General features: G+C 68.5%; 47 protein-coding genes and 2 pseudogenes (2 of these 49 only partly in view). 23 read left to right on the top strand and 26 right to left on the bottom strand.

The window, feature by feature from the left end:
• The 4 genes from ACFQGD_RS14320 to ACFQGD_RS14305 form a co-directional block, all read right to left on the bottom strand.
• On the bottom strand, positions 1 to 40 hold the 5' end (the start) of the coding sequence (locus ACFQGD_RS14320) for a helix-turn-helix domain-containing protein (RefSeq protein ID WP_345398341.1). 362 nt of this gene lie to the left of the window's left edge; 40 of the gene's 402 nt are visible here — the first part of the coding sequence; its start codon is at positions 38 to 40; its stop codon lies off the left edge, out of view.
• Positions 41 to 306: 266 nt separating this feature from the next.
• Positions 307 to 939 (bottom strand): CDP-diacylglycerol--glycerol-3-phosphate 3-phosphatidyltransferase, encoded by a 633-nt coding sequence (pgsA, locus tag ACFQGD_RS14315; RefSeq protein WP_345398338.1) that lies wholly within the window; start codon positions 937 to 939, stop codon positions 307 to 309.
• A gap of 8 nt (positions 940 to 947) precedes the next feature.
• Positions 948 to 2,405 (bottom strand): 30S ribosomal protein S12 methylthiotransferase RimO, encoded by a 1,458-nt coding sequence (gene rimO, locus ACFQGD_RS14310; RefSeq protein ID WP_345398335.1) that lies wholly within the window; start codon positions 2,403 to 2,405, stop codon positions 948 to 950.
• Positions 2,406 to 2,464: 59 nt separating this feature from the next.
• Positions 2,465 to 4,564, bottom strand: a complete 2,100-nt coding sequence (locus ACFQGD_RS14305) for an acyltransferase family protein (protein ID WP_345398332.1) — start codon at positions 4,562 to 4,564, stop codon at positions 2,465 to 2,467.
• Between the two features lie 184 nt (positions 4,565 to 4,748).
• Here ACFQGD_RS14305 and ACFQGD_RS14300 point away from each other — a divergent pair, with 184 nt between their 5' ends.
• The gene (locus ACFQGD_RS14300) at positions 4,749 to 5,237 is read left to right on the top strand and encodes an amino-acid N-acetyltransferase (protein ID WP_345398787.1); all 489 of its coding nucleotides are present in this window, start codon (positions 4,749 to 4,751) and stop codon (positions 5,235 to 5,237) included.
• 6 nt (positions 5,238 to 5,243) lie between these two features.
• Here the strand turns inward: ACFQGD_RS14300 and ACFQGD_RS14295 are convergent, their stop codons facing one another.
• Positions 5,244 to 7,751 carry a DNA translocase FtsK gene (locus ACFQGD_RS14295; protein ID WP_345398329.1) on the bottom strand — a complete coding sequence of 836 codons (2,508 nt, stop codon included), beginning with the start codon at positions 7,749 to 7,751 and terminating at the stop codon, positions 5,244 to 5,246.
• 114 nt (positions 7,752 to 7,865) lie between these two features.
• Between ACFQGD_RS14295 and ACFQGD_RS14290 the strand changes: the two genes are divergently transcribed.
• The 5 genes from ACFQGD_RS14290 to ACFQGD_RS14270 all read left to right on the top strand — a co-directional run bounded on the left by ACFQGD_RS14290 (position 7,866) and on the right by ACFQGD_RS14270 (position 13,695).
• The gene (locus ACFQGD_RS14290) at positions 7,866 to 8,723 is read left to right on the top strand and encodes a lysophospholipid acyltransferase family protein (protein ID WP_345398326.1); all 858 of its coding nucleotides are present in this window, start codon (positions 7,866 to 7,868) and stop codon (positions 8,721 to 8,723) included.
• A 169-nt stretch (positions 8,724 to 8,892) separates the two neighbouring features.
• A complete protein-coding gene (locus tag ACFQGD_RS14285; RefSeq protein ID WP_345398323.1) occupies positions 8,893 to 10,446 on the top strand; it encodes an ABC transporter substrate-binding protein in 1,554 nt (517 codons plus the stop codon).
• Positions 10,443 to 11,414 carry an ABC transporter permease gene (locus tag ACFQGD_RS14280; protein ID WP_345398320.1) on the top strand — a complete coding sequence of 324 codons (972 nt, stop codon included), beginning with the start codon at positions 10,443 to 10,445 and terminating at the stop codon, positions 11,412 to 11,414. The genes ACFQGD_RS14285 and ACFQGD_RS14280 overlap by 4 nt, the downstream gene beginning before the upstream one ends.
• Positions 11,411 to 12,277 carry an ABC transporter permease gene (locus ACFQGD_RS14275; protein ID WP_345398317.1) on the top strand — a complete coding sequence of 289 codons (867 nt, stop codon included), beginning with the start codon at positions 11,411 to 11,413 and terminating at the stop codon, positions 12,275 to 12,277. The genes ACFQGD_RS14280 and ACFQGD_RS14275 overlap by 4 nt, the downstream gene beginning before the upstream one ends.
• The gene (locus ACFQGD_RS14270; protein WP_345398314.1) at positions 12,274 to 13,695 is read left to right on the top strand and encodes an ABC transporter ATP-binding protein; all 1,422 of its coding nucleotides are present in this window, start codon (positions 12,274 to 12,276) and stop codon (positions 13,693 to 13,695) included. The genes ACFQGD_RS14275 and ACFQGD_RS14270 overlap by 4 nt, the downstream gene beginning before the upstream one ends.
• Before the next feature lie 85 nt (positions 13,696 to 13,780).
• Here the strand turns inward: ACFQGD_RS14270 and ACFQGD_RS14265 are convergent, their stop codons facing one another.
• A complete protein-coding gene (locus ACFQGD_RS14265) occupies positions 13,781 to 14,257 on the bottom strand; it encodes an Lrp/AsnC family transcriptional regulator (RefSeq protein WP_345398311.1) in 477 nt (158 codons plus the stop codon).
• 139 nt (positions 14,258 to 14,396) lie between these two features.
• Here ACFQGD_RS14265 and ACFQGD_RS14260 point away from each other — a divergent pair, with 139 nt between their 5' ends.
• The 4 genes from ACFQGD_RS14260 to ACFQGD_RS14245 all read left to right on the top strand — a co-directional run bounded on the left by ACFQGD_RS14260 (position 14,397) and on the right by ACFQGD_RS14245 (position 19,073).
• Positions 14,397 to 15,437 carry an EamA family transporter gene (locus ACFQGD_RS14260; protein ID WP_345398308.1) on the top strand — a complete coding sequence of 347 codons (1,041 nt, stop codon included), beginning with the start codon at positions 14,397 to 14,399 and terminating at the stop codon, positions 15,435 to 15,437.
• A gap of 77 nt (positions 15,438 to 15,514) precedes the next feature.
• Positions 15,515 to 15,823 carry a hypothetical protein gene (locus ACFQGD_RS14255; RefSeq protein WP_345398305.1) on the top strand — a complete coding sequence of 103 codons (309 nt, stop codon included), beginning with the start codon at positions 15,515 to 15,517 and terminating at the stop codon, positions 15,821 to 15,823.
• The gene (locus ACFQGD_RS14250) at positions 15,823 to 17,931 is read left to right on the top strand and encodes a hypothetical protein (RefSeq protein WP_345398302.1); all 2,109 of its coding nucleotides are present in this window, start codon (positions 15,823 to 15,825) and stop codon (positions 17,929 to 17,931) included. The genes ACFQGD_RS14255 and ACFQGD_RS14250 overlap by 1 nt, the downstream gene beginning before the upstream one ends.
• 158 nt (positions 17,932 to 18,089) lie before the next feature.
• On the top strand, positions 18,090 to 19,073 hold the full coding sequence (locus tag ACFQGD_RS14245) for a hypothetical protein (RefSeq protein ID WP_390221058.1): 984 nt from the start codon (positions 18,090 to 18,092) through the stop codon (positions 19,071 to 19,073).
• 99 nt (positions 19,074 to 19,172) lie between these two features.
• Here the strand turns inward: ACFQGD_RS14245 and ACFQGD_RS14240 are convergent, their stop codons facing one another.
• The 7 genes from ACFQGD_RS14240 to ACFQGD_RS14210 form a co-directional block, all read right to left on the bottom strand.
• Positions 19,173 to 19,880, bottom strand: coding sequence for an SRPBCC family protein (locus tag ACFQGD_RS14240; RefSeq protein WP_345398296.1), 708 nt, complete (start codon positions 19,878 to 19,880; stop codon positions 19,173 to 19,175).
• A 97-nt stretch (positions 19,881 to 19,977) separates the two neighbouring features.
• Complete coding sequence (locus ACFQGD_RS14235; protein ID WP_345398293.1) at positions 19,978 to 20,829, bottom strand: FAD binding domain-containing protein; 852 nt, start codon at positions 20,827 to 20,829, stop codon at positions 19,978 to 19,980.
• Positions 20,826 to 23,267, bottom strand: coding sequence for a xanthine dehydrogenase family protein molybdopterin-binding subunit (locus ACFQGD_RS14230; protein WP_345398290.1), 2,442 nt, complete (start codon positions 23,265 to 23,267; stop codon positions 20,826 to 20,828). The genes ACFQGD_RS14235 and ACFQGD_RS14230 overlap by 4 nt, the downstream gene beginning before the upstream one ends.
• Positions 23,264 to 23,797: a (2Fe-2S)-binding protein gene (locus ACFQGD_RS14225; RefSeq protein WP_345398287.1), complete on the bottom strand. Its 534-nt coding sequence runs from the start codon at positions 23,795 to 23,797 to the stop codon at positions 23,264 to 23,266. The genes ACFQGD_RS14230 and ACFQGD_RS14225 overlap by 4 nt, the downstream gene beginning before the upstream one ends.
• Before the next feature lie 139 nt (positions 23,798 to 23,936).
• Complete coding sequence (locus ACFQGD_RS14220; RefSeq protein ID WP_345398284.1) at positions 23,937 to 25,058, bottom strand: XdhC family protein; 1,122 nt, start codon at positions 25,056 to 25,058, stop codon at positions 23,937 to 23,939.
• Entirely contained in the window at positions 25,042 to 26,145 is a 1,104-nt protein-coding gene (locus tag ACFQGD_RS14215; RefSeq protein ID WP_345398281.1) for a vWA domain-containing protein, read from the bottom strand. Before ACFQGD_RS14215 ends, ACFQGD_RS14220 begins: the two co-directional genes overlap by 17 nt.
• A gap of 4 nt (positions 26,146 to 26,149) precedes the next feature.
• Positions 26,150 to 27,034 (bottom strand): AAA family ATPase, encoded by an 885-nt coding sequence (locus ACFQGD_RS14210; RefSeq protein ID WP_345398784.1) that lies wholly within the window; start codon positions 27,032 to 27,034, stop codon positions 26,150 to 26,152.
• Between the two features lie 265 nt (positions 27,035 to 27,299).
• Between ACFQGD_RS14210 and putP the strand changes: the two genes are divergently transcribed.
• A complete protein-coding gene (putP, locus tag ACFQGD_RS14205; protein WP_345398279.1) occupies positions 27,300 to 28,820 on the top strand; it encodes a sodium/proline symporter PutP in 1,521 nt (506 codons plus the stop codon).
• Positions 28,821 to 28,828: 8 nt separating this feature from the next.
• On the opposite strand, the gene ACFQGD_RS14200 is transcribed toward putP, so the two are convergent.
• From ACFQGD_RS14200 to thyX, 4 genes are all read right to left on the bottom strand, one after another.
• Positions 28,829 to 30,463, bottom strand: a complete 1,635-nt coding sequence (locus ACFQGD_RS14200; RefSeq protein WP_345398781.1) for a ribonuclease J — start codon at positions 30,461 to 30,463, stop codon at positions 28,829 to 28,831.
• Positions 30,464 to 30,516: 53 nt separating this feature from the next.
• Positions 30,517 to 31,536 (bottom strand): 4-hydroxy-tetrahydrodipicolinate synthase, encoded by a 1,020-nt coding sequence (dapA, locus tag ACFQGD_RS14195; protein WP_345398276.1) that lies wholly within the window; start codon positions 31,534 to 31,536, stop codon positions 30,517 to 30,519.
• A 66-nt stretch (positions 31,537 to 31,602) separates the two neighbouring features.
• Positions 31,603 to 32,001 carry an ACT domain-containing protein gene (locus tag ACFQGD_RS14190; RefSeq protein ID WP_345398273.1) on the bottom strand — a complete coding sequence of 133 codons (399 nt, stop codon included), beginning with the start codon at positions 31,999 to 32,001 and terminating at the stop codon, positions 31,603 to 31,605.
• A complete protein-coding gene (gene thyX, locus ACFQGD_RS14185; protein ID WP_345398270.1) occupies positions 32,001 to 32,753 on the bottom strand; it encodes an FAD-dependent thymidylate synthase in 753 nt (250 codons plus the stop codon). Before thyX ends, ACFQGD_RS14190 begins: the two co-directional genes overlap by 1 nt.
• 204 nt (positions 32,754 to 32,957) lie before the next feature.
• Here thyX and ACFQGD_RS14180 point away from each other — a divergent pair, with 204 nt between their 5' ends.
• Both ACFQGD_RS14180 and ACFQGD_RS14175 read left to right on the top strand, forming a co-directional pair.
• Complete coding sequence (locus ACFQGD_RS14180) at positions 32,958 to 33,488, top strand: toxin-antitoxin system HicB family antitoxin (RefSeq protein ID WP_345398267.1); 531 nt, start codon at positions 32,958 to 32,960, stop codon at positions 33,486 to 33,488.
• A 5-nt stretch (positions 33,489 to 33,493) separates the two neighbouring features.
• Positions 33,494 to 34,498: a DUF4097 family beta strand repeat-containing protein gene (locus tag ACFQGD_RS14175; RefSeq protein WP_345398264.1), complete on the top strand. Its 1,005-nt coding sequence runs from the start codon at positions 33,494 to 33,496 to the stop codon at positions 34,496 to 34,498.
• 3 nt (positions 34,499 to 34,501) lie between these two features.
• Here ACFQGD_RS14175 and ACFQGD_RS14170 read toward each other — a convergent pair whose 3' ends face one another.
• Complete coding sequence (locus ACFQGD_RS14170) at positions 34,502 to 35,722, bottom strand: winged helix-turn-helix domain-containing protein (protein ID WP_345398261.1); 1,221 nt, start codon at positions 35,720 to 35,722, stop codon at positions 34,502 to 34,504.
• Positions 35,723 to 35,770: 48 nt separating this feature from the next.
• On the opposite strand from ACFQGD_RS14170, the gene ACFQGD_RS14165 reads away from it, so the two are divergent.
• The 3 genes from ACFQGD_RS14165 to ACFQGD_RS14155 all read left to right on the top strand — a co-directional run bounded on the left by ACFQGD_RS14165 (position 35,771) and on the right by ACFQGD_RS14155 (position 38,541).
• Entirely contained in the window at positions 35,771 to 36,331 is a 561-nt protein-coding gene (locus ACFQGD_RS14165; protein ID WP_345398258.1) for a GNAT family N-acetyltransferase, read from the top strand.
• A 136-nt stretch (positions 36,332 to 36,467) separates the two neighbouring features.
• Positions 36,468 to 36,983: a hypothetical protein gene (locus ACFQGD_RS14160; RefSeq protein WP_345398778.1), complete on the top strand. Its 516-nt coding sequence runs from the start codon at positions 36,468 to 36,470 to the stop codon at positions 36,981 to 36,983.
• A 58-nt stretch (positions 36,984 to 37,041) separates the two neighbouring features.
• Entirely contained in the window at positions 37,042 to 38,541 is a 1,500-nt protein-coding gene (locus ACFQGD_RS14155) for a VOC family protein (protein WP_345398255.1), read from the top strand.
• On the opposite strand, the gene ACFQGD_RS14150 is transcribed toward ACFQGD_RS14155, so the two are convergent.
• From ACFQGD_RS14150 to rpsO, 5 genes are all read right to left on the bottom strand, one after another.
• Positions 38,500 to 39,000, bottom strand: a complete 501-nt coding sequence (locus tag ACFQGD_RS14150) for a hypothetical protein (protein WP_345398252.1) — start codon at positions 38,998 to 39,000, stop codon at positions 38,500 to 38,502. The two genes, ACFQGD_RS14155 and ACFQGD_RS14150, sit on opposite strands and share 42 nt — an antisense overlap.
• Before the next feature lie 65 nt (positions 39,001 to 39,065).
• Positions 39,066 to 39,809, bottom strand: coding sequence for a 4-hydroxy-tetrahydrodipicolinate reductase (gene dapB / locus ACFQGD_RS14145; RefSeq protein ID WP_345398249.1), 744 nt, complete (start codon positions 39,807 to 39,809; stop codon positions 39,066 to 39,068).
• On the bottom strand, positions 39,806 to 41,107 hold the full coding sequence (locus ACFQGD_RS14140; protein WP_345398246.1) for a M16 family metallopeptidase: 1,302 nt from the start codon (positions 41,105 to 41,107) through the stop codon (positions 39,806 to 39,808). The genes dapB and ACFQGD_RS14140 overlap by 4 nt, the downstream gene beginning before the upstream one ends.
• A 107-nt stretch (positions 41,108 to 41,214) precedes the next feature.
• Positions 41,215 to 43,455, bottom strand: a complete 2,241-nt coding sequence (locus ACFQGD_RS14135) for a polyribonucleotide nucleotidyltransferase (protein ID WP_345398243.1) — start codon at positions 43,453 to 43,455, stop codon at positions 41,215 to 41,217.
• A gap of 247 nt (positions 43,456 to 43,702) precedes the next feature.
• Positions 43,703 to 43,972, bottom strand: coding sequence for a 30S ribosomal protein S15 (gene rpsO / locus ACFQGD_RS14130; protein WP_345398240.1), 270 nt, complete (start codon positions 43,970 to 43,972; stop codon positions 43,703 to 43,705).
• 348 nt (positions 43,973 to 44,320) lie between these two features.
• Between rpsO and ACFQGD_RS14125 the strand changes: the two genes are divergently transcribed.
• Positions 44,321 to 45,655: an ABC1 kinase family protein gene (locus ACFQGD_RS14125; protein ID WP_345398237.1), complete on the top strand. Its 1,335-nt coding sequence runs from the start codon at positions 44,321 to 44,323 to the stop codon at positions 45,653 to 45,655.
• Between the two features lie 159 nt (positions 45,656 to 45,814).
• On the opposite strand, the gene ACFQGD_RS14120 is transcribed toward ACFQGD_RS14125, so the two are convergent.
• Entirely contained in the window at positions 45,815 to 46,510 is a 696-nt protein-coding gene (locus ACFQGD_RS14120; protein ID WP_345398234.1) for a twin-arginine translocation signal domain-containing protein, read from the bottom strand.
• Between the two features lie 30 nt (positions 46,511 to 46,540).
• Positions 46,541 to 47,281, bottom strand: coding sequence for a hypothetical protein (locus ACFQGD_RS14115; protein WP_390221057.1), 741 nt, complete (start codon positions 47,279 to 47,281; stop codon positions 46,541 to 46,543).
• Positions 47,282 to 47,758: 477 nt separating this feature from the next.
• Here ACFQGD_RS14115 and ACFQGD_RS14110 point away from each other — a divergent pair, with 477 nt between their 5' ends.
• From ACFQGD_RS14110 to ACFQGD_RS14095, 4 genes and pseudogenes are all read left to right on the top strand, one after another.
• Positions 47,759 to 48,688: a DUF1702 family protein gene (locus ACFQGD_RS14110; protein ID WP_345398228.1), complete on the top strand. Its 930-nt coding sequence runs from the start codon at positions 47,759 to 47,761 to the stop codon at positions 48,686 to 48,688.
• 31 nt (positions 48,689 to 48,719) lie between these two features.
• A complete protein-coding gene (locus ACFQGD_RS14105; RefSeq protein ID WP_345398225.1) occupies positions 48,720 to 50,615 on the top strand; it encodes an FG-GAP repeat domain-containing protein in 1,896 nt (631 codons plus the stop codon).
• Positions 50,612 to 51,604, top strand: a complete 993-nt coding sequence (locus ACFQGD_RS14100) for an enediyne biosynthesis protein UnbU (RefSeq protein ID WP_345398222.1) — start codon at positions 50,612 to 50,614, stop codon at positions 51,602 to 51,604. Before ACFQGD_RS14105 ends, ACFQGD_RS14100 begins: the two co-directional genes overlap by 4 nt.
• Positions 51,517 to 54,042 (top strand): annotated as a pseudogene (locus ACFQGD_RS14095) (beta-ketoacyl synthase N-terminal-like domain-containing protein); the annotation flags it as partial. The gene ACFQGD_RS14100 and the pseudogene ACFQGD_RS14095, both read left to right, overlap by 88 nt.
• Positions 54,043 to 54,411: 369 nt before the next feature.
• Here ACFQGD_RS14095 and ACFQGD_RS14090 read toward each other — a convergent pair.
• Positions 54,412 to 54,459 (bottom strand): annotated as a pseudogene (locus ACFQGD_RS14090) (hypothetical protein); the annotation flags it as partial.
• Between the two features lie 114 nt (positions 54,460 to 54,573).
• On the opposite strand from ACFQGD_RS14090, the gene ACFQGD_RS14085 reads away from it, so the two are divergent.
• A complete protein-coding gene (locus tag ACFQGD_RS14085; RefSeq protein ID WP_390221148.1) occupies positions 54,574 to 57,366 on the top strand; it encodes an SDR family NAD(P)-dependent oxidoreductase in 2,793 nt (930 codons plus the stop codon).
• On the top strand, positions 57,342 to 57,671 hold the 5' portion of the coding sequence (locus ACFQGD_RS14080) for an acyl-CoA thioesterase (protein WP_345398216.1). The gene runs 105 nt beyond the window's last position; only the first 330 of its 435 coding nucleotides appear in the window; its start codon is at positions 57,342 to 57,344; its stop codon lies beyond the right edge, outside the window. Before ACFQGD_RS14085 ends, ACFQGD_RS14080 begins: the two co-directional genes overlap by 25 nt.

Genomic DNA, 57,671 nt, shown 5'->3' with positions numbered 1-57,671 from the left:
GAAGCCGATCACCGATCGCCTCGCGCAACAGCACGGTCATCGCGCGCCTCCTCACTCTCGCTCGTCCAGTGACATCCACCCTCCGCAGGATGCGACACCCACGTTACCCGGACAATGCCGCACGACGCAGATGCTCGCCACCCCTTCCGCCAAGGGCGAACGTTACTCATCAACGCGCTATCGAGGCCAGATGTTCCCGGAGCAGGCGTAACGCCGCCGTGATGGCCGCCGCACGCACCGCGCCACGATCACCCGGGAGCACCAATGACCACGTCTCGCGCGCGGTCGGCCCTGGTGTCGTCCGACTCAGGACCCATCATGCTCGCTCGCCCGCCTGCCGACCGCGCGCAGCCGCAGCGCACGCACTACGTAGTCCAACCCGGTAGCCACTGTCAGCACCAGCGCCACTCCCATGAACGTCCAGCGCACGGGATCGAGCATGGCGGGCAGCGGCAGCAGGAACAACCCGATCGCCACGAGCTGCGCGATGGTCTTCGCCTTCCCGCCCCTGCTCGCCGGAATCACGCCGTGCTTGATCACCCAGAACCGGAGCAGCGTGATGCCGATCTCGCGAGCGGCGATCACGATCGTCACCCACCACGGCAGCTCCCCGAGCAGGCTCAGCCCCACCAGCGCGGAGCCGGTGAGCGCCTTGTCCGCGATCGGGTCCGCGATCTTGCCGAAGTCGGTGATCAGCCCGTAGCGGCGGGCGACCCAGCCGTCAACCTGGTCGGTCACCGAGGCCACGGCGAACAACCCGGCGGCGAGCAGCCGCCAGCCGTCGTCTCCGGCACCGAGGAACAGCACGACGAGGAACAGCGGCACCAGCACCAGGCGAGAGATCGTCAGCAGGTTCGCCAGGTTCAGTGTCCGCACCGGCCTCGTGCTCGGTTCCTGGGCCGCCCGCGCCGACTCGGACGTGGGCGATGGCCGCTCCACGGCCCCGCTCACTGTCCCGCCCGCAGGGCGATCGGGCGGACACGCAGATCGACGCCTTCCGCCGCGACGACATCGCAACGCACCAGCTCGCCGACGGTATAACCACCCTCGGGAACGTCGGTGAGCAGGCACTCGCCGTCCACTTCGGGCCCTTGGTGCTCGGCCCTGCCGATGGCGGCGGCGTCATCCAGGTCGGGCTCGATGTCTTCGATGAGCACGTCGACGGCGCTGCCGATACGGTCCTCGGCGCGCTGTGTCGTGAGCTGCTCGACCAGATCCGTCACCCGCTCCACCCGCGCGTCGATCTCGGCCTGGTCGAGCTTGCCGTCGAGCGCGGCGGCCTCAGTGCCGTCCTCATCGGAGTAGCCGAATACCCCAACCGCGTCGAGGCGCGCCTCGGTGAGGAAGTGCTCCAGCTCGGCGACGTCCGCCTCGGTCTCGCCGGGGAAGCCGACGATGACATTGGTGCGGATACCCGACGACGGATCGTAGCTCCGGATCTGCTCGATCAGCTCAAGGAACGACTCGGTGGACCCGAACCGCCGCATCCGTCGCAACACGGACTTGCTGGCGTGCTGGAACGACAGGTCGAAGTAGCTGGCGACGCCGTCGGTGGTGGCGATGACGCGCACCAGGTCGGGGCGGGTCTCGGCGGGTTGCAGGTACGACACCCTTACCCGGTCGACGCCGTCGACCTCGGCGAGTTTGGGCAGCAGCAGTTCAAGCGCTCGGCCCGCGCCGTACTCCTTGCCCAGGTCCTTCCCATAGGACGTCGAGTTCTCGCTGACCAGGAACACCTCCCGCGCGCCCTCGCGCGCCAGCCACGCCGCCTCGCCGAGGATCGCCTCGGGCTGCCGGGACACGAAGGAGCCCCGGAACGACGGGATCGCGCAGAACGAGCATTTGCGGTCGCAGCCGGACGCGATCTTCAGCGCGGCCACCGGTGCGTCGTCCAGCCGCGCGCGCAGCGGGTCGGCCGTCGGCACCCACTCATGGCCAGGCACCGCGATGTCCGCGCTGGCACGTTGGCGTTCCACCGGCGTGATGGGCAGCAGCGTTCTGCGGTCGGACGGCGTGTGGGACGCCACGGAGCGACCCGAGACGACGTCGTCCAGACGCTCGGCAAGGTGGTTGTAGTGGTCAAAGCCGAGCACCGCGTCGGCTTCGGGAAGGTTCCGCGCCAGCTCAGCGCCATAACGCTCGGCGAGGCAACCGACAGCGACCACCTTGGTGCCGGTCTCGGCCGCCGCGAGCACGGTGTCGATGGAGTCCTTCTTCGCTGACTCGACAAAGCCGCACGTGTTGACCACGACGATGTCCGCGTCCTCCGCGTCGCCGGTGACCTGCCAGCCACCCGAGCCGAGCCTGCCCGCGAGTTCCTCGGAGTCGACCTCGTTGCGGGCGCAGCCGAGCGTGAGCAGCGCGACGCGTCGCTCACCGGAAGGGTCCGTCGTGGAAGAAGGCACGACGTCCAGGGTAACCGGCGACTCGGACGGCCCGCGCGCGTACCGGTGTCGGCGGCCGGTTACCAGCCGAGCGCGCGCTTCACCCGCTTCTCCACCATGGGCGACATGGTGCCCATATACGCCTGGGTGATGTGGTTCTTGTCCGCGTAGACCCGCACGTTGCCGATGATCGGCGGGCACACGTAGCGATCGCAGTACAGGTCACTGAGGTCAACGAACCGCACATTCGGCGGGACGTCGAGCCGGTTCTGGTACGGCGGCACCGAGTGGTAGAGCTCGGAGCGCACGCCCATGCACTCGCGCGCGTCGGCGCCATTGTCCTCGGCGCACTCGGTCGGCTCGAAGTCGTAGCGCGGATTGTCGCGGATGGCGACGACCGGGATGCCCGCGTCGTACAGCTTGCGCCACTGCGCGATGAAGCCTTCCGGCAGCCGTTCCTTGAGTCCCACGCGGACTTGGAAGGTGCCCATCACGACGACCGCGTCCGGCTGTTGCTTGATGATCTCGGGGACCACCGCCTTGTTCCACTCGACGCACGTGGTGCGGTCGGGGAACAGCTCGGATCTCACTGAGAACGGGCAGCCAGGACGGCGCATCGCCACGATGTGCCAGTTGTTCTTCTCGACGAGCGGATTGAACGCGCCGATGAGCGATTGGGCGTGCGAGTCGCCGACGATGACGATGCGCTTGGCCGCGGTATCGGCATTCGGTGACTGGCAGATCTCCACTCCGGGTCCGCCAGGCAGCACCTGGCAGGTCTGCCCGGTCAGCACGGGATGGTCACCACTGATCGCGATCATGCTCGGGATCGGTTCCACGTCGTAGCTCTCCCGCTCCTCGGCGGCACCGGTCATCACCAGCGCGCCAGGATGTTGATCGGGATCGGCCTGCTCGACGGCGGCACGTGCCAGGTTCTCGCCGTACATTTGCCAGCCCTGCGCCACGCCCAGTACCGCGACGAGTACGGTCACGCCGAACGCGTACGCCCGCCACGGCCGCACCACGCCGATCTTGGAGCGCCGCACCGGTTCCTCGATCGCGTAGTAGGTGATAGTCGCCAGCACGAACGACGCGCCGATGAGGAGCGAACCCTCCACCCAGTCCGGCTTGGCGATGTCGTTGACCGCCAGGTAGATCACCAGGAGTGGCCAGTGCCACAGGTAGAGCGCGTAGCTGATGTTGCCGATGAACTCCAGCGGTCGCGAGCTCAGCCAGCGGTCCGCACCGATCTTGCTGTCGGTGGCGCCAGCGAGGAGCACGAACACCGCGGACAGCGTGGGCCACAGCGCGACGTAGCCAGGGAACATGGTGCCGACCTGCAGCACGATGCCACAGATCGCCAGCCCGATGACGCCGAGCCAGCCCAGCACGATCCGCGACCATCTCGGCAAGCTGACCGACGTGATGAACAACGCGAGCAGGCCACCGAGCATGAACTCCCAGACCCGGGTCAGCGAGTGGAAGTAGGCGACCTGCTGCGTGGTCTCGGTCAGCCACATCGAGTACCACAGCGACGTGCCGAACATCGTGAGCAGCACGGCCGTGAGTACGCCCTTGAGCCGCAGCCGGCACAGCTTCGCCAACAGCGCGACCAGCGCCACGATCAACGGCATCACCACGTAGAACTGGCCCTGGATCGACAGCGACCAGAAGTGCTGCACCGGGCTCGCCTCGTTGTGCTGCGCGAAGTAGTCGGTCGAGTCGATCGCGAGCCGCCAGTTCTCCCAATACGTCGCGGCCGCGAAGACCTCGGAGATGGTCTGGAACCAGCGTTGCTCCGGCAGCCAGATCAGCGAGGCGGCCATGATGCCGAGCAGCACGGTCAATGCGGCGGGAAACAGCCGCTTGATCATCCGCGCCCACATCGGTCCGAATCGGATTCCGCCACGTTCGGACGCGCGGAAGAGCTGCCCCACGATTAGGAAACCGGTGATCACGAAGAAGACGTCGACGCCGCCAGAGACCCTGCCCAGCCAGACGTGGTAGATGACGACGAGGACGACGGCGAGCGCCCGCAGACCCTGCAACTCCGGCCGGTAGGAGCGGGCTTGCGCCACACCGGGTGGGGTAACCGGCTTGTCCGGTATCCGCGGAATCCGCAGCGGCTCGGTGCGGGTATCAGCAACCCCGAAGGACGACGCCGAGTCCAACTGAGTCATGGGTTTTTCCTCCTGCTGCGCGACACCAGTCCGCGCGAGGCCGCTGGGGCGAGAGAATCGTAGCCAACGGCCCGATGTGATCCGGCACGCACGTCAGGTATTACGAAAGCAGGTCGCAACCGGCCACGATGGAGTTACGGATAGATTGTGGGGCGTGCCACCGCAGCATGATCCGCCTCCCGCCATGACCGTCCGCCGCGCCCGGATCAGCGACGTCGTCGACATCAAAGCGCTGATCGACTCCTACGCCGGTCGCGTGCTGCTCGAGAAGGAGCTCGTCACGCTCTACGAGGACATCCAGGAGTTCTGGGTGGCCGAGGACGCGGGGCGAGTCATCGGCTGCGGCGCGTTGCACGTGCTGTGGGAAGACCTGGCCGAGATCCGATCGGTCGCCGTTGATCGCGACGCCCGCAGGAAGGGCGTCGGTGAGGCCATCGTGACGCGGCTGATCCAGACCGCGTCCGAGCTGGGCCTGCCGCGCATCTTCGTGCTGACATTCGAGACGGAGTTCTTCGGCTCGTTCGGGTTCAAGCCGATCCACGGCACCCCGGTGTCGGACACGGTCTACGAGGAGATGCGCCGCTCCCCCGACCCCGGTGTCGCCGAGTTCCTCGACCTGCCGTTCGCCAAGCCCAACACGCTCGGCAACACCCGGATGTTGCTCACGCTCTGACCCGGCCTACTGCTCGGTGTCGTCGGTGTCTTCCGGCGGCGAATCGCCCCTGATCATGGCAAGCGCGGACTCCAGGTCATCTGGCTTGACCAGCACGTCGCGCGCCTTCGAGCCCTCGGACGGCCCGACGACACCGCGTGTCTCCAGCAGGTCCATCAGCCTGCCCGCCTTGGCGAAACCGACCCGCAGCTTGCGTTGCAGCATCGACGTCGACCCGAACTGTGAGGTCACGATCAGTTCGGCGGCCTGCAGTAGCACGTCGAGGTCGTCACCGATGTCCTCGTCTATCGGCTTCTTCTCCGCCGCCTTCGCCGCCGTGACGCCTTCGGTGTAGGTCGGCTCGGCCTGTTCCTTGGTGAAGTTGACGACGGCGGCGATCTCGTCGTCGTCGACGAACGCACCCTGCAGCCGCACCGGCTTGCTGGTGCCCATCGGCAGGTACAGCGCGTCGCCCATACCAATCAGCTTTTCCGCGCCCGGCTGGTCCAGGATGACCCGCGAATCGGTGAGCGACGACGTACCGAACGCCAGCCGCGACGGCACGTTCGTCTTGATCAGGCCGGTGACGACGTCGACCGAGGGCCGCTGGGTGGCCAGCACCAGGTGGATGCCCGCCGCGCGGGCCTTCTGCGTGATCCGCACGATCGCGTCCTCGACATCGCGGGGCGCGGTCATCATCAGGTCTGCCAGCTCGTCAACGATCGCCATGATGTACGGGTACGGCCGGTACTGCCGCTCGCTGCCCGGCGGCGCGGTGATCTCGCCGTTACGTACCTTCTTGTTGAAGTCGTCGATGTGGCGCACCCTGCTGGCCTGCATGTCCTGGTAACGCTGCTCCATCTCCTCAACCAGCCAGGCCAGCGCGGCCGCGGCCTTCTTCGGCTGGGTGATGATGGGCGTGATCAGGTGTGGGATGCCCTCGTACGGGGTCAGCTCCACCATCTTCGGGTCGATCAGGATCATCCTGACCTCGTCCGGTGTGGCCCGCGCCAGCAGCGAAACCAGCATGGAGTTGACGAAGCTGGACTTACCGGAACCGGTAGCACCAGCGACGAGCAGGTGCGGCATCTTGGTCAGGTTCGCGGTGACGAAGTGACCCTCGATGTCCTTGCCGAGCCCCATCACCATCGGATGCGTGTCCTTGGCCGCCTTCGACGACTGCAGGACATCGGCGAGCCGCACCATCTCCCGGTCGCTGTTGGGCACCTCGATGCCCACCGCCGACTTGCCGGGGATGGGTGCGAGCAGCCGCACGTTCTCGGTGGCGGCGGCGTAGGCGATGTTCTTGGTCAGCGCGGTGATCTTCTCGACCTTCACACCGGGCCCGAGCTCCACCTCGTAGCGGGTGACCGTCGGGCCCCGGGTGAAGCCAGTGACCTGCGCGTCGATGTTGAACTGGTCCAGCACACCCGTGATGGCCTCGATCATGCTGTCGTTGGCCTTGCTGCGGGTTTTCGGCGCGTCTCCCCTGGTGAGCAGGGTGGGAGGCGGCAGCGAGTAGTCGCCCTCGACCGCGCGAACCGGGGTCATCGCGGGCTCGTTGGATGGCTTGGACGCCTCCGGCACGGCGGCTGCCGTGGCCTTCGCTTTGGCGGCCGCCGCCTTGGTTGGGCTCTCATCGGAGTCGGTCTCGCTGTCACTGGCGCCGGTGCCCTGCCTGCGGCGGGCGGGCTTGCGTAGCCGCACGTTGGCGACGTCCGCGTCGGCGGCTAGCTTACTTTCCTCGGCGCGGCGTTCCTCCTGCTCACGCCGGTCGGCCGCCAGCTGCTCGCGTTCCTCCTCGGTGAGGCCCCAGTTCCGCAGCCGCTCGGGAATCTCGCGCACTGGAGTCCCCGTGAACACCAGCAGGCCCCACACCAGCGCGAGCAGCAGCAGTGGCACGGCGAGCCACGCCGTGACGCCTCGCGCGAGGACGTCACCAGCGGCCCAGCCCGCCCAGCCGCCCGCGTACTGCACGCCTTCCAGGTTCTGCGGCCTGCCGTTGATGATGTGCAGCACGCCGAGCAGCGCCACCGAGATCATCGCGGTGCCGATCACGCGCCGAGGTCGGGTCTCCGGGCGAGGCCCACTGCGCATCAGGACGATGCCGATGACGACGAGGCCCAGCGGCACGATCACGGCGCCGGCACCGACCACGGTGCGAAATCCCAGCTCCACCCACCGGCCGACGGGCCCGGCCGCGCGGGCCCACGCGCCGACAGCACCGATCAGCGCCAACGCGATCAGGGCGAGCCCGAGACCGTCCCTGCGATGCTCCGGTTCCAGGTCCCTGCTGCGGCCGACGGCGCGTGCGACGCCGCCGACGCCGCGCGCGGTGATATCCCAGCCGCCACGGACCACGCGCGCGGTCGTGCTCGGTTGCCGCTTCCTCGTCGACTTGGCCGCTCTGGTCGAGCGCGCGGACGACGAACGCGCGCTCGACGAGCGGGTCCGCTTGCTCGCGGACCCGTTTCGCTTGGTGTTGGTGCCACCTCGCGTGGTCTTGCGCCCCTTCGTCACCGTCCGGCTCGCCATACTCTCCACGGTAGTCCGATTGACCCAGCAGTCACGTGTGCCACTCGCGCCACAACCCGACATTTCCCGGAGTGATGCCTCACAGCCCTCGCTGCCGGGTTTCCGCCGCATGACATGCTGCTGTCCATGGTCGCGCTGCGCAGAAACAACCACGAGCGGACACGCCGATCGACCAGATATCACGACACGCCAGCGGTATGGCGCACCATGCTGGCCATCGACGAACGCGTCGTCGACATTATGGGGTCGCTGTCCGTCACCGGCGACATCGACGACGACCTGCGCGGCAAACCGCTACTCATCGCGGCCAACCACATCGGCGTGTTCGACGCGCTTGTGCTCATGGCCGCGTGCCGCCGCATCGGCATCGCACCCCGGTTCATGCTGGCGGGCGGGCTGCTGGACGCCCCCGTGCTCGGCTCCGCCCTGCGTAGAAGCGGGCACCTGCGGGTCGATCGAGGCAGCGGCATGACCGCGATCGAGCAGTTCACGCACGCCACCGAGGCGCTCAGGGCTAGCACCGTACCGCTGCTGGTGTATCCGGAGGGCAGGATCAGCCACGATCCCGGGCTGTGGCCGGAACGCGGCAAAACCGGTGCGGCACGGCTGGCGTTGGCCGCCGGGGTACCGGTCATCCCCGTCAGCCAGTGGGGTGCCCACGAGGCGGTCTACTGGGGCACCGAGACGGTGTCCGGACTGTCCGATGTCCTCCCGCTCGCCCGTTCCGGGCTGACGTCGCCGGTGCGCAGACCGACGTTCCAGGTCCACTTCGGCGATCCGGTCGAGCTGTCCGATCTGGATCCCGCGACGCCGGGAACGCCGTGGCAGGCGCACAAGCGGATCATGCGGGCCATCACCGACGGACTGGTCGGCCTCCGCCGCGACGAGCCAGACATCCCTCGCTTCCACGACCCGACTCGCCCGACCGACGGCACCAGTCCGTGGCGGCCGAATCCGGAGGCGAGGAACTAAGCGGCGTTCCGGCGCCTGCAGCGCCCGCCAACCACCCTCCGCCATCCGACACCACGCCGCTACCGCGACCGCACCGCGGCACGACGTCGCGCATCTCACATAAGTTGACATCGACAACCGTTTTCAATAATTTCGCGGCCGTTCACTCTTCTGGCTGGAAGGCGGCGGCATGGGCAGGTTCACGCGTACGGGCGTGGCGATGGGACTGGCGACGGCGCTCGCGGCGAGCGCGGCGTGCAGTGGCGGTGAGCGCACCGAACGGTCGGATTCGAACACGTTGCGGATCGCGGGGCCGTTCGAGGTGCACAGCCTCGAACCGGCGGCCAGCGACGGCTTCTTCACCCGCCTCCAGGTCGTGGAGACACTCGTCAGCAGCGACATGCGCGGCGAGCTCACACCGGGGCTCGCGACGTCGTGGTCGGACGCGAAGGGGATGCGGAGCTGGACGTTCGAGCTGCCGGAGGACGCCGAGTTCCACGACGGCACGCCGGTGACGCCCGACGCCGTCGCGGCGTCCCTTGAGGCGGCGGCCGACGAGGCGGCAAGCCCGTTGGCGGACGCGCCGGTCAGGCGGATCGTCCCGGTCGACTCCGGGGTGCGGTTCGACCTGTCGGCGCCGTACCCGACGTTGCCCGCGGTACTGACGCACTACAGCACGGCGGCGCTCGCCCCTGCCTCGTACGACGATGGTCATGTCACCGAGGTCATCGGCAGCGGGCCGTACGAGATCGACCGCGTTGAGCTGCCCGCGTCGATCGAGGTCAGCCGCTTCGACGAGTGGCGTGGTGACCAGCCAGCGATCGAGAAGATCAGCTTCCAGGCCGTCGGCAGGGCGGAGTCCAGGGCGCTCATGGCGGTCAGCTTCCAGGCCGACGTGGTGTTCGGCCTGGAACCGGCTGGCAGGGAGCGAGTGGCGGCGACCAACGGCGTCGCGATGGAGTCCAGCCTGCAGCCACGAACCCTGCTGCTCAAGGTCAACGCCGACCACCCGGTCCTCGGTGACGTGCGCGTGCGGCAGGCGTTGAGCCTCGCGCTCGACCGGGCGGGCATGGCGGACGCGGTGCTGCGCGAGAAGGAGCTGGCCGCCACTCAGCTCCTGCCGCCGTCGCTGCGCACCTGGCATGAGGACGGCTTGGAGCCGCTTGAGCACGACCCGGACGCGGCCCGCGACCTGCTGGCGGAGGCGGGCTGGAAGCCAGACGAGAGCGGCACTCTGCGGAAAGATGGGACGCCGCTGCGACTCACGCTGACCACGTACCCCGACCGCCCTGAGCTGCCCGCCCTGGCGACCGCGATCCAGGCCTCACTGCGCGAGATCGGCGTCGAGATCGAGGTGGACGTCACGAACTCCAGCGAGATCCCGGCCCGGCACCAGGACGGCTCCCTCGAGCTCGGGCTGTTCGCCCGCCACTTCGCGCTGGTAGCCGACCCACTGGTCACCGTGGCGGAGACCTTCGCCCCGCAGGGCGAAGACTGGGGCGTGATGAACTGGCGCGACGGCGAGGTGACCAAAGCGGTCGACGGCCTGCTCCACTCGCCGTCCGACGACGAGGCGCAGGAGTACCGCACGCGGATCGTCGAGACCGCCCAGCAGGAGCTGCCGCTGATTCCGGTGGCGTGGTACCGGATGAACGCCGCCGTGAGCGACCGCGTCGCGAACTTCGAGCTGGACCCACTGGAGCGCACCTGGCGCGTCGCCGACGTGAGCTGGGCCGAGCAGTGAGCGACACGCGACGCCGACTGATCGCGTCCGTACTACTGCGCCGGACCGGGCAGGGGCTGGGTGTCGCACTGGCCGTCTCGGTGTTGTGCTTCCTCGTGGTCCGGCAGCTGCCCGGCGACGCGGCCTACCGGATCGCCGCGGGCCGCTACGGCGACGATCTGGTCAACGCGGAGTCCGCCGCCGCCGTGCGAGCCGAGCTGGGCCTCGACCGGTCGGCCTGGCAGCAGCTGGGCGACTGGTTGCTCGACCTGGTGCAGCTCGACTTCGGGCGTTCGCTGGTGTCGTCCCGGCCCGTGCTGGCCGAGGTTGGCTACTACCTGCTTGGCACGTTGCAGCTCACGGCAGCGGCGCTGGGCATCGCGATCGTGCTGGGCGGCACCATTGGCGTGGTCGCCGCCCGGCGCCCGGGCGGTGTGCTCGACCGCCTCACCACGGCGTGGGTGGCGTTGGTGCGCGCCCTGCCGCCGTTTCTGCTCGGGCTGCTGCTGATCCTGCTGCTGTCCGTCCACTTTGGCCTGCTGCCCGCCGTGGGTCACGGCAATTCGTCGAGTCTGGTGCTGCCCGCGCTGACGCTCGCGGTGGGGATCTCCGGGCTCATCGCCCGGGTCACCAGGGACACGGTCATCGACGTCACCAACTCGGAACAGGTCCAGTTCGCGCGCACGAAAGGGCTTGGCGAGCGGGTCGTGCTCGTGCGGCACGTGCTGCGCAACACCGGCGTCGTGCTGGTGCCATACCTGGGCGCGCAGGCGGTGATTCTGATTGAGGGTGTCGTGGTCGTGGAGAGCCTATTCGCCTGGCAGGGACTTGGCCACGCCCTCGTGCACGCGGTGTTCTGGCGCGATGTGCCGGTGCTGCAGGCCGCCGCTCTGGCGCTCGCGCGGCTGGTGGTAGCCATCAACACCGTCGTGGACTTCGCCGTGCTTGGCCTCGATCCCCGGCCGCGCCGTAAGGGGGTGCTGGCGTGAGGACTGCTCGCAGGTCCGAACCATCGGACGTGAACACCGCACTGGTACGGCCGGACGCCATCGCCGAGACGTCTGGCCGCTGGTCGGCCTCCCGCGTGTTGGCGGCCTCGGTGCTCGTGGTGATCGCCGCGTTCGGGATCATCGGCCCGCTCATGCTGCCCGACCCCGCCACGCAGGACCTGTCGCGTTTCCTCGAACCACCGACCTGGGCGGAACCGCTCGGCCGCGACGACTACGGCCGGAGCGTCATCGCCCGGCTGGCGCACGCCACGAGGCTGTCGCTGGTGCTGGCCGCGTTGTGCGTCGGCACGGCGTTGGTGCTCGGCACGGCGGCGGGGATCGCGTCGGCGTGGTTCGGCGGGTGGGTCGACGCGGCGCTGCGCGGGCTCTCCGAGGTTCTGGTCGCGTTGCCCGCGCTCCTCGTCGTGCTGCTGTTCGCGGCGCTCGCCGCCGACGGTTCGCTGTGGACGCTCTACATCGGACTCGCGCTGGTCCAGTGGGTGGAGTACTTCCGCGTGGTCCGGGCGCGTAGCGGCCTCGTGCTCGGTTCGCCCGCTGTGGAAGCCGCCTCGCTGCTGCGGCTGGGGCCGGTGCACGTGCTGCGCAGGCACCTGTGGCCGGAGCTGCGTCCGCTGGTCACCACGCTGGCGTCGCTCGGCATGGTGACGTGCATCCTCGCCGTGTCCACGCTCGGCTTCATCAAGGTGGGGCTGAAACCGCCCCGTGCGGAGCTGGGCTTGATGGTGACCGAAGGGTTCCCGTTCTACGACTCCGCGCCCTGGATGTCCGTCGCGCCGGTCCTGGTGCTGTTCCTGCTTACGGCCTGCTTCCTGGGTCTGCGTCGCACGGAGGTCACGACATGAGCCAACTCAAGCTGCATGAGCTAACCGTCCGCCATGGCGACGACGCGCTGGTCGACGTCGCCGACCTGAGCCTTGAGGCTGGGCGCGCACTCACAATCGTCGGCGAGAGCGGGTCGGGCAAGTCGTTGCTAGCCCACGCGCTCATGGGCACGATCGCCGCTGGCCTGCGGGTCAACGGCACGATGACGCTGGAAGGCGCGCACTACGACCTCGCCGACCGGGCCAACCGCAAGCAGCTGTGGGGCACGGAGCTCGCGTTGCTGCCGCAGGAGCCCGCGCTCGCGCTCGACCCCACGATGCGGGTGCGTGGGCAGGTCGCGGAGGGCTCACCGGGGTTCCGCAAGGACCACGCGTCCGCGCTCCGGCGTGCCGACGACGCGCTTGACCATCTCGGTCTCGGCCACGCCACGGGCGCGTGGCCGCACACGCTGTCCGGCGGTATGGCCCAGCGCGTCACATACGCGGCCGCCACGATCGGCGGCGCGAGGGTGCTCATCGTCGACGAGCCGACAAAGGGGCTGGACTCCGACGCGCTCGACCGGCTCGCTGACCTGCTCAGCGAGCATGTCGCGGGAGGCGGTCTGCTCATCACGATCACCCACGACCTGCGGCTCGCGCGTCGGCTTGGCGGCGACGTCTTGGTGATGCGGGACGCCACAGTCGTCGAACAAGGGCCAGCCGACCAGGTGCTCACCGCACCCGAGCACGACTACACCCGGCGACTGCTGGCCGCGGAGCCTTCCCGTTGGCGCTACGAGTGGATGGCGGCCCCGGCCAGCGATCCGTCGGCGGAGCCGCTGGTCTTGGCCGAGGGTCTGGCGAAGTCCTACGGCGACACCGAGCTGTTCCGGGACGTCTCGCTCGACATCCGGCCCGGTGAGCGGTGGGCGCTGGCCGGCCCCAGCGGTGTTGGCAAGACGACGTTGGGCAACATCCTGCTGCGGCTCACCCAGCCGGACCGAGGCACCGTGCGCCACCACGCCGCCGTGTCGAACGGCAAGCTGCAGAAGCTCTATCAGGACCCGGCGCTCTCGTTTCCCGCGCGGGTCCGGCTGGCGGATGCCATGCGGGACGTCGTCCGCGGGCATCAGGTGCCGGAAGGACGTGTCGAGTCGCTGATGGGCACGCTCGGCCTCCCGGACGACCTCCTCGGTCGCCTACCGGGCCAGGTGTCCGGCGGCGAGTTGCAACGGCTCGCGATCGTGCGCGCGATGCTGCTGGAACCGGCGCTCGTGTTCGCTGACGAGGCGACGTCCCGGCTGGACCCGCTGACACAAGAGCGCACGATGGACTGCCTGATGTCGGAGCTCTCGCGCACGGGCTGCGCCCTGCTACTGGTGACCCACGACCACGAGCTGGCCACGGCGGTCGCCGACCGCCACGTGCGACTCGGCGAGGCGGCGCCGTCTCACGTGTGAGTTGATCACGTGTGCTCGCGCTGTTGTGCGATTTCGTCCGATTCGCCGGGCTTGTCGAGCAACAACGCGAGTAGGTCCGATCAACTCACCGGGTGGGTAGCGCGTTGCCGGTTCGGACCGGCTTGAGCACGAACAACGTCGTGTAGCGGCGGACGTTCGGCGCGTCGCTCAGCAAGCGTCCAGTGACCTCGTTGTGGTGCGCCATGCCGTGTGTGGCGAACACCACGACGTAGTCCCAGTCGCCGGAGACCATGTAGATCTGCTGCACCTCCGGCGCGTTCAGCAGTCGTTGCTGGAAGCGCTCGTGGCGTTCGTTCGACTCGCGGTCGAGAGTGACGACGCAGACTGCCAAGATCAAGTCTGACGTCGCTTCGGGCGCGAGTTCGACCACGGTCCGGGCGATGACGCCGTGTTTCTTGAGCCGGGTGATCCTGCGCTGCACCGCGCTGGGCGACAACCCGACCTGCTCTCCCAGTGCACCCAACGTCTGGTCGGCGTCGCGCTGCAACACGGCGAGCAGGTCGTGGTCGATGTCGTCCAGCGGGATCTCAGATCGTGGCATGCAAAAATTTTGCGCACCGGTGGGAAAATATTCAATCGCGGCGCGCGGTGATCCGGCTACCGTCGAGAGCGGTCCCCGCCCCAGCCCGGCTCGCGTCAGTCCACCGAGCCCGGCGAGGGCGTCCCCACGAACCCCGAGGATGTCCACTGTGACCACTGCGCCCGAAACCGAAGCCTCTCCTGCGCGGGTGCGGGACGCGCGAGCGCACCGCTGGCGCGGGCTCGCGCTGATCTTGGCCGCATCGCTGTTCTTTGGCAGCTCCGGCACGATCGGCAAACCGGCGATGCAAGCGGGACTGTCGCCGGAGCAGGTGGCGTCGGCGCGCATCGTGATCTCGGTGTTGGTGCTGCTCGTCGGGGTGGCGCTGCTCCGGCCATCGCTGTTACGGGTGCGGCCCGGCGAGTGGCGGGTGCTAGTGGCATACGGTCTGTTCGCCGTCGCCGGGGTGCAGTTGTTCTACTTCATCTCCGCGTCGCGGGTGCCGGTTGGCGTCGCGATCCTGCTGGAGTTCACGTCGCCGGTGTTGATCGCGTTCTGGGTGCGGTTCGTGCGCGGTGTCCGGTTGCCTCGGCCGATGTGGGCCGGGATCGCGCTGGCGATGACGGGCTTGGCGATGGTCGCCAGGGTGACCGATGGGCTGAGCCTCGACACCCTCGGCCTGCTGGCCGGGCTGGCGGCGGCGGTGTGTTCGGCGGTGTACTTCCTGCTGGGCGAGCACGGCGTCAGCACGCGGCATCCACTGGGAATGGTCACGTGGGGCATGGTGTTCGGTGCGGTGGCGATGTGCGCGGTCGCACCGCCGTGGACGTTCCCGAGCGAGGCGCTGACGGCGTCCGCGACGTTCGGTCCGTGGCAGCCACCGGTGTACGTCCTGCTGATCGCGGTCGCGTTGATCTCGACGGTGCTCGCCTACCTCGCGGGCATCACGGCGTTGCGCTACCTGCCCGCGTCGGTGGCGAGCGTGCTCGGGCTGTGCGAGCCGCTGGTGGCGACGGCGATGGCGTGGGCGTTGCTCGGCGAGGCACTGGCGGTGGTGCAGTTGGTAGGCGCGGCGGTGCTACTGACCGGCGCGACGATCGTGCAGCTCCAGTCGGGGCGGGCGCAGTCGGGGACCCCGGCCGAGCCGCTGCCTGAGCCGTCGCCGGACGCACCAGCGGCCAGCACGCACCGACCCATGTGAGTGAGCGAAACCGCCCACGTGCGCGGTAGCGGGCTGCTACCGTTCGCTACTGGACGGACACGGCACGTGGGGTAGCGATGAGCGACAGCCATGTCGACCTGGAGAGCTTGCGGTCGGTGGCGCGGAAAGTGGATGCCATTGCCGAGGGGCATCCCGATGCGGTGACACGCGCGGCCAACGGCGTCGCCGAGGCGATGCCGGGCAATGAGGGCAGCCCGACGGCGGAAATGCTGCGCGTCCGCTTCGACAAGTGGGTCGAGAACTACGACCTGTTGGGCAAGCAGCTCACCGGCTTCGCCACGGACCTGAACAACGCGATCGCGACCTGGGACGAGATCGAGAACACCAACACCGATCTCTTCGCTCGCTACGGCAAGGACCTCTGATGGACTTCGCCGATCTGATGGAAGCGAGACCTGCCGGATACAACGCCGCCGCGGATGCGCTCCGAGCCTTCGGTGAGGACGTGCGCGACCGCGCCGTCGACTACTGGAACCAGGTCGCACAGCCGCTGAAGGACACGTCGTCCTCCGGGATCTGGGGTGGCGCCGCCGCCGATGCCGCACAGGTGCCGATGATGGACCTGCAACTGGCGTTGAACCGCGCGGCGGACCAGATCGAGGCAGTACCCAAGATCCTGACGCAGTACGCCTCCGATCTAGAGGGGTTTCAACGACGCCTCACGGGCATCGTCGCCGAGGCCCGCGCGACGGGCGCGGAGGTCAGTGACACCGGGCAGGTCACGGTGTCGGCGCAAGTCCAGGAGAACAACCCCGACCGGCCCAAGCTCGCGGAGGAAATCGCCGCCGACATCCGGCGCGTCCTTGAGCAAGCGACACAGCGCGACGTCGACTGCTCGGTCGAAATACGTGACGCGCTCGCGGACGAAACGTTGGACGCGCACGACGTCGGCACCCAGTACCGGGACGCCATCAAGGACGCCAACCATGCGGCACGGCTCCTGCAAGAAGGCTCCCTCAATGACATGTCCGACGAGCTGCCGACGCTGCTGCGAGACAACGCGGACAACCCTGAATTCGCGGCAGCGTTGTTCAACCAACTCGGCGGCAAGGGCACCGTGGAGGCCTTGGAACGGCTCGCCGGGTTGCGCGGGATGGACGAGGGTTTTGCTCGTTCCGGAGCTGGGCGTAGCCATGCTGACGAACTCGACGCGATTCACACCGAGCTGGGCAGAGCGCTGGCGATGGCAACCGATCCCGACTCCGCCTTCCACGTCGACATGTCCGCCGACTCCCGCTGGATGCAGGACTTCAGGGCGGCAGGCAAAGAAACGTTCGGCGGAAGCGCCGTCACCGATCCGGTGACCGGATACCAGGTGATCGGCGGTGTGTTGCGCAACGGCACCTTTTCCGAGGAGTTCCTCGACGTCGTCAGCGACGACATGTACGCCATGGAGCAGAACGACCCCGACGTGTTCAAGGTCGCCACGGACGCCAAGGTTGACCCCAACCCGCTCGACGGTCTCATGGTCGCGCTGGAGAAGAACCCCGCTGCGGCGACAGACTTCTTCTCCCAGAAGACCGAGCGGATCGATTACATGCTTGATCGCAACGGCGCCCATGGTCACGAAGAGCTAGGGCAGGCTCACGTCATCGACGCGATCGACGCAGCAACCCGTGGAGCCGACCCAGGCTCTCCGCGTTCCGAGATTTTCGAGCACGCTGTTCAACACGCCGGCGATCGCTCCGCCGATGCTGTCGGCCTCGTCAACGACCAAGCGCGAGAAAGCATGGGCCAGTTGCTGCAAGGCCACATGGGCCAGGTACACGACGCCTTCGGTGGCGCGGACAACGTCAACTTCGACCCCGCGACCGACGCGGCTCTCAACCGTGTGATCGGCGACCTCGCACACAGCCCGGAAGCGTACGCGCGACTAGCGAACGCCGAACGCGCCTACACGGTCGCGAACATGCACGCCGCCGCGGAAGCGGGTAACGCGGACGTACTCGTCAACGAGGCAAAGAAAATGGGCGGTCTCATGGCGCAACTCGACGCGGGACGAGCCGAAGCCCTCGGCCAGGAGTGGGAGGAAAAGCAGGAAGACTACAACAATCGAGTCAACGCTATCGCTCAGATCGGCGGTCTCGCCGTTGACCACGCGCTCGGTGCTGTCCCCGGAGCGGACGACGTCACCAGACCACTCGTGGACCACCTGGTCGAAAGCGCGAAGGTTGACTACAGCGAGAACGCCATAGCAGACCAGAGTGGTGTGTTCGATGACTCACGACGAGACCTCAAAGAAGTCGCCAAGAACTACATCTGGAACTATCAATTGCACGGACAAGATGTTCCGGAATCGCTCATGCGAGGCAACGAGCCCATCCCGTTCAACGAGATGACCGCAGAGCAGCGGGGAACCTTGAGCATCTGGCTGCGGGATCATGCCACCTTCGATCAACTCGCTGGAGATATCGAAGGCGCCTACGACGAGGGTGCCGCTCATGCACGACTCAGTCAGTCAGGCGGAGCATGATGCGCGCACGTGTCTTTACCTACTGTGCGATCACCGCACTCACCGCAAGTCTCATCGCTGGCTGCGATTCCTCCGCCGATGAGACGGCATCAGGAAGCTCCACTGAATGTGGCGTGATAGACGCGACCGCGTTGCGTGAGACGGTTCGTCTGCCCGAAATGCGAGTCAACACCTTCACCGGCCTACGCGAGATTCCCAATGACACCATCGTGGAACAGCTCAAACAAGGAACGTGGGAATGCACGTTCTCCTGGCCAAGCAAAGGAACACTCGCCCTCAAGCTCAGCGACGATCTCGCCACGACCGGCATTGAGATCAGTCGGCCAGACACCGTCTCGCTAGGGCAGGGACTCGACGGCGCCGTGCATCGGTCATGGGAGAAGGAACCCCTCTCCCAAGGTGGATACCTGACCTTTTCGTGCCAGTCAGGACGGTTCCAAACTCCCGGGTCAGCGTTCGCATTGACCACGAGCATTAACTCCGACTACCCAGACGGCGATGTGCCGAGCTATCACCAGCTCGCCACGATCTATGTCACGGCTGCGAACGCGATCCGGAAAACCATGGCGTGCGAAGGGGATCCCTACCGCCTGCCCGATCTTCCTGAGGCGCCGCCAACGCCGCAGCCGTTGGCTCAAGACGATCAACCATGTGACACGTTCACCGCAGACCAACTCAGTGCGGTGCTGCCCGACGCGAAAGACAGCACGACATGGAACGTCTGGGAATCTCCCGGAGATGCGTTCCCATCCACGGCATGCCAGATCTGGCGTAAGCGTGACCCGCGCGTCGATCCGCCGGTGAACGAGGACGAACCAGCGTATCTACTGGGTCCCCGCGTGGGGTTCTCCCGGATCACTGGCAACGCAGCAGCCGACTACGACCTCACGAAGTCCCAGGAGTTGCTGCACAACGTCGAGCCGTGGAATCGCTTCGGAGGCAAGGGATACCACGCGGACAACCAAGCGCAGAACAAGAACAAAGACAACGAGATGCGGCTCAAGCGGGCTTGTGGCGACGAGACGCATGTCTACGTCGGCGCGTACGCGCCACACACCGTCACCCGCGCCGAGTACGAGAAGCTGTTCGCGCAGTGGGTGCGTGCCCAGGCGCAACGCGACGGCTGCCCGGTGACGTCGTAGCGCACGCTGTTGATCCCGGAGCATCGGGTGCATCGTGGTCACGAACGCGTCGACGTCGACGGGGTGCACGCACACGCGCGTCCACCCCGCCGAGCGTCGTCAGCTCTTGCCGCAGGCCCGCACGATCACCACGATGGCGATGATCGCGGCGGCGATCGCCACGACCGGTGCGACGCGCTTGAGCACGGGGGCACCGGCGACACCCATCAGGTCGAGCGGTTCCCGCTCCGTTGGCGCGACCTGCTCCCCCGGCGCCACGCCCTCACCTGGCTCGCCCGACTCGCGTGCTTCCTCGGCGGCCATCGTGTCCGTTGCGGCTTCCGTCGTCGCGGCGGCACCCGTGACACCTGTCGTCGCCGCCTTCGCCGGAGCCAGCTCGCCCGCGAGGTTCGCCGCGAACTCCGCCAGCAGCCGACCGCTGACCTCCGAGATCAGGCCCCGGCCGAACTGCGCTGGCTTGCCGGTCACCTTCACGTCGCTGACCACGGTTCCCGTCGTGCGGTCGCCGTTGCCGGTCAACGTCACGGTAGACCTCGTCGAAGCCGTGCCAGCGCCGCGCACATCCTTACCGGATGCGTTGATGACCAACTTGTGCGCCGACTCGTCCTTCTCGACGAACTCGCCGGTGCCCTTGTACTGCATCATCACGGGGCCGAGCTTGACCTTCACCTTCGCCGTGAACGTGTCGCCCTCGACGCCGGTCAGCGACGCCCCCGGCATGCAGGGCGCCACCCGCTCCGGGTCCTGCAGCGCCTGCCATACCTCGTCGATCGGCGCGTCCACCGCGAACTCGTGCTCAAGCTGCACGGTGCCTCCTCTCTGCCAGCGGTAAGGGGTGGTGTGAAGGGCTTCTTACTCACATCGACGCGAGTAAGAAGCCCTTCACACCACGGAACGACGGCGCTCAGCCGCAGGCGGCGGTAACCGCGCGGGAGGTGAGCACCTTCGCCAGGTGCTCCCGGTAGGCGGCATCGGCGTTGCCGTCCGCCACCGGCATGGTGCCCTCCACGGCGTGCTCGGCCGCGGCCTTGATCGCCTCCGGCGTGGCCTCCTGTCCGACCAGGGCGCGCTCGACCCCGGCGGCCCGCACCGGCACCGACGACATGTTCGTCAGCCCGACCCGCGCCTCCTGGATCGTGTGACCCTCGACCCGCACAGCGGCGGCGACGCCGACGATCGACCACGCCTGCGCCACCCGGTTGAACTTCTCGTAGTGCGCGTGCCACCCGGTGTACTTCGGCACCCGCACCTCGGTGAGCAGCTCACCCGGCCGCAACGCGGTGGTGAAGTAGTCCACGAAGAACTCGCCCGCGGGAATGACCCGCCTGCCGTCCATACCGTGCACCACCATCTCCGCGTCCAACGCGAGTGCGGTCGCACCGAGGTCACCAGCCGGGTCCGCGTGCGCCAACGAACCGCCGAACGTCCCGCGATGCCGCACCTGCGGATCGGCCACCGTCGACGTCGCCATGGCGATCAGCTTGGCGTGATCGGCGATCAACGGATCCCGCACGATGTCGTAGTGCGAGGTCATCGCGCCGATCACCAGCGCGTCGCCGTCCTCACGCACCCCGCGCAGCTCAGCCACCTTGCCGAGGTCGATCAGCTTCGTCGGCGCGGCCAGCCGCATCCGCAGCACCGGAATCAGGCTCTGCCCGCCCGCGAGCACCTTCGCCTCCTCACCGGCGTCGGCAAGCGCGCGGACGGCGTCGTCCACTGTGGTCGGAGCGACGTAGTCGAACTGGGCCGGGATCATCGTGCGCCTCCTTCGGCATCGAGCGAACCCATTCCGCCACCTGACTCGGCACCCGGCCCGGCGGCCGACTGGGCACCACCCTGAATCGCCTGCCACACCCGCATCGGCGTGCACGGCATCTCGACGTCGTTGACGCCCATGTGCCGGATGGCGTCGACGATCGCGTTGACCACCGCCGGCGTCGACGCGATGGTGCCCGCTTCGCCGACGCCCTTGACGCCGAGCGCGTTCGTGGTCGACGGCGTTTCGGTGCGGTCGGTGGTGAACGACGGCATATCCGCCGCCGACGGCACGAGGTAGTCGGCGAGCGTCCCGGTCATCAGCGTGCCGGACTCGTCGTAGACCGCCTCCTCGAACAACGCCTGCGCGATGCCCTGCACCAGGCCACCGTGCACCTGACCCTCCACGATCAGCGGGTTGACCACCTTGCCCACGTCGTCAACCGCCACGTACGACCGCAGCCGCACTTGCCCGGTCTCCGTGTCCACCTCGGCCGCACACAGGTGCGTGCCGTGCGGGAAGGAGAAGTTCTCGGGGTCGAACGTCGCGTCGGCGTCGATCGACGGCTCCACCCCGTCCGGCAGGTCGTGCGCCGCGAATACCGCCAGCGCGACATCGGCGATGCCGGTGGACGTGTCGGTGCCGCGCACGGTGAACTTGCCACCGGAGAACTCCAGGTCGTCCGGCGAACACTCCAGCATGTGCGCCGCGATCGGCTTGGCCTTCTCGATCACCTTGTCCGCCGCCGACAGCACCGCCATCGCGCCGACGGTCAGCGACCGCGAGCCGTAGGTGTCGAGTCCGCGCGGCGAGGACTGCGTGTCGCCGTGCAGCACCTCGACGTCCTCGAACGGCACGCCTAGCTTGTCCGCGACGATCTGGCTCCACGCCGTCTCGTGCCCCTGGCCGTGCGCCGAGGACCCGGTGATGACCTCGACCTTGCCGGTGGGCAGCATCCGGATCGCGCCGTACTCCCAGCCGCCTGCCCCGTAGGACAGCGACCCGAGCACCCGCGACGGCGCGAGTCCGCACATCTCGGTGAACGTCGAGATGCCGATGCCGAGCTGCACCGTGTCACCGCGTTGCCTGCGTTCGGCCTGTTCCCGACGCAGCCCGTCGTAGTCGAACAGCTCCTTGGCGCGCGCGGTGGCGGCCTCGTAGTTGCCCGAGTCATAGGTCAGCGTCGAGACCGTGGTGTACGGGAACTCCTCGTGCTTGATCCAGTTCTTCTCCCGCAGCTCAAGCGGGTCCATGCCCAGCTCGTTGGCGAGCTCGTCCATCATCCGCTCGATCGCGAACGTGGCCTCCGGCCTGCCAGCGCCCCGGTAGGCGTCGGTCGGCGTCTTCGTGGTGAACACGTTCGTGCAGGCGAAGTGGTACGCCGGGATCTTGTAGATCGCGTTGTACATGAACGCCCCCAGGATCGGCACACCCGGCGTGACCAGGCGCAGGTACGCGCCCATGTCCGCCAGCAGTTCCACCTTCAGCCCGGTGACCGTGCCGTCCCGTTGGGCCGCGATGGTCATCTTCTGCAGCTGGTCGCGGCCGTGGTGGGCCGAGGCCAGCGACTCCGAGCGCGTCTCGGTGTACTTCACCGGCCTGCCCAGCTCTCGCGCCAGCAGGAAGGTGATGACCTCCTCAGGCGTGACCTGAAGCTTGCCGCCGAACCCGCCGCCGACGTCCGGCGCGATGACCCGCACCTTGTGCTCCGGCACGCCAAGCGTCATCGCCAGCATCAGCCGCAGGATGTGCGGCACCTGCGTGGCCGACCACATGGTGACCTGCTCGCCCGTCGGGTCAACGACGATGGACCGGGGTTCCATGAACGCCGGGATTAGCCGCTGCTGCCGGAACGTGCGCTCGACGACGACCTCGGCGCTGCCGATGGCCTCGTCCACGGCCCCGCCAGTGCCCGCCTCGGCCGAGTCGAAGATCCACGTGGCGCTCTTGTTCGTGCCGAGGTCCGGGTGCACCAGGTCGGCGTCGTCCGCGATCGCTTCTTCCAGGTCGAGCACGACGGGCAGTTCGTCGTAGTCGACGTCGATGCCTTCCAGCGCGTCGGCCGCCTCCGCCGCCGAGCGCGCGACGACCGCCGCGACCACCTCACCGGCGAAGTTGACCTGGTTGACCGCCATCGACGGCGCGTCCGGCGACTTCATGTCCTCGGTGATCGGCCACGCGCACGGCAGGCTGCCCTGCGAGTCCGCGAGGTCGGCGCCGGTGACCACCGCGAGCACGCCGGGCATCTGCCGTGCCTCGGACGTATCGATGTTGGTGATCCGTGCGTGCGCCATCGGACTGCGCAGCATCGCCATATGCAGCATGCCGGGCAGGTTCATGTTGTCGGTCCAGCGAGTGCGCCCGGTGATCAGCCTGGCGTCCTCCTTGCGTAGCCGCCCCTTGCCTACTTCCTGGCCTGGTTCCGCCGCGGTGGTCATGAGCGACGCACCCCCGCCTGCGTGCCCATCTCCGCGTCGCTGAACCGCTCGGCCTCGGGGCCCGCGCCGGGACGCATCTCGTGCGCCGCGTCGCGTACCGCGCGGACGATGTTCTGGTAGCCGGTGCAGCGGCACAGGTTGCCCTCGATGCCCTCGCGCACGGCCTGCTCATCGGGGTCGGAGTTCTCCGCGAGCAGGTCGATCGACTGCATGATCATGCCGGGCGTGCAGAACCCGCATTGCAACGCGTGGTTGTCGTGGAATGCTCGCTGGACAGGGTGCAACTGACCGTCCCTGGCCAGCCCCTCGATGGTCGTTACCTCACACCCGTCGGCCTGCACGGCCAGTACCGAGCAAGACTTCACGCTGTGTCCGTCGAGGTGGACGGTGCAGGCACCACAGTTACTGGTGTCGCAGCCAACCACCGTGCCGACCTTGCCGAGCCGCTCGCGCAGATACTGCACGAGCAGCATTCTCGGCTCCACTTCGTCTGAGTACGTCGTTCCATCAACGGTGACGGTGATGCGCATGGGGCCTCCAGCGTTCAATGGCAGCACCCGGCGGGTCTTCACGGCTCGTCGGGAACTCCGATCATGATGTGATCGGACTCACGTTCGAGGGTGCCGCGTGTGTGCCAGCGATACAAGAGGACCCGGTCAACAGGTTGAGCTAGCCACCCTCCCGGTGGATAGGTCCGCGCTCGTCGGACAGTCGTTTACCGCTGCCACCCCAGTGCAATGAGATCATTTCGGCCGCGATCGAGACCGCTGTCTCTTCTGGGGTACGTGCTCCCAGATCCAGTCCGATGGGCGACGCGAGCCCAGCGAGCTCGGTGTCTGTCATACCCGCTTCGCGCAGCCTGCGTAGCCGATCCTCGTGGGTACGGCGCGACCCCATCGCACCGACGTAACCGAGCTTGGACCGCAGCGCCACCTCCAGCACCGGGACATCGAACTTCGGGTCGTGCGTCAGCACCGCGATCGCCGTCCGCTCATCGACCCGACCCGCCGCCACCTCGGCGGACAGGTACCGGTGCGGCCAGTCGACGATCACCTCGTTGGCCTCGGGGAACCGGCTGGTGGTGGCGAACACCGGGCGCGCGTCGCACACCGTGACGCGGTAGCCGAGGAACGCCGCCATCCGCGTCATCGCGTGCGCGAAGTCGATCGCGCCGAACACCAGCATCCTCGGTGGCGGCTCGAAGGAGTTGACGAACACCGACATGCCCTCGCCGCGCCGCTGTCCGTCCGGGCCGTAGTAGAGGGTCCCGGTGCGTCCGCTAGCGAGCAGACCACGCGCGTCGTCGGTGACGGCGTCATCAATCCGGGACGACCCGAGAGTGCCGGACGCCCTGTCGTGCCAGATCAGCAGCCGCTTGCCGACCAGTTCGGACTCGGGGTGCTCGACGACCGTCGCGATGGCGACCGGATGCTCCGCACGCACCGACTCGACGACATCGCCCAACTCGGGGAAGCTCTCGCGGGAGATCCGCTCCACGAAGACGTCCAGGATGCCGCCGCAGGTCAGCCCGACGGCGAACGCGTCGTCGTCGGACACGCCGTAGCGCTGCGACACCGGGACGCCGTCGGCCAGCACCTGCTGGCCCAGCTCATACACGGCGCCCTCGACGCAGCCGCCCGACACGCTGCCGACCACGGTGTCGTCCTCGGCGACCAGCATCGCCGCACCAGCAGGCCTCGGTGCGGAGGAGAAGGTGGCGACGACGGTGCCGACCGCGACCGCCTCACCCGCCTCCCATCGGGCATACAGCTCGTCAAGTACGTCGTGCATCACGCATCGCCCCTAACAGTTCCTCGAGTGTCGCCAGACTATGACCCGCTAGCAGCCGGTCGACGTGCGGTAGCGCGGCGGCGATCCCGGACTGGATCGGCGCGTAGCCATCGCGACCCGCGTGCGGGTTCACCCACAGCACCGCGTGCGCGAGCCTGCGCAACCGTGCGACCTGTTCGCCGAGTAGTGCCGGGTCGCCGCGCTCCCACCCGTCGGAGAACAACACCACGATCGCCGATCGAGCCAGGCCGCGCTGTCCCCACCGGTCCAGGAACACCCGCAATGTCTCGCCGAGCCGGGTGCCACCGGCGTAATCGGGCACCGCGTTCGCCGCGGCGGGTAACGCCCGCGCGGGGTCACGTTGCCGCAGCTGGCGCGACACCCGAGTGAGACGCGTACCGAGGGTGAACGCCTCCACCATGCCCGGCGTGCGGCGCGCGACCGCGTGCGCGAACCGGAGCAACGCGTCGGAGTACGGCTCCATCGAGCCGGAGACGTCGATCAGCAGCACCACGCGTCGCGGCCGGTGACTCCGGCTGCGACGCTCCAACCGCACCGGCTCCCCTCCGGTGCCGAACATCGCCCTGAACGTTCGGCGCTGATCCAGCGCGCCTCGCCGGGACGGCCTGCGCCGTAGCGACCGTCGGGTCGGCGGCGCGGGCCGTAGCAGCGCGAACAGTTCGGCGAGGTGTTCCCGCTCGGTCTGGTCGAGCCCGGACATGTCGCGGTTGCGCAATACCTCGGAGTCGCTGGCCCCGATCTGCCGCAGCACGCTCGTGTCGTCATCGTCGTCCGTGTCCGAGCCAGACGTCTCCGGCGTGAGCGTGGCGAACCGTGGCGTGCTGCGCCGGACGGCGCCCTGTGCCTGCCGCTCGCCGTGGAACCACCGCGCGAACACCGCGTCGTAACCCGCGATCTCGTCCGGCTCACGGCACAGCGTGACCCTGCCCGCCCAGTACAGCTGGTCCCGATCAGCGACGTCGACCTCGCTCACCGCGGTCAAGAAGGCCGCCGTGCGGTCGGTGCCGATGTCGAGCCCGGCGTCCGCGAGGGCGTGAGTGAATCCGACGAGACCTGGTAGCGCCATCGCCTCACCCCGCGAGCAAGGAGGTCAACCCGGCCGCGCGGATGCGGTCGGCGTCCTCGCGGTACTTCGCCACCGCGCCCAACGTCAGCTCCGCGTTGGCCGCGTCCAGCTCCACGCTGTTCAGCGCCCGCAACGCGCTCGCCCAGTCCAGCGACTCCGCCACCCCAGGCGGCTTCAGCAGATCCAGCTCGCGCAGCCGGTGCACGGCGCTGGCGACCTGGGTGGCCAGCTTTTCCGACAGCCCCGGCAGCCGCCTGCGCAGAATGGCCACCTCACGCGCGACGTCCGGATGGACCAGCCAGTGGTACAGGCAGCGTCGCTTGAGTGCGTCGTGCACCTCCCGGGTGCGGTTCGACGTCAACAGCACGATCGGCGGTGTGCTGGCTCTGATCTCGCCGAACTCCGGGATGCTCACGGCGTTCTCGTCGAGCAGTTGCAGCAGGAACGCCTCGAACTCGTCGTCCGCGCGGTCGATCTCATCCACCAGGAGCACACACGGCGACTCGGTGAGCGCCCGCAGCAAGGGCCTGGCCAGCAGGAACCGCCGAGTGTAGAGGGAGCGCTCCGCTATGTCGGGATCGACGGGGCCGTCGGCGGTCGCCTCGAGCGCGCGCAGGTGCAGCAGCTGGCGCGGGTAGTCCCACTCGTAGAGCGCCTGCTCGGCATCGATGCCCTCGTGGCACTGCAACCGGATCAGCGACAGTCCCAGTGCTTCGGCCAGCGCGCTCGCCAGCGACGTCTTACCGGTGCCCGGCTCGCCCTCACACAACAGTGGCCGCCGCATCCGCATCGCCAGGAAAGCCGCTGTCGCCACGCCGTCGTCAGCGAGGTACCCGGTGTTTTCCAACGCCTCGGCCAGCTCGCCGGGCGAAGCGGGCTCCGTTGTCATATCCGTCACATCTTCGAGGTTAACCCCGACGCCCGGTATCCGTACCCGCTCAGCCGGGTAGGGCGCACCCCAACCTTGGCACTGCCGCCCGCACGGCGAGTGTGAGTCGTTGTGGTCGCGCTGACGACCACTTTGACTCACCTTCGCCGCGCCAGGAGCCCACCGCGCCTGATGCAGTACCCCCGGTTTGTCCATTTACATCGTTTGTGGTGCGGATCACACTGATCTCACGCCTGGTGGGCAGGCCAGGAAAGGGAGGTAACCCGTGTTCGACATCAGCGCACCCATTCTGACCACGTTCATCGTCTACCTCGTCGTCATGATCGCGATCGGGGTCTGGGTCTACAACCGCACCAACACGCTGTCGGACTTCGCGCTCGGCGGGCGCAGCCTCAACTCCCCGACGGCCGCGCTGTCCGCACAGGCCAGCGACATGTCGGGGTGGCTGCTGCTCGGCCTTCCCGGCGCGGTATACGCGGCGGGCATCGGCGCGACGTGGATCGCGATCGGGCTGGCGATCGGCACCTACCTGAACTGGCTGTTCGTCGCACCACGACTGCGTTCCTACACCGAGCGCGCGGGGAACGCGATCAGCCTGTCCGCCTACCTTGATAACCGCTTCGAAGACCGCACCCGATTACTGCGCTCGATCTCCGCGTTGGTGATCGTGGTGTTCTTCACTGTCTACGTCGCCAGCGGGCTCGTCGCGGGCGGGGTGCTGTTCGAAGAGGTGTTCGGCGTCAACGCGAACCTGGCGATCACGGTCGCCGTCGTCGTCATCGTCGTCTACGCCTTCCTCGGCGGTTTCCTCGCGGTGAGCTTCACCGACGCGGTGCAGGGCACCCTGATGTTCCTGGCGCTGCTGGTACTGCCGCTGATCGGCGTTGGCATGCTCGGCGGGTTCGGCGCGATGAACGACTCGCTGAACCAGCAATCCCCAGCGCTGCTGGACATGGGTCGCGAGGCCAGCTTCACCGACGGCGCGTGGGGCGGCGGAGAGTCGCTTGGTTTCATCGCGGTGGTGTCGCTGCTGGCGTGGGGGCTTGGCTATTTCGGGCAGCCGCACATCCTGGCGCGGTTCATGGGCATCCGCAGCACGCGCGACATCCCCGCCGCGCGGCGCATCGGCGTCGGTTGGGTGATCGTGACGCTGGCGGGCGCGTCGCTGGTCGGCCTTGTCGGGATCGGGCTGCTGGATCAGCCGTTGGACAACCCGGAGACGGTATTCATCGCGCTGGCCCAGGAACTGCTGAACCCGTGGCTGGCGGGCATCCTGCTCGCCGCGGTGCTCGCCGCGATCATGTCCACAGCGGACAGCCAGCTACTCGTCTCGTCCACCGCGCTGACTGAGGACTTCTACCGCGCGTTCCTCAACCGGGACGCCACCGAACGCACCCTGGTGTGGGTCGGCCGCGGCACCGTCATCCTGGTGGCGATCGTGGCCTACGTGATCGCGCTCGGCGGTGGTGGCGTGCTGGACATCGTCGCCTACGCCTGGGCCGGGTTCGGGTCCGCGTTCGGGCCGGTCATCCTGCTGTCGCTGTTCTGGCCGCGCATGACATGGGCCGGGGCGCTGGCTGGCATCGTCGGCGGCGCCGCCACGGTGCTGATCTGGCGGCAGGTCGACGTCCTCGCCAACACCGGCTGGTACGAGATGGTGCCCGGCTGGATCGTCGCGACGGCGGCGGCGCTGCTGTTCGGGCGGTTCGTCGGACGTCCACCGGAGCGTGAGTGGGTCGGCGCGCACGGCGACGCACCGGAGCCGGTCGCGAGCGAGCGGAGCTGACGCCGCGGCTACACCGGGATGACGGTCGGCACGATCATCGGACGACGACGGTAGGTCTGCGCGACCCACCGGCCCACCACCCGTCGGACGGCCTGCGCGACCCGGTGCGTGTCGGTGATGCCCTCCGACTCGGTGCGGGACAGCTCCATCTCGATCAGCGGCACCACGCCGTCCAGCGCCTTCGGGTCGTCCGAGAACCCCCTGCCGGACACCGACGGCGGCGATATCGCGCGCCCGGTGTGCTGGTCGATGGCCACCGTGATCGCGATGAACCCGCCCTCGCCGAGGATGAGCCGGTCAGACAGCGTCGACTCCCCGACATCCCCGACGGACAAGCCGTCGACGTAGACGTGGCCGACCTCGACCCGGCCGGTGCGGGTGGCCTTGCCGTCCACAAGGTCAACGACGACGCCGTCCTCCGCGATAACGACGCTGGACGGGTCGACACCGGTGCTGACGGCGATCTCGGCGTTGGCGCGCAGGTGCTTCCACTCGCCGTGCACCGGCATGACATTGCTCGGCCGCACCGCGTTGTAGAGGAACAGCAGCTCGCCCGCGGAGGCGTGCCCGGACACGTGGACCTTCGCGTTGGCCTGGTACACGACGTTCGCCCCGAGCCGCACCAGCCCGTTGACGACACCGAACACGGCGGTCTCGTTGCCGGGGATCATCGAGCTGGCCAGCACCACCGTGTCGCCCGGGCGCAGGGTGATGTTTCGGTGCTCACCACGCGCCATCCGAGACAGTGCCGAGAGCGGTTCGCCCTGCGAGCCGGTGGAGATGAACACCACCTTCGTCTCCGGTAGGTTCGCCGCCTCGTCCATGTCGATCAGCAAGCCCTCAGGCACGGAGAGGAATCCCAGCTCGGCGGCGATACCCATGTTGCGCACCATAGAGCGGCCCACGAACGCCACCCGACGTCCGTGCGCGGCGGCGGCATCGAGCACCTGCTGCACGCGGTGCACGTGGCTGGCGAAGCAGGCGACGATGACCCGCTGGGTCGCCTTCGCTAGCACGTCGTCCAGCACCGGCCCGATCTCGCGTTCCGGGGTGACGAAGCCGGGCACCTCGGCGTTGGTGGAGTCCACGCACAACAGGTCGACGCCCTCATCGCCCAGTCGCGAGAACCCGGCGAGGTCAGTGAGACGGCCGTCGAGCGGGAGCTGGTCCAGCTTGATGTCGCCGGTGTGCAGCACCAGGCCCGCCGGGGTGCGGATCGCGACCGCGAGCGCGTCAGGGATGGAGTGGTTGACGGCGAAGAACTCCAGGTCGAACCCGCCGACGGTGCGCCGCTCACCCTCCGCGACGTGCACCAGCGTCGGCCGCAGCTTGTGCTCTGTGCACTTCGCCGACAGCAGTGCCAGCGTCAGCCGTGAGCCGTAGACCGGCAAGTCCGGCCGCAGCCGCAACAGGAACGGCACCGCGCCGATGTGGTCCTCGTGGCCGTGGGTGAGCACCAGCGCCTCGACGTCGTCCAGCCGGTCCTCGATGGCATGGAAGTCCGGCAGGATCAGGTCGACGCCGGGCTGCTCGTCCTCCGGGAACAGCACGCCGCAGTCCACGATCAGCAGCCGACCGTCGAACTCGAAGACGGTCATGTTCCTGCCGATCTCGCCGATACCACCGAGCGCGACGACGCGCATGCCGCCCTCGGGCAGGGCGGGCGGCGCCCCCGTAGGGCCAGGTCCGTCCGCGATCACTCGTGCAACGTCCCCACGCTCGTGTGGGTGGTCGGCGTGACATACGCGGCGGCCGAGTCGGTGTGCGCGACGCGGGAACCGTGCCAGTCGGTGCTTTGCGACTCCAGCGGCACGCCGGCTTGGGTGAGGTCAGCGGCGATCGCGTCGACCTGGTCGTCGGTCGCCGGAACGATCGGCAGCCTCGGGTCACCCACGTCGAGCCCGCGTAGCCGCAGCGCGGTCTTGACGAACACCACCCCGCCAACGCGAGAGAACGCCCGCAGCACCGGAAGCATCCCCCGGTGGTTGGTGCGGGCGGTGGAGGTGTCGCCGTCCTCGTAAGCGTCGATCATCCCCCGGATACGACCCGCGACGATGTTGCCGATGACGCTGACGCAGCCGGTCGCGCCCACCGACAGCCACGGCAGGTTCAGCGCGTCGTCGCCGGAGTAGTACGCCAAGTCGGTGTTCGCGATGACCTCGCTGCCGGAAAGCAGGTCGCCCTTGGCGTCCTTGACGGCGAGGATCTGCGGGTGCTCAGCCAGGCGGCGCAGCGTGTCCACCTCGATCGGCACGACCGAGCGCGGCGGGATGTCGTACAGCATCACCGGCAGCTCCGTCGCGCCAGCCACGGCGGTGAAGTGCGCGTACAGACCGGCCTGCGTTGGCCGGGAGTAGTACGGCGTGACGACGAGGATGCCGTGCGCGCCTGCCTTCTCGGCGTTGCGAGCCTGCTCAAGGCTGTGCGCGGTGTCGTATGTGCCCGCGCCCGCGACCACGGTGGCCCTGCTGCCGACCGCCTCCATGACGGCGCGGACCAGGTCGGTCTTCTCCTTGTCCGTGGTGGTGGGGCTCTCGCCGGTGGTGCCGTTGACGACCAGACCGTCGTTGCCGAGGTCGATCAGATGCTCCGCCAGCTCCTGCGCGCGATCCAGATCGATCGCGCCGTCCGACGTGAACGGAGTAACCATCGCGGAAAGTACACGCCCGAACGGCCGCCCTGGAGCGGCGGTCGGGCCGGCTGAGATCGTGGGCATGCCTTGACGGTACCCCGTGAGTCCAGCGGATACCGCGCCGACCTCTGAGGCGTTTTTGACGCGTGTTCAGCCGGTATGCACCTCGTGACCGGACAGCCGCAACGCGTCCACCGCGCGGGCGAGGTCGGCCTGCTTGACCAGCAGATGATCAGTGTCGAACGTCGACAGCGTGAACAGCGGGACCCCCGCCGAAGCCAACTCACTCGACAGCGCCGCGATGATGCCGGTAAGCGTGAACTCCAGTGGACCTCGCACCGTGAGCAGCCGCCAGCCACTCTCCACCCGCGCACCGTCCGGCAGCGGGGCACCCGTAAGGCAGATCACCGAGATCTCGTCGCGGCTGCGAGTGATGGAGACCAACGCGTCGTCGTCCACGTCGAAAAGCCCGGCCGGGACGGGCTCGGTGGCGTCGAGACGTCCGACCGAGTACTCCCCCGGCCGGACGTCGATCGCGAGCCGCTTCATCAGCCTTCGGAGACCAGCGGACTGGTGGCGACCTCAGTGCCATCCGGCAGCGTGGAGATCGTGAAGTCGGCGAAGACGTTCTCCGCTGCCTTTTGCAGCTGCCGCAGGCACTCCACGGCCAGCGCACGGATTTCGACGTCGGCGTGCTCGGTGGCGCGCATGGCGATGAAGTGCCGCCACGCGCGGTAGTTCCCGGTGACGACGATGCGCGTCTCGGTGGCGTTCGGCAAGATCGACCGCGCCGCCTGCCTCGCCTGCTTGCGCTGCAACGTCTTGCTCGGTGCGTTCGCGAACTTCTCCTGCAGACCCGCGAGCAGCTCGTTGTAGGCGTCCTGACTGGCCTGGGCCGCCGCGAGGAACTTCTCGTGCAACTCGGGGTCGCTCGCGATGACGTCCGGCTCGACGAACGCCGCGTCGCGCTCCGGAACGTAGCGCTGCGACAGCTGCGAGTAGGAGAAGTGCCGGTGGCGGATCAGCTCGTGAGTCAGCGAACGGGAGATGCCGGTGATGTAGAACGTGGCCGAGCCGTGCTCCAGCACCGACATGTGGCCCACCGAGATGATGTGCTCCAGGTACCCCGCGTTCGTCGCCGTCTTCGGGTTGGGCTTGTTCCAGGACTGGTAGCACGCCCTGCCCGCGAACTCGGCTAGCGCCTGGCCACCCTCGGCGTCGGTAGACCACGGCACGTCCTCGGGCGGGAAGAACTCCGTCTTCGCGATCAATTGGACCTGGGGTGACACCGTCTCAGCCACTGCGGAAGCACCGAACCTTGTCTGTCTTGTCTCGACGATCTGTCGACGTCTGAACTGCTATCGACCGCAGCCTATCCCGTGGCGCCGACAGTTCGGAGCACCCAGGGCGTGGTGGGTGACACGGCTTGCGGGACACCGGGCACGGGAACGCGATGCTTCCGTATGGTGGTTGCGCGGTGTCAGTTGTGACGTCATAGTGATATCATGGACTTGACGCCGTACCTCGCAGCGTTGCGGGAAGACCTCACCACGACGGCATCGGCCGGGGATGAACAGACGCGGCGGGTCGCCGCGACGCTCTCGGCCGCGCTGGAACCGGCCGTGCGGCTGACCCTGATGAACGCGCTGTCCGACCTCGCGGCCGAGATCACCGCACACCTGGACGACCAGGTCGTCGAGGTGCGCCTGGACGGCAAGGACGTTCGAGTTGTGGTCAGCGGCTCCGCCACCGACCAGGGCAAGCGGGACGATCCGGATGCCGACGCACCACCACCTCCCCGTGCGGAGGGTGACATCAGCCGGATGACGCTGCGGCTGTTCGAGGAGATCAAGGGCAAAGCCGAGCAGGCGGCGGCCGAGCAGGGAGTCTCACTGAACACCTTCGTGCAGCAGGCGGTGCAGGGTGCGCTGCACCGCAAAGGCGGCTGGTCACCAGGCAAGTCCGGCGGTCACGGCGAGCGGCGCGGCAAGCCGGACTCCGGCGGCGGCAGGCTGCACGGCTGGGTAACGGGGTGAGCGCGATGACCGAATCAAACGAACCGAACGACGCGGGCCAGGAGCAGCCGGAAGGCACGGGCGCTGAGCACCCAGACAGCGCGGGGGCGGAGCAACCAGACAGCGCGGGGGCGGAGCACCCGGAACTCGTCCGCACCCAGGAGTTTCCCACCGACGGTCCGGTGGAGCTGGATCTCAGCATGACGACGGGCCGGATCGACGTCTTGCTAACTGACACCACGAGTGACACCACAGCGGTCGAGCTGCGCCACGACACCGCGAGCGGGTCGCCATGGACGCAAGGCATCGCGAGCACGCTGAGCTGGCTGTCCGAGCAGTTCCGCGATCAGCTCGGACCGGAGCTGGCTGGGTCCGCCAGTGACGCCATCGAGCAGACCAGGATCGACATGCTTGGCGGCAGGCTCGTGGTGCGCGCTCCGAAGCAACTGCCGCTGCGGCACATTCCGCTCGCGCTGACCATCCGCGCACCGGCGGGATCGCAGCTGGAGATCAAGACGGGGTCGGCCCGGGTAGCCGTCACGGGCACGGCGGGCCGCGCGACACTGCACACATCGTCCGGCGACATCGCGCTGGAGCGGGCCACGAGCGCGGTGACCATACGCACCGGAAGTGGTGGCGTGTCGCTCGGTCCGACGGCGAGCGGGCTGCACATCCGCACCGGCGGGGGCGACGTCAGGGCCGCCGACACACGTGGCTCCGCGACGATCGTCACCGGTACCGGATCGGTGTACGTAGCAGCCACGGAGGGCGAACTGGTGGTGCGCAGTGGTAGCGGCGACGTCACCGTGGCCAACGCGGGCGCGGGCAGCGTCAACGTCCGCACCGGGTCGGGAGCGGTCCGAGTGGGTGTGCGGTCCGGCGTGCACGCCGAGGTCGATGTGACGTCTGGGTCCGGCACGGTGTCCAGCGAACTCGACGTCGCCGACGCGCCACCCGAGGAGGACGTCCCGCTGCACATCCGGGCAAGTACCGGCTCCGGCAACGCCGTCATCGCCAGCGCGGTGGCGTAACCCCTACGCCACCGCCGCGAGCGACGCCGCCAGGTCGCCGCGGTCGCCCACAACCACGCCGGACAGTCCGAGCCACCGCGCCATCAGCCGCAGCTCCCCGGCCAGCTCGACAGACACCCGGCCGTGGTCGACGCCGGGCTCGCCGAACGCGCCTCGCACCCGCAGCACGCCCGCGTCGCGATCGGCCTTGAGATCCACCCGCGCCACCAGCTCGCCGTCGAGCAGGAACGGGAAGACGTAGTAGCCGTACTTGCGCTGCGGCTCAGGGACGTAGATCTCGATGCGGTAGTGGAAGTCGAACAGCCGCTCGGTGCGGTCCCGCTCCCAGATCAGCGGGTCGAACGGACACAGCAGCGCCCGCCCCTCAACGCGACGCGGTGCCCGAGCGTCGACGTGCCGGTACGCGACGTCGCGCCAGCCGCGCACCCGCACCGGCTCCAGCGTGCCCGCCTCGACCAGCTCGTCGACCGCACGTTTGCTGTCGGTGGGCCGAAGCCGGTAGTAGTCACGCAGGTCCGGCTCGGTTGCGATACCCAACGACGCGGCCGAGCGCGCCAACAGCTCCCGCACGGCGTCGGCGCGGTCCGGCTCGGGCGCGGCGAGGACGTCCGGCGGTAGCACCCGTTCGGGCAGGTCGTAGCGACGTTCGAAGCCCTGCCGCGTGCCAGTGGTCAGTTCCCCGGCCGCGAACAGCCACTCGCAGACCCGCTTGACGTCGGTGCGGTTCCACCAGCCGCCCGCACGTCGTGGTCCCACACCGAGGCCCAACTCGCGCTCCAACCCACCCGCCCCGATCGGACCGAGGTCTTTGACGGCGGCGAGGACGTCGTCGGCCAGATGGGGCACCGTGTTCGCCACCGAGTCGGCGCGCTCCAGGTAACGGCGCTGGTAGTCGGCCATCCGGTGCCGCAGCAACGGCCAGTCCGTCACCGGTAGCAGACACGCGGCGTGTGCCCAGTACTCCACCAATAGGCGTGGCTTGCGCGCGCTGTGCGTCCATGCCGCGTCGTCCACCAGGCCCATCGGATAGTCACCGAGCCGCGCGAACAGTGGCGCGTAGTGCGCCCTCACGGCCACGTTGACTGAGTCCAGTTGCAGCACCCGCACCCGATTCAGTACCCGGTTGAGGTGCTGCCGAGTGGGTGTCGTCCCCGGTCGGGCATCCCCGAAACCTTGCGCCGCCACGGCGATCCGGCGCGCGACCGCCGGCGAGATCGTTCGCATGCGCGCATGGTGCCACGAGCCACCGACAACGCTGGGTATCGTGCCGCCATGGCCCGTCCCGACGTTCACCTCGCCCAGCCCGACGACGCCGCCGAGATCGCCCGCATCCAGCGGGAGACTTGGCGCACCGCCTACGGGGACATCGTGGGCGACGACGCCATCGCCGCGCTGGACGACCCGGGCACCCAGCAGCGCTGGGCCGAGGCGATCGAGCACCCGGACACCGACGTCTTCGTCGCGACCGAGGGCGGCGTCCCGGTCGGCTTCACGGTGTCCGGCCAGGCGCCGGAAGACGAACTCGCCGACGCGAACGGCGAACTGCCCGCCGACTCCGCTCATACCGGGCTCATCGCGACGCTGCTGGTCGAGCCACGTTGGGGCAGGCGCGGGCACGGCGGACGGTTGCTCGCCGCCGCGGCCCGCGCGCTGCGCTCGCGTGGTGCGCGGCGGGCGGTCACGTGGGTGTCGGAGTCCGACTCGGCGACGCTGGCGTTCTATCGCTCCGTTGGCTGGGACCCGGATGGCACCGTCCGCACCCTCGACACCGGAGGCACGCACATCCGCGAGATGCGCCTCGCGGGTGGCCTGGAGCTGTATCTCGAGTCCTGACCATCGTCACGATGACGGTTTCGTCAGAAACGCCCGAGAATCAACCGGGGGTATCCGTCCCATGACGCCAAGTCACCCTGTAGTGTGATGGGAGTCCCTTTCTAGGCTCCACCAGGGGGTGCGCGTGCTGACGACGCTGACGTGGCTGGGTTTCACGTTCGGCGTCGCGTTTGGTACAGCATTGCTGCCGGTGATCAGCATCGAGGTCTTCGTGATCGGCATGGCCTCCAGCCAGTCGACGTTGCACTGGTCGGTGCTCGGCGCGGTCGTGGCACTGGGCCAACTCACCGGCAAGGTGCCCTACTACCTCGCCGCCCGCGGTTCCATCAAACTGCCACCGTGGCTGCACCGGGCGCAGCACTACCGGCCGCCATCCGCCCGGCGGGAACGTTTCCGGTTGCGCACCAAGCGGATCAAGGCGTGGTTCGAAGCACTGCGGGAACGTTGCCACCGGCATCCACATTGGATGGTCGGCACCTACGGCTGTAGCGCGGTGCTCGGCATTCCACCGTTCATGGGTATGGCCGTGATCGCGGGCCTTGCGCGGATGCGGTTGTCGGTGTTCCTGGGTGTGGGCATGGTCGGGAGGTTCGCCCGGTTCGGCGCCCTAGCCGCCTCTCCCGCGCTGTTCGCGAGCTGGTTCCACTTCTGAGCGTCGTTCCGCCGTCTCGTACGCCACACTGGAAGGGCGCCGACGCGAGGGAGACGACGTGGAGCAGGTCAACGGTCTCGGTGGGGCCTTCCTGCGCGCGCGAGATCCCGCGCGGCTCCGCCACTGGTACGCCGACCAGCTTGGCGCACGGGCCGTCGCGGAATTCGATGGTCTGACGCTGTTCGCGGCGACACCCGCCGAGCAAGGGCCCGCCAACACCTGGACATTGAGCTTCCTGGTGACCGACCTCGACGCGATGGTGGACCAGCTTCGCGCTGGCGGCGCCACCGTCGACGTCGACCCAGCCGAACGCCCGGAGGGGCGGTTCGCCCAGCTGCGCGACCCCGAGGACAACCTGATTCAGTTGGTCGAACCGCCATCAGTCCAGCGAATCCACTCGGCGGAACCCACGGCCGTGCGGGTCTTGGACGACGAGGAACCCACGACCACGGCGCGGCACACCGGATGGCGTCGCTGGGGACCGTGGCTACCGCTGCTGCTTGTCATGGTGCTCGCGGTGGTGTTCCTCGCGACGCGGGAAGACGACACCACCGCCCAGCCACCGCGACCGTCGCCAACACCGTCCCGTGGCACGACGTCCGCGACCGAAAGCGACGCGATCACGGTGCGCGACGTTGGCGAGCGGGTGTTCGGGGTGACCGCGGGCTGGGAGTTGCTCGCGCACGGTCCCGACAGCGTTGTCCGGATCGAGCTCGCCGAGGGCCGGATCACCATCACCGACATCCCACAGTTGCGGAGTTCGGGGCCGGCCTCGCTCATCGCGGGACCGGACTGGGTCATGGTGCGACCGTTGGACGACGTCCCCGGTTATCTCGTGCATGACGGCGAGCCAGCGCGGGAACTACAAGGCGAACTCGGCGTCGGCTACGTGTTTCCCGGACCGCGCTCGGGTGAGGTCTGGGTAGGACATGGGCACGCCGGCTCCGGCGACACAACGGTGTTGTGGCGCCGTGCGTTGTCAGGCAAGCGGGTCGGCACCCCGATCCGCCTCCCTCCGACGGTGTCCCCTCCGATCACCTCGGACGGCGCCGGGTACGTGCTGGCGTCGAGCGCCGGCGGCACCTACGTGGCGCGGCCGGACGGTCTACGCCGCGTGACCACCGGCCAGGTCGACGCCGTCGGCCCGAACCACCTGCTCGCCACCGAGTGCGACGAGCGAGCGAGGTGCGGCCACGTGGTCATCAACAGGGGCACCGGGAAACGTCGGCCGCTCGGCGGCACCGTCGACACCACCACCTGGCCACGCGGCACGATCGCACCGGACGGCTCCGTCGCGGCGGTGGTCCGAGACGACGTGGGCAACCGGCCAATCCTGTCGATCATCGATTTAGACACCGGGCAGGAACGCACGCTCGGGGTGTCCGTCCGGGGCGGGTTCGCGCAGTCCGGTGTGGAGTTCTCCCCCGACAGCGAGTGGCTGTTCGCGATCGCCACCAGCGGCGCCCTCGTCGCGATCGACACCGAGACGTTCCAGACCCGCTCGAACCCGTTCCGGCTACCGTCGCTGAGCCGACTCACCATCCGGCCCGCCAACTGAGCCTCGGCGCGGACCGCGTTCCTCCAAGGTGACGGCCGTGCGCATCGCGTCGCGCGCCCGTCGCCGGTCCCCCGCGAGGTCGTAGGCTTGCGCGATCCGATACCACCCGCGCCAGTCGTCAGGGTCGGCGTCCAGCTCGGTCTTGCGATCGGCGAACCACGCGTCGGCGGCGTCGCGGTCGACACGCCCGCTGGGCCTGCGTGGCAACTCAGAGGTGTCCGGCAACCCGCCCTCCTCGCTCAGTCGCGTCGCCAGCCGCTGTACCCGCAGCCCGAAACGCCACGTCGTCACCAGCACCCAGACGCCGAGCAGCGGCAACAACAGCACGCCCACGCCGAGCGCGACCGGGACCATCTCGCCGGTACGCAGCAGCTCCACCGCGCGCCCGGCGAGCAGCACCAGGTAGAGCACCACGAAGCCGGTGAGCACGATGGACGTCACGAGGGTCTTGCTTCTCATCCGCTACCTTCACTGGGTCTGGGTCACGACATCGCGAGCCTTCCCGACTAGACGGTCATCCGAGGTCAGAGGTCCAAGAACTGGTCCAGGCCGATGGTGAGTCCGGGATGGGTTCTGACCTGGCGCACGCCGAGCAGCACGCCCGGCATGAACGACGACCGGTGCAGCGAGTCGTGCCGGATCGTCAACGTCTCCCCTTGGCCACCGAACAGCACCTCCTGGTGCGCGACCAGGCCCGCAAGCCGCACAGAGTGCACCGGGACGTCGTCCACCCGCGCGCCACGTGCACCGTCCAGCTCGGACGTCGTGGCGTCCGGGGCCGCGCCGAGCCCAGCGTCCTTGCGGACGGCGCTGATCGCGCGGGCGGTGTGGGTCGCGGTGCCCGACGGCGCGTCCGCCTTACGGTTGTGGTGCAGCTCGATGACCTCGGCGGTCTCGTAGTAGCGGGCGGCCAGCTCGGCGAAGCGCATCATCAGCACGGCACCGAGGGCGAAGTTCGGCGCGAGCAGCACCCCGACGTCCGGCTTAGCGGCAAGCCACTCGCGCAAGGCCTGGTGCCGTTCCTCGGTGAAGCCACTCGTGCCGACGGCGACGTGGATGCCGTTCTCCACGCAGAACCGCAGGTTGTCCATGACCGCGTCCGGGTGGGTGAAGTCGACGACTACCTCCGCGCCCGCCTCGGTCAGCGCGGGCAGCGAATCGCCCGCATCCAGCTCGGCGACCAGCTCCATGTCGTCCGCGTCCGTCACCGCGGCACAGACCTCGGAGCCCATCCGTCCCTCGGCGCCAAGCACGCCCACTCGAATCACGCCATCACCTCGTGCACTTCGTCTGGCAGTTCGTCGACGCGAGAATACGGCCCGACCACCGCCACCGCCTGTATGTCACGCAACACCGTGGCCGCGATCTCCGCCACGTCGCCGACGGTAACCGCGTCGATACGCGCCACCGTGTCGTCCACGCTGTAGTAGCGGCCGTAGTTGAGCTCGTTCTTACCCAGCCGCACCATCCGGGACGCGGTGTCCTCCAGACCGAGCACCAGCCCGCCACGCAGCTGGCCCTTGGCGCGCACGATCTCCGCCTCGGTGAGCCCGTTGGCGACCACATCGGCCAGCGTCGTTCGCAACACCCCGGCGACCGCGCCGAGCCGTTCCGGCTGGCAGCCAGCGTAGATGGAGAACAGCCCGGTGTCGGCGAAGCATCCCGTCGCCGAGTACACCTGGTAGGCCAGCCCGCGTCGCTCGCGGATCTCCTGGAACAGTCGGGAACTCATGCCGCCACCGAGCGCGGCGTTGAGCACGCTCAACGCGAACCGGCGCTCGTCGTGCCGGTGCAGCGCGCGGGTACCGAGCAGCAGGTGTGCTTGTTCGGTCTCGTCGCCGCGTAGCACCAGCTCACTGGACGTCGACAGCCGCGCGACACCGGAACGCGGCGGAGCGGGATCGGTGGCCACAGCATCCGCCGCGACGGCGGGCGACTTCCGCACTCGGCGCACGACATCGTCGTGGTCGACGTTGCCCGCGACGGCAAGCACCATCTCCGGCGGCCGGTAGGACTCGCGGTAGAAGGTCCGGATCGCGGCAGGGGTGAGGTCCTGGATGGAGTCCTCGGTACCCAGCACCGGGCAGCCAAGCGGGTGCCCCGCGAAGATCGTTTCCTGGAAGACCTCGTGCAGCAGGTCCTCCGGATCGTCATCACGCATGGCGATCTCTTCCAGCACGACGCCGCGCTCGGTCTCGACGTCGGCGTCCGCGCACCTCGCCTCGAACACGACGTCGGTGACCAGATCGATGGCCAGCGGCAGGTCGGCGTCGAGCACCTGCGCGTAGAAGCAGGTGTATTCCTTCGAGGTGAAGGCGTTCAGCTCGCCGCCGACGGCGTCGATCTCCTCGGCGATCTGGGTCGCGGTGCGTTGCGCGGTGCCCTTGAACAGCAGGTGCTCGAGGTAATGCGCGGCACCGGCGACGGCGGGCTGCTCGTCACGGGTGCCGACGCCGACCCAGAGCCCGACGGTGGCCGAACGCATGCCGGGCACGAGCTCGGTGACCACCCGCAACCCGCCCGGCAACACACTGCGCCGGACACCGGTGTCGAGTTCGGTGCTCATCCGCTCCTCGGGTCGATGGGTGCGGTGAATAACGCCATCGCGGCGTCAGACGCGACGAATGACGCTTTCCCCGCACTGTACGCGGGGAAAGCGTCATTCACCGCTGGTCACTGGTCGGCGGGCTCGGCAGCCTCCGAAGGCTGCTCTGCCTGCTCCTCATCTTCCTGTACAGGCACCAAGCTGATCTTGCCGCGCTGGTCGATGTCGGCGATCTCGACGCGGAGCTTGTCGCCCACGTTGACGACGTCCTCCACCTTGCCGATGCGCTTGCCGTTGCCCAACTTCGAGATGTGGACAAGGCCGTCCTTGCCGGGCAGCAGCGAGACGAACGCGCCGAACGCGGCGGTCTTGACGACCGTGCCGAGGAACCGCTCTCCCACCTTCGGCAGCTGCGGGTTCGCGATCGAGTTGATCTTCTCGATCGCGGCCTCCGCCGAGGGACCGTCGGCGGCACCGACGTAGATGGTGCCGTCGTCCTCGATGGAGATGTCCGCGCCGGTCTCCTCGGTGATCGAGTTGATCATCTTGCCCTTCGGCCCGATGACCTCGCCGATCTTGTCGATCGGAATCTTCACGCTGGTCACGCGCGGCGCGTACGGGCTCATGTCGTCCGGCGACGGGATGGCCTCCTCGATGACGTCGAGGATCGTGAGCCGCGCGTCGCGTGCCTGGTTCAGCGCGGCACCGAGCACGTCGGACGGGATGCCGTCCAGCTTGGTGTCCAGCTGCAGCGCTGTGATGACGTCCTTGGTGCCAGCGACCTTGAAGTCCATGTCACCGAAGGCGTCCTCCGCACCGAGGATGTCGGTCAGCGCGACGTACTCGGTCTTGCCGTCCACCTCGTCGGAGACCAGACCCATGGCGATACCGGCGACCGGCGCCTTGAGCGGCACACCCGCGTTGAGCAGGCCCATCGTGGACGCGCACACCGATCCCATCGACGTCGAGCCATTGGAGCCAAGCGCCTCCGAGACCTGCCGGATCGCGTACGGGAACTCGTCGCGCTTCGGCAGCACCGGCACCAGCGCCCGCTCGGCGAGCATGCCGTGACCGATCTCGCGCCGCTTCGGCGTGCCGACACGGCCCGTCTCACCCGTGGAGAACGGCGGGAAGTTGTAGTGGTGCATGTAGCGCTTGGTGCTCTCCGGGGAGAGGGTGTCCAGCGACTGCTCGAGCCGGAGCATGTTCAGCGTGGTGATGCCAAGGATCTGGGTCTCGCCGCGCTCGAACAACGCCGAGCCGTGCGCCCTCGGCACCACACCGACCTCGGCGGCCAGCGAGCGGATGTCGGTGAGGCCACGGCCGTCGATGCGGACCTTGTCCCGCAGGATGCGCTGCCGGATGAGCTTCTTGGTCAGCGCTCGGAACGCCGCGCCGACCTCCTTGTCGCGACCCTCGAAGGCCTCGCCCTCGCCGACGCCGACCTTGGCGAGCACGGCGGCCTTGACCTCGTCGGTCGCGTTGTCGCGCTCCTGCTTGCCCGCGATGGCCAGCGCCTTGGTGAGATCCGCTGTCGCGATGTCGGCGACGGCGTCATATACGTCGTCGTGGTAGTCGAGGTAGACCGGGAACTCCCCGGTCGGCTTGGCGGCGGCGTCGGCCAGCGCCTGCTGCGCCTCGCACAGCACGCGCAGGAACGGCTTCGCCGCGTCGAGCCCTTCGGCGACGACCTGCTCGGTCGGGGCCGTGCCGCCCTGCTCCATCAGGTCGAGCGTGTTCTCGGTGGCCTCCGCCTCGACCATCATGATCGCGACGTCCTCGGGCTTCTCCCCGACGACCCGGCCAGCGACGACCATGTTGAACGTCGCCTTCTCCAGCTGCGACCACGTCGGGAACGCGACCCACTGGTCCTCGATCAGCGCCACGCGAGTAGCGGCGACCGGGCCGGAGAACGGCAGGCCACCGATCTGGGTGGACGCGGACGCGGCGTTGATGGCCAGCACGTCATACGGGTCTTCTGGGTGCAGGCTCTGCACCGTGATGACGATCTGGACCTCGTTGCGGAGCCCATTCGCGAACGACGGGCGCAGCGGCCGGTCGGTCAGCCGGCAGGTCAGCACGGCTTCGGTCGACGGTCGCCCTTCACGACGGAAGAACGAGCCGGGGATCTTACCGATGGAATACATCCGCTCCTCGACGTCGACCGTCAGCGGGAAGAAGTCGAGGTGCTCCCTCGGTTGCTTGGACGCGGTGGTCGCGGACAGCAGCATGGTCTCGTCGTCGAGGTAGGCGACGACGGAGCCGGCGGCGAGCTTCGCCAGCCTGCCCGTCTCGAACCGGACGGTGCGGGTGCCGAATCGGCCGTTGTCAATCACGGCCTCCGTCTCGTGTACGACGGTTTCTGTCATTTGGGGTCTTTCTCCTCGTCTGCGTTCACGGTCAACCCACCTCGGGGCTTCCCGGTCGGACCGCGCGAGGCACCCCACCTCCCTAGATGGAGAACGCCTAAGTGACGAGACCGGTCATCGATCGAAGTCCTCGGGACTTTGGCCCGGGAACCACTACCGAGGACCGGCGTCCTCAAGCGCCTCGCACGTGTCCTTGGTTCTCTTGTACTGAAGGGGAGCACCCGCGCGGGTGCTCCCCTTCAGTGTCTCATCGACGGAGACCGAGTCGCTGGATCAACGACCGGTACCGTGTGACGTCAACCTTCTTGACGTAGTCAAGCAGTCGGCGGCGACGGCCGACCAGCAGCAACAGACCACGACGCGAGTGGTGGTCGTGCTTGTGCTCCTTCAGGTGCTCGGTCAGACCAATGATGCGCTTGGTCAGCAGAGCGACCTGGGCTTCAGGGGAACCCGTGTCCGTATCGTGCAAGCCGTACTCGGACAGGATGTCCTTCTTTTCCTGGGTGGACAGCGCCACTCGTCATCTCCTTGTGTTCGGTGCCGTGTCATCTGGAGCGTCAGTCCCGGCCGCCACGGACCGCAGCCGGACTCGGTGACTCAGCGTATCAGGGCACGCCGCGCGCACGGCGGCTGGCCAGGGCTTTCCCCAGCCACGCAGGGCCACGCCGCGGTTCGCGACTGATCGCCCGCTCCACATCGCGCCACGGCCTCGTTCGGCGCGGTTCGCGGGCTTGTCCCAGCGAGGGTCCGCAAGACAAGCACGGACCGCGTAGATCCCACGAACCGGTGACTGAGCCAGCGATGTCGCGCTGATCCGGAAATGCTGTGCGACGAACACCGTCAGAAACAGCGAGGTAGCCGCATCATGACGACATCACAGTTCCCCCACTCGACCGGCATTCCCCCGGTCAGCACCGGTCCCCTCGTCCGCAGACTGGTGGAGATCGGCTTGACCCTGGCCCGGCGAGTGGCCGTGCTCGTGGTGCTGACGGTCCGCTCCGTGCTCAGCGGGCGGCGTGCCCGCACCGACACTTGGCTACTGGACACCATCACGGCACTCGGACCGGCGTTCATCAAGGTCGCGCAGATGCTGAGCACCCGTGCCGACCTACTGCCCCCGCGCCACTGCCGGACTTTGGCCGCGCTGCACGACACGGTGCTGCCGATCCCGGCGCGCGAGCTCGCGCCCGTGCTGGAGCGAGCCCTCGGCCCCGAGACGACCCGAGCGCTGGTCGTCACAGCTGAGCACGGCGGCACGCCGGTGGCGTCCGGCAGCATCGCCTGCGTCTACCGAACGACGTTGCCCGACGGGCGCGACGTCGCGGTCAAGGTGCGCCGCCCCGGCATCGAGACGACGTTGCGCATCGACCTGACGATCATGCGCCGACTCGGCGGAATGGCGAAGTACCTCCCCGGGCTGCGCGGCGTGCCGATCGCCGAGATCATGACGCAGCTCGGCGACGCCGTCTACGCGCAGCTCGACTTCGACGCTGAACGCCGCAACCTCGCGTCGCTGCAGGCCAATCTGGTCGAGTACAAGACGGTGCTGGTACCCGAGGTGTACGACGAGCTGTGCACCGAAGACGTCCTGGTCATGGAGTTCCTGCCGGACCTGCGGCGCCGCACACCCGACGAGCTGTCCGAGGAGGACCGTACCGAGGCCGTGCTCGCCGCGCTACACGCCGTCTACCAGATGCTGTTCCACGACGGCCTCGTCCACTGCGACCTACACCCCGGCAACCTCTACCTCGGGCCGGGCGCACGGGCGGTGATCGTCGACGCGGGGTTCACCGTCCGGCTGACACAGGACGCGCAGGACAAGTTCAGCAGCTTCTTCTACTACATGAGCGTCGGCAAGGGCGAGAAGTGCGCCGAGGTCGTGTTGTCGACGGCCACCGCCCGGGCGGGCACCGACGAGGACGGCTTCCGGCGAGAGATCGTCGAACTGATCGACACCCACACCGGCGTCGCGGCGGCCGAGTTCGACCTTATCCACTTCGCGACGTCACTGTTCGACATCCAGCGGCGCTACAATCTCTACGCCGACCCGCAGTTCGTCTTCCCGATCCTGTCGCTGCTCGTGCTGGAGGGCGCGATGCGCGACTTCGCCCCAGACATCGACTTCCAGGACGAAGCCATTCCCTTCCTCGCGGGCGCGATGATCTCCCGCACCCTCCAGCTCCACCGTCAACGCGCCTGACGTCGCGCCGGATGCGATGGGGCACAGCCTGAGCGCCGTGTCCCCCGCTCACGACGTCGTGTCCCACGTCCCACGGGTCCCGGCCCGGCAGAAGGACGGACAACACTGGGCCCTGCCCGCGATCGCGGGCAGGGCCCAGTGAGGCTCGGACAGCCGGAGTTAGCCGACCGTCCAGTTGAAGGTCGGCAGAACCGCGAGTGGCTTCGAACCGACGACTTGGCCGTTCGATCCCATCGCGTACAGACCGACGTCGCCCTTGGATTTGTAGGGCATGTCCTTCGGCGGGAACTCGAACTGCGGTTCCGCGTTACCCATGATGACCGGCGCATCCGGCAAGGTGCGAAGCAACACCGGCTCACCGCCGGCCCCGCAGTGCTCCAATTCCACTGAAATCGGCAGCACCATCGTCTGGGTGTAACCACCAGATGCCGGATCGAATTCGAGCAGACTCTCCGCGCTCACTTCGATCTCATCCGCCATCTTGATGGTGATGGTGCCGAATGGAGTGTCGTTCGCCGAGACTTCGTGTTGTTCGACGACGAGCCCCCACTTGTTCGGGTTGGGGCCGCCCTTCACACGAACACCCACATTGCCCTTACCAGAGAAGGGGAATGAGCCTTCTGAGGTAAACAAGCTGATGGCGTCTCCGAAACACGGACACGTCACGCGCATGCCGTCGAATCCACCACCGCCCGGAGGTGCGGGCGGCGTCGGAATCTGGGCCGATGCCTTTCCTACGAATCCGCTACCCGCGGCCATGGCCGCGGCCGCGGCGGCGGAATAACCGGCACGCTTCAGGAATTGCCGCCGGTCGCCGTCTAGCGGCCGACGAGATTCATCGTTGCGATCAGACATTTTTCCAATCCTTAACTCGTGGCCCGAGGATCAAATACGGATGCCGAGGTCGATGCCGAGCGAACCCAGCAACGGCTCTACGCCACAGGTGCAGTCACCGTCGCCGGTTCCTTCGTCAGGAGCCGGAGCCGGTTCGGGCTCCTCGTCCTCTGGCGCTGGTGCGGGTGACGGCTGATCGGGAGCGGGCGCCGGTTCCTCCTCCGGGGCAGGTGCCGGTGCGGGCTCCTCCTCGGGAGCGGGCGCCGGTTCCTCCTCAGGTGCCGGTGCGGGCTCCTCCTCGGGAGCGGGCGCCGGTTCCTCCTCAGGTGCCGGAGCGGGCTCCTCCTCAGGTGCCGGAGCCGGTTCCTCCTCGGGAGCCGGTGCGGGCTCCTCCTCGGGAGCCGGCGCGGGCTCCTCCTCGGGAGCCGGAGCCGGTTCCTCCTCGGGAGCCGGAGCCGGTTCCTCCTCGGGAGCCGGAGCGGGCTCCTCCTCGGGAGCCGGCGCGGGCTCCTCCTCGGGAGCCGGAGCCGGTTCCTCCTCGGGAGCCGGAGCCGGTTCCTCCTCAGGAGCCGGAGCGGGCTCCTCCTCAGGAGCAGGGGCAGGTTCAGGCTCCGGCTCGGGGGCGGGTTCCGGCTCGGGCGCTGGTTCAGGTGCCGGTTCCGGCTCCTGTTCTGGTGCGCCGTCAGCCGAATCCACCTCGCCACCAATCAAGCAGTCCGGATCGTCCTGACGTTCGAAGCAGTCATCGTCCGATGTGGTCTGCTGCGTAATCGCTGTGACGGTTCCCAGCACCGGGTCAGCCGATGCACCCATTGCTTGCGCTGAGGTAACCCCCATCGCGAGAACTGTCGCCCAGGCGATTGCCGCGCCTCGGCGAATTTTTCTGGACACTGTGACACTCCCAAGGTCTATTGACGCCGGTTGTCGTGTCGTCATCCGGACCAAAAGGCTCGGAATGGACTACCTAGAACCTGGACCTAAGTAGACACAAGCACCAGATGAGACTCGCCAGGAACACCCAATCAGGGAACAATCCTGTCACTCGATAGATCTGCATTGAGATCTATCGAGTTGGCGTCGGACTACGGTTCACGCTCGATGAACACGGGAAACGAAACCGCCTGCCCCGAGTAACGTCGCACAATGTGGTGAACCTTGCGTCTCAGGTCGCGTGTGGACCCTGAAATCGGGCCTAATACGTGTGCGGCTGGAAGCTCGCGAACGCGAACGAGATTAGAGGTGGCGATGTCGACAGCAGGCTCAGTCCCGGTGACCGACTCGGCCACTGGGGCTCAAGCCAGGCTGCTGCGGTTACCTCTCGGGCTCGCTGATTTCGCACGGCGAGGCTTTCGGCTGGATCGCCCGCGCGATCGCGCCGTACTGGAGACCCACGCGCGCAGTTTCCTCACCGGGTTCAACCTCGCGGCGCGGCATTGGCGCGATCCGCATCCGGCGCTGGCGACCGTGCCGGATCCAGAGCGGGGATTCGCCTATGAGGGAGCGGGGATGTACGCGGCGGTACGTGGGCTCGCTCGCCTTGGTGAGAGCACGGCGTTTCGACGTCTGTGCGCCGGACCCGGCGACGCCTACATCCATCTGATCCACGTTGGCTATGGCTGGGCAGGTGGCCTCGCGCCGTTGCCGATCAACACCGTGCCGTCGACACCGTTGTTGCGGTGGCTGGCATTGGATGGTGCGGGGTTCGCGCGGGTCTATTTCGGAGGTCTGCGTGCGTTGGACCGGCTGTGGCACCGGGCCCCATCTGGTCGCAGAGATGCCGCCCTATCGGGGGCAGGCCGCGCGTTGTGGTTCCTGGAGTCGGCCAGCCCGGCAGGGGTCGCGAGCGTGATCGGCAACGCTCCGGGCCACGCACGCGGCGAGTTGTGGGCCGGTGTCGGGCTGGCGTGCTGCTACGCGGGCTGCGCCGACACCGCGGCCCTGGACCAGTTGACCGAGACCAGCGGCAAGCACTGGCCGTCTTTCGGACAGGGCGCGCTGTTCGCGTGTGCGGCGCGAGCCCGTGCGGGTGACGTGCCAGAACACACCGAACGAGCGTGTGCACATCTACTCGGCATTGACTCCGCGGAGGCGGAGCGCTGGACCGATGTCGCGGCGGCAGGGCTAACCGAGTCCGCCGATGTGGCCGCCTACACCGAGTGGAGATCACGACTACGCGGCGCCGTCGCCGCCCGGTCGTGACCACCGCCGTCGACGCTGAGAAGGAAGTCCCATGTTGTCCCTGTTACGCCGTGCCGTGGTCCCCGTACTGGCGCTGGCGCTGTGTGTGGGCGTCGGTGTGTTCACCGTCCGCCCGAGCCTCGGTCACGCCGAAGCGGAAGAGCTGACCAGCGGATTCGCGTTCGACACCGTACCGCTGAACGCGGCGCCGCCGGACGCGCGCCAGCAACGCGACGTGCAGCCGAACCTGGAACGGATCCGTGCGTGGATCTCCGCGGTGGGCGCGGCGGTATCGGTCACGGACCTGCGCGGGCTGGGTCGCGCGGCCGACGCGTGCCTGGTCGATCCCCGCGACGACTCGGTCACCGTGCTGCCGGTGCCCGGCACCGGGGGCTACGAGCGGTTCACGCTGGACCCAGACGGGCTGCCATACGACGCGACGATGGCGCCGATGGGCTGCGTGCCCGCTGACCTCGACGAGAACGGCGCGATGGACTTCGTCGTCTACTACTGGGGCCGCTCCCCCGTCGTGTTCCTCAACTCCGGACGCGGCGCGCCGACCTCGGGTGACTTCACCGCGCACGAGCTGGTCTCGCCGATGGAGGTGTGGAACACCTCAGCGATGTCGGTGGCCGACGTCGATGGTGACGGACACCTGGACATCATCGCGGGCAACTACTTCCCGGACGGCGCGCGCGTGCTCGACCCCAACGCGCGCGGCGACGAGCGGATGCGGATGCAGCACTCGATGGGCGACGCGCAGAACGCGGGCATCAACCGGCTGTTGCTGACCGAACCGACCGGCGACGAGGGTGAGCTGCCCCGGATCACCGACGCGAGCACGGCGATGCCGAAGAGCTCCGCGCACGCCTGGACGTTGGCGTTCGGCTGGCAGGACCTGACCGGCAACCAGCTCCCGGACCTCTACGTCGCGAACGACTTCGGTCCCGACGACCTGCTTGTCAACACCTCTAAGCAGGGCGACGTGCGGTTCAGCGAGGTCGTGGCCGGTAAGGACATGACGACGCCGGGATCGCAGGTGCTCGGGCACGGCTCATTCAAGGGCATGGGCGTGGCCTACACCTGGAACCCGGGCGATGAACTGCCGCTGCTCATGATCTCCAACATCACCACGCCATACGCGCTGCACGAGAGCAACTACGCCTTCGTCGGCGATGGCCGCGCCGACCCCGGTGCGGCGCTGCTGGCGGGCGAGTCGCCGTACGAGCAGGCGGCGGAAGGACTCGGCCTGGCACGCAGCGGCTGGTCGTGGGACATCAAGTCGGGCGACTTCGACAACTCCGGCGTCGACGAGCTGTTGCAGACCACCGGCTTCCTCAAGGGCGAGCACAACCGGTGGCCGGAGCTGCAAGAACTGGCGATGGGCAACGACGACCTGCTCAACCGGCCGGAGCTGTGGCCGAAGTTCCAGCTCGGTGACGACCTGTCCGGACACGAGCATAATCCACTGTGGACCCTCGCCGAGGACGGCCGCTACTACGACCTGGCACCAGAACTGGGCATCGACGCGCCGTGGCTGTCCCGGGGACTCGCACTGAGCGATGTGGACGGTGACGGCGCACTCGACGCGCTCGTGGCGAACCAGTGGGAGAACTCGGTGCTGCTGCGCAACCGCACCCCGAACGCCAGTGACGCCGCCTACCTGCGGTTGTTGCGGCGCGGCGCGGCTGGTGGCTGGGTTGACGTGATCGGGGCCGAGGTGACGCACGAGATCGACGGCGAGACGAAACGCACGCAGCTGTATCCGGCGAACGGCCACGCCGGAGCATCTGGCCCCGAGGTGCAGCTCGCGCTCCCGGACGGCGAACCCACCGAGGCCACCATCACCTGGCGCGGCGCAACCGGCACGCATCAATCCACTGTGGACGTCCGACCGGGACATCACACGGTCGAACTCGGCACCGACGGAACGGCGGTCCTGCGATGACGGCGACAACCACCCCGACAACGGCCACGACGACCACCGCGCCCCCGCGTTCCGAGGCGGCACCGGCCCCCGCGGTCCAGCCTGCCCCGACTCGACGTCCGGTGGACGCGCGGGTGAGCGCGCTGCGGCGGTTCGCGGCGTCGATCACGGCGTTCACCATCCTCGGGCACCTCGTGCTCGGCTTCGAGCAGTCACCGCTGACGCCGATCGTGGCGCTGGCGGTCAGCTACGCGATGGCGTTGCTGTTCGAGTGGCTGGACAGCTGGGCACACGGCACCACGCCGGAATACGCGGGCGGGCTCATGAACCTGAGCACGTTCCTGCTTCCCCCGCACATCACGGCGCTGGCCTGCGCGATGCTGCTCTACGGCAACGCGTCGCTCTGGCCGTACATCTTCGCGGTGGTGGTCGCCACCGCCACCAAGTACGTGGTGCGCATCCGGGTGCGCGGCAAGCCGCGGCACGTGCTCAACCCATCCAACGCCGGGATCGCCGTCACGTTGCTGCTGTTCCCGTGGGTCGGTATCGCACCGCCGTATCACTTCACCAACGCCGTCGGCGGCGTCATCGACTGGCTCATTCCGCTGGGAATCCTGATGCTCGGCTCGCTGCTCAACGCCAAGCTCACCGGGAAGATGCCGTTGATCCTGGCGTGGGTCGGCGGGTTCGCGGCCCAGGCCGTCATCCGGTGGCTGGTGCTGGATCACTCGCTAGCCGCCGCGTTGCTGCCGATGACGGGGGTGGCGTTCATCCTCTACACCCTCTACATGATCACCGATCCGGGCACCACACCGCGAAAGCCGCGCAACCAGATCGTCTTCGGACTGACCACCGCCGCGATCTACGGCATCCTCGTCGTGTCCGGCGTCGTGTTTGGACTGTTCTTCGCGCTGGTCATCACGTGCGTGCTGCGCGCTCTGGTCCTGCTCGCGGAGCCCTGGGCCCGCGCGCTGGTCACGACGGTGCGGCCCGCCCGGAGCGCGACGTGAGCACTGACCGCATCGCTATCGTCGGCCTGGCGTGCCGGTATCCCGATGCGGCCAGCCCGACCCAGCTTTGGCAGAACGTCCTCGCACGGCGGCAAGCGTTTCGACGCCTTCCCGAGTCCCGGCTCGGCGAGGGCTATCGCGATGACACCTCGCCGGACGCGACGTATCTGACGCGCGCGGCGGTGCTGCGGGACTGGACGTTCGACCGGGAGCGCTTCGGTGTTCCCGGTCCGCTGTATCGGGCCGCCGACCAGACGCACTGGCTCGCGCTGGACACCGCCGCCGAGGCACTGGCCGACGCCGGTTTTCCCGGCGGCGATGGGCTGGACCGCGACACTACCGGTGTGGTGCTCGGCAACTCGCTGACCGGCGAGTTCAGCCGCGCTGGGCTGCTGCGGCTGCGGTGGCCATACCTGGCCGACGCCGCCGCGACGGCGATGGCCGACGCCGGGCTCGCTGACGACGTCGCCACCGAGGTGCTAGGACGGCTAGAGACGCTGGTCAAGGAGCCGTTCCCGGTGCCGGGCGACGAGACATTGTCCGGCGCACTGGCCAACACCATCGCGGGCCGGGTGTGCAACTACTTCGACTTCCACGGCACCGGATACACCGTGGACGGCGCGTGCTCGTCCAGCCTGCTCGCCGTCGCCGCCGCCTGCCGCGCGCTGGTGGCGGGTGAGTGCGACGTCATGCTGGCCGGTGGTGTCGATCTGTCGCTCGATCCGTTAGAGCTGGTCGGGTTCTCGCGGTTGGGCGCGCTGGCGACCGGCGACATGCGGGTCTACGACGCGAACCCGACCGGGTTCCTGCCCGGCGAAGGCTGCGGTGTGGTCGCGCTGATGCGCGCCGCCGACGCCGAAGCGCGCGGCCTGCCGGTGTACGCGCACATCGTTGGTTGGGCGTCTTCATCGGACGGTTCAGGCGGGCTGACGCGTCCCGAGCTGTCCGGGCAGACACTCGCACTCCACCGCGCCTATCGCGCTGCCGAGATCGCGCCGAAGCAGGCGAGGCTCGTGGAAGGTCACGGCACCGGCACCGCGATCGGTGACCGCGTGGAGTTGTCAGCCCTGTCGTCAGTGCGCGGCAGCGATGGGCCACCCGCCGCGCTGGGGTCGATCAAGGCCAACATCGGCCACACCAAGGCGGCGGCGGGCGCTGCCAGCCTGATCAAGGCGACGCTGGCCGCTCACCACCGGCTATTACCCCCGACCACGGGCTGCGAGCAGCCGCACGATCTGTTGCGCGACGCCCCGCTGCGGGTGTTGGCGGAAGCCGAGCCATGGCCCGATGAGACGCCTCGGGCGGGCGTGTCGGCGATGGGTTTCGGCGGCATCAACGTCCATCTCGTCCTGGAGAACCCGGCGCCACGCGCCGCGGCATCAGCGGACGCGGCGTGGTCGGTGCCGCGAGGTCGGCACGAGATCGTGCCGCTGGCTGCCGACACCGCGGACGGGCTGGCCGAGCGGTTGTCCGCGCTGGCCGCGGCCGCTGGCGCGTTCAGCGTCGCCGAGTTGCGCGACATCGCCGCGACCGCCTGGCACACCGGCGACGCCGACGGCGACTACCGCGCGATGCTGGTCGCCGCCACGCCGGATGAGCTGGTTACCGCCGCGCGAGCCGCGGCTAACGCTGCTATCGGGTGGGACGGTGGCCTGTCGTTCGACCGGCGCACAAGCTACGCGCTCGGGTCCACGCCCGTGCGTGTTGGGTTGTTGTTCCCTGGCCAAGCCGCGCCGGTGCGGCCGGGGCTGCCCTGGTGGGCCCGAGGACTCGACGTCCCCGCGCCGTCAGACGGACCCGCTGGATCCACATCGGACGGTTTCCCGTCCGATCCCGTGCCCACCGAGATCGCCCAGCCCGCGATCGTGCGGCTGTCGCTGGCGGCCGTGGCGTGGCTCGATGCCATGGGCTGTGAGGCGATCGGCGCGAGTGGGCACAGCCTCGGCGAGGTCACCGGACTGCACTGGGCGGGGGCGTGCACGGCTTCCACCGCGCTGGAACTCGCCACACTCCGGGGGCGGCTGATGGCCGAGCACGCTCTCGATGGCACCACCATGGCGGGTTTGGCGACGTCCGCTACCTCGGCCGAGGACCTGCTCGCGGGCACCCACGCCATGCTCGCATGCCACAATGCTCCGGAACGCGTCGTCGTCGCCGGACCGGTCGATGACGTCGAGCGGGTGCTCGACCGCGCGCATGCTCGGGGGATCGCCGCGAGTCGTCTGCCGGTGTCGCACGGGTTCCACAGCCCTGCCATGGACCCGGTCGCCACCCCGCTCCGCACCGCGCTGGTCGATGTCCCGCTCGGCGCGGTACGCCCGGAGCGGCCGCTGCTGTCGACGATCACCGGCGCACCGCTCAGCGGCGATGACCCGCGCGGACCGCTCGTGGATCAGCTCACCCAACCGGTGCGTTTCGCGGATGCCGTCACCGCGCTGGCCGCGCGCTGCGACCTGCTCGTAGAGGCGGGGCCCGGGACGATGTTGTCCGATTTGGCTGCGGCCAACGACGTCGATGTGCCCGCACTCAGCATGGACAGCGGCGGCGACCCTCGCGCCCACGCGTTCGTCACTGCCGTACTCGCCGCCACCGGCACCGGTAGCCTCGATCCGTGGTTCACCGACCGGCCGTACCGCACGCTCGACTGGCGTGAGCCGCCGCGGTTCCTGGCGAACCCGTGCGAGACACCACGCAATCGGGCTAGGTCCGCGTGTTCGCCTGGTCGCGCCTTGCCCAGCACAGACGAACACAGCGTCGAGAGTGCCGGACACAACGTCGAGAGTGCCGGACACAACGTCGAGAGTGCCGGACACAACGTCGAGAGTGCCGGACACAACGTCGAGAGTGCCGGACACAACGTCGAGAGTGCCGGACACAACGTCGGGGACGGGGGACACGACGCGTTGGGGGCGCTGACGGCACACCTAGCCGAGGTCCTGGAGCTACCGGAGTCGGCCGTCGCGCCCTCGATGTCGCTGCTGCGGGATCTGCACATGACGTCGATCCAGGTGGTGGACGCGGTCGGTGCGGTAGCCACCCGCATCGGCAAGCAGCCACCGGCCACGCCGCTCTCGCTCAGCGACGCCACCGTGGGCGAAGCCGCCAACGTACTCACCGATCTCCCCTCGGCCACTGACACCGCCAAACCCGCCACGCCCACTGGCGTGCGCGGCTGGGTGCGCCAGTTCGAGCCAATATGGCTGCCGTTCGAGCCACCAGCCACCGCCAACAGCCACGTCGCCCCTGGCCCGGGCGATCTCCGCACCGTCACGCTGCCGGATGATGCCAGCGCGGCCGACGTCGCCGCGCTACTGACCGAAATCACCGACCACCCACCCCAGACGCTCCGCGTCGTCCACACCGGACACCCCGCCGCCACCGGCATCGGCAGGAGCATCGCGGCGGAGCTTCCCGACTGCCAGGTCATCGTCCTCGAACGTCCGGACAGCCCCAGGGACCCAGGCGACGCCGGGCTCGGCCACCCGGACCGCTACCTCGAACTCCGCACCAGACCCGACGGCACCCTCCAACGCGCCGCGCTCAACGCAAGGCCACCCCAGCCACGTGACCACGAGCCCCGACTGCCCGACGGTGTCTGTCTAGTCACCGGCGGCATGCGCGGCATTACCGCCTACACGGCCGCCGAACTCGCCGCGGACGCCACCACCCTCGTGTTCGTCGGCCGCACCCCGGCCGACGATCCCGACATCACGGCGGCCCTACGCGATCTCGCCAACAGCGGCCAACCCGACGTGCACTACCTGCGCTGCGACGTCACCGACCCCGTATCCGTGCGGCAGATGCTCACCGAAGCACGCACGCACGGGACGCTCACCGGCATCATCCACGGCGCGGGCGTCAACGAACCCCGCACACTCGACGACGTCACCGCCGACTCGTTCGCGGCCACCCTCGCACCGAAGGTCGACGGCCTGCGAATCCTGCTCGACGAGCTCGGCACCGACCACGACCTGCGGTTGCTGCTCGGCTTCGGCTCCATCATCGGCAGGCAGGGACTCGCCGGGCAGGCGGAGTACTGCATCGCCAACGATTGGCTCCGTCACGACATCGAAGCCTGGGCGCAAACGCACCCACATTGCCGGACGCACCTGCTGGAGTGGTCGGTGTGGTCCGGCGTCGGCATGGGTGTGCGCCTCGGCGTGCTGGACAGCCTCCGCAGGCAGGGCGTCCAGCCCATCGGGATCCGCGAGGGTGTTGACGCGCTCCGCGACGTGCTCGCCGACCCGCACGCCCCCGTCACCGTGCTGATCACCGCCCGATTCCCCACCACCGCCACGCTGCACCTCGCCGCCGAGTCCGCACCGTTGCTGCGGTTCGGTGAGCACGTCCGCGCTCGCGTGCCCGGCGTGGAAGCCATCACCGAGGCCGAACTGTCGCTGGGCTCCGATCCCTACCTCGACGACCACCGCATCGACGGCACGCCTGTCCTACCGGCCGTGGTGGCGATGGAGGCGATGGAGGCGATGGCGCAGACGGCGTCGCATGTGGACACGGTCTCGCTGCCGATCTCACTGGCGAACGTGGAGTTTCGCGCTCCGATCACCCTTAGCGGGCCCGACACGACCACCATCCAGACCGCCGCACTGTCCGACGCGCACGGCATCGACGTCGTCGTCCGAGACAGTGCCGACACGACCGGCACCGACCGGTTCAGTGGCACCCTCGTCACCGCGCCCGAATCGCCCGTACCTCAGCACCGCAGCGATCAACCACCACCGTCGCCGGATGCCGGGCCGCACGAGTGCTACGACACGACGTTCTTCCACACCGGACGGTTCCGCAGACTGCTGCGCTACGACCTGCTCTCGGCCTTCCGGGTGCGGGCCTGGATCCGCACCGAACAGGGCAGCGACGTCCAGCCGTGGTTCTCCCAGTTCCACAGTGGACGCCTACTGCTCGGTGATCCTGGCGCGCACGACGCCACCCTGCACGTGCTGCTCGCGTGCGTGCCTCACCGCCGTGCGCTGCCCGTCGAGGTCGAACGAGTGACGGTGTGGCGGGAACCGACCGGCGTGCTGCGCGTCGACGCCGTTGAGACGTCACATACCCACGACGACTACGTCTTCGACGTCGTGCTGAGCGAACCTGATGGGACCGTCGTGGCGCACTGGCAAGGCCTGCGACTACGCGCCACAACTCCACCGCGGCGCAAGGGCACGCTGCCGGTGCGGCTGGTCGGGCCATGGTTGTCACGGCGGCTCATCGAGTGCGGACTACACGACCACGTCGAACTGGTCACCACACCTGGCCGCAGGAAGTTCGGCGCGGCCACCGCCATCTTGCAGCAACTCACCGGGGCATCCGCGGGACACAACCTCGCGGGAGCGCCACGTGTCGACGGCGCCCACGCCAGCGCTAGCTACGCCCACAACACGCTGCTGCTCGGCGTCGCCGACGACCCGATTGGCGTCGATTGGGAGTCCGTCCCCGCCACCCCGGCACACGCGGGCGCGGTGCCTTGCGACGCCGCCGACCATCCCGTCGCCGAACTGCTCGCGGACAAACTCGGCGAGGACCCCACACTCGCACGCCTGCGCGTGTGGACCGCACGGGAAGCGCTGTCCAAACTCGGTTACGGGCAAGGCGAATCGCTGCGAATCGATCGGATCACCGAAGACGGTTTGACGATCCTGCGCGCCGGTTCGGATCACGTCGTGACCGCCAAGGTGCACACCACCGACGCCCGTGGCGCGCAGGTCAAGGTGACGGCGGTCGCGTGCCCAAGGGAACGGAGACCATGAGCCATTACCGCTACCGGCACATCGTCACGTTCGACGAGACCAACCTCGTCGGCAACGTCTATTTCGCGCACTACCTGCACTGGCAAGGCCACTGCCGGGAACGGTTCCTCGCCGACCACGCGCCAGGCGTGCTCAAGGACGTCGCTCACGGTTCGCTCGCCCTGGTGACGGTGTCCTGCGCGATGACCTACCACGCCGAGTGCTACGCCCTGGACGAGATCGACGTCGCGATGTCGTTGCGGGCGGCCAGTGGCAACCGCATCGTCATGGACTTCGACTTTCGTCGCTCGGGCCAGCTCACCGCA

Origin of the sequence: Haloechinothrix salitolerans (genome assembly GCF_042662605.1) — a bacterium.
Lineage (GTDB): Bacteria > Actinomycetota > Actinomycetes > Mycobacteriales > Pseudonocardiaceae > Haloechinothrix_A > Haloechinothrix_A salitolerans.
The sequence above is the reverse complement of the archived record's forward strand: the minus strand, read 5'-3'. Positions and strand labels throughout refer to the sequence as shown.

What these genes read in the sequence shown, in the direction of transcription:
- ACFQGD_RS14305 (WP_345398332.1), bottom strand. Translation starts at nt 4,564, where the DNA reads ATGACTCAGTTGGACTCGGCGTCGTCCTTCGGGGTTGCTGATACCCGC.
- ACFQGD_RS14300 (WP_345398787.1), top strand. Translation starts at nt 4,749, where the DNA reads ATGACCGTCCGCCGCGCCCGGATCAGCGACGTCGTCGACATCAAAGCG.
- ACFQGD_RS14295 (WP_345398329.1), bottom strand. Translation starts at nt 7,751, where the DNA reads ATGGCGAGCCGGACGGTGACGAAGGGGCGCAAGACCACGCGAGGTGGC.
- ACFQGD_RS14290 (WP_345398326.1), top strand. Translation starts at nt 7,866, where the DNA reads ATGCTGCTGTCCATGGTCGCGCTGCGCAGAAACAACCACGAGCGGACA.
- ACFQGD_RS14285 (WP_345398323.1), top strand. Translation starts at nt 8,893, where the DNA reads ATGGGCAGGTTCACGCGTACGGGCGTGGCGATGGGACTGGCGACGGCG.
- ACFQGD_RS14270 (WP_345398314.1), top strand. Translation starts at nt 12,274, where the DNA reads ATGAGCCAACTCAAGCTGCATGAGCTAACCGTCCGCCATGGCGACGAC.
- ACFQGD_RS14265 (WP_345398311.1), bottom strand. Translation starts at nt 14,257, where the DNA reads ATGCCACGATCTGAGATCCCGCTGGACGACATCGACCACGACCTGCTC.
- ACFQGD_RS14260 (WP_345398308.1), top strand. Translation starts at nt 14,397, where the DNA reads ATGTCCACTGTGACCACTGCGCCCGAAACCGAAGCCTCTCCTGCGCGG.
- ACFQGD_RS14255 (WP_345398305.1), top strand. Translation starts at nt 15,515, where the DNA reads ATGAGCGACAGCCATGTCGACCTGGAGAGCTTGCGGTCGGTGGCGCGG.
- ACFQGD_RS14250 (WP_345398302.1), top strand. Translation starts at nt 15,823, where the DNA reads ATGGACTTCGCCGATCTGATGGAAGCGAGACCTGCCGGATACAACGCC.
- ACFQGD_RS14245 (WP_390221058.1), top strand. Translation starts at nt 18,090, where the DNA reads ATGCGAGTCAACACCTTCACCGGCCTACGCGAGATTCCCAATGACACC.
- ACFQGD_RS14235 (WP_345398293.1), bottom strand. Translation starts at nt 20,829, where the DNA reads ATGATCCCGGCCCAGTTCGACTACGTCGCTCCGACCACAGTGGACGAC.
- ACFQGD_RS14230 (WP_345398290.1), bottom strand. Translation starts at nt 23,267, where the DNA reads ATGACCACCGCGGCGGAACCAGGCCAGGAAGTAGGCAAGGGGCGGCTA.
- ACFQGD_RS14225 (WP_345398287.1), bottom strand. Translation starts at nt 23,797, where the DNA reads ATGCGCATCACCGTCACCGTTGATGGAACGACGTACTCAGACGAAGTG.
- ACFQGD_RS14220 (WP_345398284.1), bottom strand. Translation starts at nt 25,058, where the DNA reads ATGCACGACGTACTTGACGAGCTGTATGCCCGATGGGAGGCGGGTGAG.
- ACFQGD_RS14215 (WP_345398281.1), bottom strand. Translation starts at nt 26,145, where the DNA reads ATGGCGCTACCAGGTCTCGTCGGATTCACTCACGCCCTCGCGGACGCC.
- ACFQGD_RS14210 (WP_345398784.1), bottom strand. Translation starts at nt 27,034, where the DNA reads ATGACAACGGAGCCCGCTTCGCCCGGCGAGCTGGCCGAGGCGTTGGAA.
- ACFQGD_RS14200 (WP_345398781.1), bottom strand. Translation starts at nt 30,463, where the DNA reads ATGCGCGTCGTCGCGCTCGGTGGTATCGGCGAGATCGGCAGGAACATG.
- dapA (WP_345398276.1), bottom strand. Translation starts at nt 31,536, where the DNA reads ATGCCCACGATCTCAGCCGGCCCGACCGCCGCTCCAGGGCGGCCGTTC.
- ACFQGD_RS14190 (WP_345398273.1), bottom strand. Translation starts at nt 32,001, where the DNA reads ATGAAGCGGCTCGCGATCGACGTCCGGCCGGGGGAGTACTCGGTCGGA.
- ACFQGD_RS14180 (WP_345398267.1), top strand. Translation starts at nt 32,958, where the DNA reads ATGGACTTGACGCCGTACCTCGCAGCGTTGCGGGAAGACCTCACCACG.
- ACFQGD_RS14175 (WP_345398264.1), top strand. Translation starts at nt 33,494, where the DNA reads ATGACCGAATCAAACGAACCGAACGACGCGGGCCAGGAGCAGCCGGAA.
- ACFQGD_RS14170 (WP_345398261.1), bottom strand. Translation starts at nt 35,722, where the DNA reads ATGCGAACGATCTCGCCGGCGGTCGCGCGCCGGATCGCCGTGGCGGCG.
- ACFQGD_RS14165 (WP_345398258.1), top strand. Translation starts at nt 35,771, where the DNA reads ATGGCCCGTCCCGACGTTCACCTCGCCCAGCCCGACGACGCCGCCGAG.
- ACFQGD_RS14150 (WP_345398252.1), bottom strand. Translation starts at nt 39,000, where the DNA reads ATGAGAAGCAAGACCCTCGTGACGTCCATCGTGCTCACCGGCTTCGTG.
- ACFQGD_RS14140 (WP_345398246.1), bottom strand. Translation starts at nt 41,107, where the DNA reads ATGAGCACCGAACTCGACACCGGTGTCCGGCGCAGTGTGTTGCCGGGC.
- ACFQGD_RS14135 (WP_345398243.1), bottom strand. Translation starts at nt 43,455, where the DNA reads ATGACAGAAACCGTCGTACACGAGACGGAGGCCGTGATTGACAACGGC.
- ACFQGD_RS14125 (WP_345398237.1), top strand. Translation starts at nt 44,321, where the DNA reads ATGACGACATCACAGTTCCCCCACTCGACCGGCATTCCCCCGGTCAGC.
- ACFQGD_RS14120 (WP_345398234.1), bottom strand. Translation starts at nt 46,510, where the DNA reads ATGTCTGATCGCAACGATGAATCTCGTCGGCCGCTAGACGGCGACCGG.
- ACFQGD_RS14105 (WP_345398225.1), top strand. Translation starts at nt 48,720, where the DNA reads ATGTTGTCCCTGTTACGCCGTGCCGTGGTCCCCGTACTGGCGCTGGCG.
- ACFQGD_RS14100 (WP_345398222.1), top strand. Translation starts at nt 50,612, where the DNA reads ATGACGGCGACAACCACCCCGACAACGGCCACGACGACCACCGCGCCC.
- ACFQGD_RS14085 (WP_390221148.1), top strand. Translation starts at nt 54,574, where the DNA reads ATGTCGCTGCTGCGGGATCTGCACATGACGTCGATCCAGGTGGTGGAC.